Raw genomic sequence first — 57,671 nt, 5'->3', positions numbered from 1 at the left:
ATAAGGGGAACTTTTCTAACAGGTCTGTTATTTCTATGTATCAAGATCAGCGAGGGCTTATGTGGATAGGTACAAATAACGGTCTGAATAATTACAACGGCAGAGAAATATCTGCATTTCATCTGTCGGATAGTAGTAACGTCATTAATGGAAATCAGATAGACAAGATAACAGAAATGAGCGACAATGTGATATGGATCCAAACCTATTACGGTTTAAACAGAATAGACCGAAAAGCAAACTCAATCCAATCGTTCGAGATGTTCAATAGAGTTGCTTTTTCACAAAAAGACAGTAAAGACAACTTCTTTATCATACAGGGGAATAGCAGTATTTATTACTATCTGAAAGACAAAAATCAGTTTGAAGAAATATATATGTCAAATCTCATAGCTAATGAGATTGTAAATTTCTTTATTGATAATAAAGATCGGATGTGGATATTCAAATCGAATGGAGTCAGCTTCTGTTACACTATTCAAACAAATGAATCGGGAATAGTTAGACTCGAGTTGCAGAAAGAATATAAACAGACCGATGGTCTGCTATACTCCTTTACTGATAAAAACAGAGTATTATTAATTGATACAGATTACAATTTATACGAATTTGATACAGAGAACCGTAAAAGTTTATTAATAAACAATTTGAAAGATCAATTAAGCAATAAAGGTGAAATAAGCTCTATTTTAAAATTCCATAATGATTATTTTTTTGGATTCAGAAAAGAGGGGCTCTTCCTACTAAAAGATAATAACGGCGAAGTGTTATTCGAGAAAATTCCTATCAACAGCGGCATACTGTCTCTTCTTAAAGATATACATCAGGATATGATCTGGATTGGTACCGATGGACAAGGCCTATACACCTACTCTATCGACAGACATTCTATAAACTCTACATTACTTAATGATTTTACACTGAAAGTCAGGCAACCGATCAAGGCTCTATTTCTGGATGATAAAAATACGCTTTGGATAGGTAGTAACGGTGATGGGATTCTGAAAATATACGATTATGAGTTAAATAAAAACCTGATTGATTGCAAGATGGAAAATATAAACAATGCAAACAGTGCATTAAGTGGAAATTCTGTTTATTCATTCTCTAAAAGTAAACGTAACATTCTGTGGATAGGAAACGAAAACGGGCTTAACTATTATTCTAATCACGATAAAACCATTAAGAAAGTTGCTTTATCTGATGATAATACAGATATAAAATACATACATGATGTCTATGAACAAGACTCTCTTCTTTGGATTGCTTCTGCGGGAATGGGCATAATAAAAGCACAGATTGATTGGCACGGCGATACACCTTCACTAAAAATAATAAAACGATTCACAATAAAAAAAGGAGATATAGTTTCAAACTCTTTCTTTTCTATCTATCCTGAAAACGATAACACGATATGGGTGACAAACAAGGGAGAAGGTATATTTAAGATCAATACAGCGACATCTGAAGTCGAAATAATACGGTTTGAAGGGAATATATTAAACGAAATTAACTGTATAATCAACAACAGGCCGCACAACTATCTGATAGGAACAAATTCCGGTTTAATAAGATATACTTCCGACAGTTACACAGTTCTTAACGAAGAAAATGGATTTCCCAACAACAGAATTCATAGCATATTACAAGAATCCGATTTTGATTTCTGGTTAAGCAGTAATAACGGGCTTATTTTTTACAATTCGCAGCGAGGCTCTCTCAGGACATACGATCAGCTCGGTGGATTATCTGTTATCGAGTTCAGTACCGGAGCCTCATTTAAGGATGAAAACAGTGGAACTCTTTTCTTTGGTGGTGTAAATGGGTTCGTTACCATAACCCAAAACTATTATGATGAAGCTAACGACTACATGCCACCCATAAACCTTGATAAGTTATCTATATTCGGGCAAGATTATAATATCCATGAATTTCTTTCCGAAAAAGAGAAAATACCGGTTCTTAGTTTGAACCACAATCAGAATTTCTTTTCGATCTCGTTCAGTGCCATAGATCACCTGAATGGCAATAATTATACTTACTTCTACAAAATAGACGGTTCAAGCAGACAGTGGGTCGATAACGGCAACTCTAACGTTATCTCTTTTGTAGATTTCAAGCCGGGCGAATATAAATTGCAGGTCAAATATTATAATAATATACTTGGTAAGGAAAGCTATATTTACACCATCAAAGTGAAAATATTACCGCCTTGGTACCAGTCTAAGCTGTCGTATTCGGTCTATTCGTTACTTGCGGTATTATGCGTATTACTCCTTATCAGATGGTTTGTCATCCGAAACAGACAAAGAAAAGCAGCCCTGTTAGCAAAACTGGAACAGCAGCACAAAGAAGATATATATGAATCTAAACTACAATTTTTCACCAATATAGCACATGAGTTCTGCACACCTCTCACCCTCATATCGGGACCATGTAACCGTATTCTCAACCATAAAAATATCGATAGTTCTATCACTAAATATGCTCAGATAATAGAGCAAAATGCCGAACGATTAAATTCTTTAATCCAGGATTTAATTGAATTTAAACGTATAGAAACAGGTTATAAAGAAGCTCAGATAGAAAAATTACAATTATCGGAAATAGTAAATAAAATAACAAATTCATTTAATTACATTGCCGAATCGCAGAATACACACTTCGAAAAAGACGTTTCGCCATCTATTATATGGAATTCGGATGAAAGCTTTATAATTACAATAATTACAAACATTATTTCTAATGCTTTTAAATATACTACACATAACGGAAAAGTAAAAGTCAAGGCACGGCTGATAGAAGGCCATCTGTATTTGGTGATATCAAACACGGGAAAAGGTATAAAAGCCGAAAATATTTCCAAAATATTCGACAGGTATAATATTCTGCACGATTTCGAATACCAAGATAACTCTAAGTCATGGTCACGAAACGGCTTGGGGCTGGCTATTTCCTATGGAATGGTAAATTTGCTCAAAGGGACAATAGATATAGAAAGTACACCGGGAGAATGGACCCACTTCAAAATAACACTCCCTTATCTTGAAGAAACAAATCAAAAAAAGATTATCAAATATGATACCCTAAAAACAGAGGGCATAAAGAACGATAGTAATGTAATAGCAACCTTGCCAAAATACAAATCGGATGATGAATCAAAACCTACAATTTTGATTATTGACGACGAATTAGAAATATTATGGCTGATCTGCGACATATTTGCAGATGATTTTAATGTAATACCCGTAAATAATTCAGATGAAGCATTGTTAAAACTCAACGATATTCATCCCGATATAATTCTATGCGATGTTATGATGCAAGGTATAGATGGTATAGCCCTTACAAAGGAATTGAAGTTGAATGAAAAGACAGCCCATATCCCACTCATCCTTATTTCGGCCAAACAAGAGGTCGAAGAACAAATAAAGGGTATAAATGCAGGAGCCGATATTTATATTACAAAACCATTCAACATAGATTATCTAAAGTCTTCGGTAAATAAACTCATAGAGAGAAAAGAAACGCTTAAAGATTATTTTGCATCTCCTCTTAGTGCATTCGAACTCACAAACGGAAAAATGACACATAAAGAACATAAGAAGCTAATTAAAGAAATATTTAATATTATCAATAAAAATATTCAGGACAAAGATTTATCAGCAGATTTCATTGCAACCAAAATGAATATAAGTACGCGAAGCCTTTATCGGAAAATAGGCGAAATCGGAGATGTAAGTATCAGCGATATGATACGCGATTGTAAATTATATATTGCTCATTATCTACTTATTAAGTCAATACTCACAGTCGATGAAATTGTCTTTAAATCAGGTTTTACCAATCGTGTAAGCTTTTTCAAGGCATTCTCTAAAAAATACGGATGCACGCCGAATGAGTATAGAAAGCAAAATAGCAAACCATCTTAAATGAATTTTAATGTATCAAATGTACTTCTATATCTTCCGATAATTTATCAAAAATATATAACTTAGCAGAAGATATAACCACTAAATAAAATACATATTATGAAATTGATCCTCAATATTGCTATCTGGTGCTTTGCTGTTTCTATGACTGCACAAGATATTTCTCTCGTAAAGTATACTACCGAAGAAGATATTGCGTATATAGGGAGTACGACGAAAGATATATACAGAAATGAACGGTGTAAATTAGATGTGTACTACCCTACCGACATGAAAGATTTCCCTACTATTGTCTGGTTTCATGGAGGTGGACTCGAAAGCGGCGAAAAACACATCCCAAAGGAATTGATGGACAAAGGAGTGGCTGTAATTGCTGTAAGCTATCGCTTAAGTCCTGTGGCTAAGAATCCTGCATATACAGAAGATGCGGCTGCCGCTGTAGCATGGGCATTCAAAAATATAGCCTCTTATGGCGGTAGTGTAAATGATATTTATGTATCGGGACATTCGGCTGGAGGATATCTGGCTTTGATGGTTGGTTTGGATAAAAGTTTCCTTGATAAATATGGTATCGATGCAGATAAAATAAAAGGATTAATACCGATAAGCGGGCAGACAAATACGCATTACACCATCCGTAAAGAACGATATCTGCCAATCGATATTCCAATAATAGACAAGTATGCTCCTATCAACCATGCTAGGAAAGGAATTCCTCCTACTCTATTGATTACAGGTGATCGCAATCTTGAGATGACTGCCCGATACGAAGAAAATGCACATCTGGAGGCTATTCTTAAAGCAGTAGGGAATGACAATGTAAAACTCTATGAATTAGACGGATTCGATCACGGAAGTGTATGTGCGCCGGGATGTTTTTTAATGCTCGAATGGATAAAAAAATACAGTAAATAAGATAGAGCATTATTTTATTTATCTATATGGTAAACAGAAGATAATAAGTAAATAGTTACAGAAAGTGGCATTCAAAAACAAGGTAAAAAATGTCACCTTTGTAACTTTTTAACATTTTATTTATATAATAGATTGATTTATAATTGACAACAAATGTTAAATTATTAATTACATCAACCTCTAACCTATCTCTTGTTTGTTTATAACTTACTATAACAATAATGAAGAATATAAACTTTAATAGAAATCATGGCTAAAAAAGTAGCAGATCAGCTAGTCGAAACAATCGAAAAGGCTGGAATCAAACGTATTTATGCAGTAACAGGTGATAGTTTGAATGAGGTCAATGACTCGGTAAGGACACACAATACGATAAAGTGGGTACATGTCAGACACGAAGAAGCTGGAGCTTATGCAGCAATGGCTGAAGCCGAACTGAATGGTATTGCCTGCTGTGCCGGTAGTAGCGGTCCCGGGCACGTACATCTGATAAACGGATTATACGATGCTCACCGAAGCAATGCATCAGTATTGGCGATAGCTTCCACTTGTGCAACATCCGAATTCGGGATGTCTTATTTCCAAGAGACCAATACCCTGAAATTGTTTGACGATTGCAGCGGATATAACCAAGTTGCGACAACACCTGTCCAGTTTTCACGGATGCTGCAAGCAGCATTACAGCACACTGTTCATAAAAAGGAAGTAGCAGTCATAGGTTTACCCGGTGACATTGCAGCCGGACCAGCAGATGAAGGACCAACAACGCTGAATTTACTGCCATCGAGAGGTGTATATCGCCCGCAAGATTCGGAATTAGAAGCTTTGGCTGACTTAATCAATTCAACAGAAAAAATAACTATTTATTGTGGTATTGGATCAAAAGGCGCTCACGACCAGATCGTAAAATTAGCTTCACTGATAAAATCGCCTATTGGATATAGTTTCAGAGGTAAAATGGCTGTTCAGTACGATAATCCGTTTGAAGTGGGTATGACCGGCTTACTAGGTTTGCCCTCCGCTTATGCAGCTATGCATGACGCTGATTTGTTAATATTATTAGGTACTGATTTCCCTTATCAGAATTTCATGCCCGAGAAATGCAAAATCGTTCAGGTGGATGTTCGTCCCGAACGTATAGGACGACGTGCACAAGTCGATATGGCTCTGGGTGGCGATGTAAAAGACACATTGGATGCTTTACTCCCTTTGATTAATGAAAAATCGAACGATGACTTCCTGAAAACCCAACTCAAAGTATATGCGAAAGTAAAAGAGCATTTGGCAATGGCAGCCAATGCATCGGGTAGTGAAAATACAATCGCACCCGAATATCTGGCAACCGTGATTGATAAAATAGCCGATAAGGATGCCATTTTCACAGTCGATACAGGTATGTGTTGTGTATGGGGAGCCCGTTACCTGCAAGCTACCGGCGAACGTGAAATGTTAGGATCGTTTAACCATGGCTCTATGGCTAATGCCATGCCAATGGCTATCGGTGCAGCTTTTGCACGCCCCGATCAACAAGTTATCGCCTTTTGCGGCGATGGCGGTCTGTCTATGATGATGGGCGATTTAGCTACTATCGTCCAATATAAATTGCCGATTAAGCTTGTTGTTTTCGATAATAGGTCGTTAGGAATGGTGAAACTTGAAATGGAAGTTTCCGGATTACCAGACTGGCAAACGGATATGTTCAACCCCGATTTCTCGGCAATAGCTAGTGCAATGGGAATGCAATCGTTTAGAGTAAGCGACCCAAATAAAGTAGAAGAGATACTTAAAGAAGCTTTTGCTATACCCGGCCCTGTACTGGTTTCGGTACAAACGGACCCTAATGCTTTAGCTATGCCTCCTAAAATAGAATTCGATCAGATGAAAGGCTTTGCCAAATCGATGACCAAATTGATATTATCCGGACGAGTAGATGAAGTATGGGACACTGCAAAAAGTAACCTGAAACATTTGCGTGAAGTACTTTAATTCCAGAATGAAATAGGCAGAGAAACTTCTTCGGAAGCCCATCTGAAATAGTATAGCATATTTAATTAAATGCGAATCGGATATTTATCGATTCGCATTTTTTATTTATATAGGTTATAAGCAGCTCTACCGATTACTTATGCTTGTATTATATTACTTTTGCAGTCTCATTCCTCAATTTTCTTCAACACACTAAAAAGGCTTTAGGAAGAAAACGAATTCTACTAAATCTAACATCTGGAAAACTCATCATTTCTTAATAAGATTAATTAATGAATAAAAAAAGACTACCTAAGTAAGGGTATTTTCATTTTTATGCGATTATAATAATGAATGCTTTACTATTATAATATCTAAGCAATAAAAGTTAGAGCTATTTTTCTATGGATCATTTACTTATGAATAACACATTTGTATTAGTCAATAAACTGGCTTCAGAAGACTCTGAAGCTGCTTTAGGTTCTTTATATGAATTATATTTCGAACGCCTCGTCCGGTTTGTATATGTATATGTCCAATCTGAGAATAGTGCGGAAGAAGTTGTAGCAGATGTATTTATCTCAATCTGGTTAGGAAGAAAAGAGCTGGTCAATATAGAGAACTTCAATTCCTACATATTTACAATCGCCAGAAACAAAGCTATTAGCTATTTCAGAAAAGAAGAGAAACATTACAACATGCAGAAGCAATCGACAGTAGATATTTACAAGAATACAGAGACAACCCCCGAAGACGATTTCATATCCAAAGAACTTATAGAAAAATTTAACGAAGCTGTCAATTCCCTGCCAACGCAGTGCAAAACTGTATTTATATTAATAAGAGAAGACAAATTGAAATATAAAGATGTGGCGGTTGTCCTCAACATTTCTATAAAAACAGTTGAGGCTCATATGGCAAAGGCAACTAAAATATTAAGAAGATTATTAGAAGACAGAATATAATTTTTGATGACGGACTAAGGGTTTTTTATTCAGAATTACGACTAAAATATAACTATGGAAAATAATATTGACAATATAATAGCGAAAATACTGTCCGGTGAAGCCACCGATTCAGAAGCGATAGTATTTGATAAATGGATTGAATCCGATGAAATGAATTCTCATAAATTTTTAGAAATAAAAGCCTATTGGTGTTCTTCAATTAAGTTCAATCATTCTATTGATTTAAAAGATGCCCGTAATAAATTATTGGACAGAATACAACAATATGAAACAGTACGTCCTAATAATAGACGTAAATATATACGCATACTATCGGCTATTGCATCTGCCGCTGCTTGCCTGCTAGGGTTATTCTATGTAATGCAACAAGGTGAAGAGAAAGTAATATTTTATGAATTTAAGACAACCTCTAAGATCGATACCATCGTATTGCCCGATTTATCTAAGGTTATACTAAACAAACATAGCTGCTTAACCTATTCGAATATATTCAGTAAAGAGAACAGGATTGTACAATTAGATGGTGAAGCTCTATTCGATGTAAATAAAGATGAGGATATCCCATTTGTAATCGAACTGGAAGACAATACAAGTGTGACGGTTCTGGGTACAGTTTTCAGTATAAACTCATATACTCAAAACAATATTATTAATGTAAACCTGCTAAGTGGAAGCGTGAAATTCCAATCAGATAAGAATCAAATAACATTAAGCCCCAACCAAAAACTCCTGTATAACAAGGAAAATAAACAAGTGAAGGTGATTGAGTCCGACTCCAATCATATACTTTTTTGGTTAAACGGCATATACAAATATCAAACAATCTCTTTAGAAAAGCTCGTAACTATCTTATCAGAGATATATAATATAGAGATACAATTAAAAGATAGAGAACTAGCCAATACAATGGTATCGGGTGCATTCTACAATACCCAAACAATAGATGAGATCCTATCCGTTATTTCCCGAAGCTTACCTATAAAATGGAAATACAATAACAATAAAATAATTATTAATTAACGCATGAAATGCCTATGAAATAACACGACCATTCGCAACACGTAAAATAAGAATTATCTTATAAATCAACTTAAACTAATTAATCTATGACAAATACAATTAAGATTCTTTTCAAAAAGAAGGCTATTCTTTTTTTGATGTTGTTATGTTTTACCTCGGCACTCACTGCTGCACAGACAACAAAGCTATCTCTAAATGTAAAACAAACATCATTAAGAAATCTATTCACAACTATTGAATCCAAAACCGATTTGCTCTTTTTTTATATCGATGCCGATATTGCAAATCTGACTGTAGATATAAATACTAAAGATAAAGAGGTAAATGAAATCTTAGATTTGGCCCTATCCAATACAAACCTCAAATATAATATAGATGGGCGCAACGTAAATATTTACAAAGAACAATCACCACAACAAGCAAATACAAAGAGACGTATTACAGGTCGTGTTACCGATGTGAAGGGAGAGCCTCTAATCGGTGTTAGTGTTGTCGAGAGTGGTACAACCAATGGTACAATTACAGACATAGACGGTTTGTATGAATTGCAGGTTGAAACCCGAAATGCACAAATTGTACTATCGTATGTAGGATTTAGATCGGCGACAGTAAATATAGGGGGTTCTTCGGTATATGACGTAGCACTGCAAGAAGCAGTTAATGAGTTGGATGAGCTGGTAGTAGTTGGATATGGACAACAACGTAAAATAAGTTCGATAGGCTCTCAATCGACATTAAAGCAAATAGACCTTAAAACTCCTACAGCCAGTTTAACCACTGTCTTATCAGGAAGATTAGCGGGTGTAGTAGCAGTACAACGTACAGGCGAACCGGGAAGAGATGCTGCCGATATCTGGATTAGAGGGCTTAGCACTCCGAATGCCGCCAATCCACTAATTCTGGTAGATGGAGTGGAGCGCAGCTTTAACGATCTGGATCCCGAAGATGTTGAATCGGTAACAGTACTGAAAGATGCATCTGCTACAGCAGTATTTGGAGTAAGGGGAGCGAACGGAGTAATTGTAGTAAAGACAAAACCCGGTATAATAGGAAAACCGGTAGTAAGTATCGACTATTATGAAGGATTTACCCGTTTCACTAAATCGCCACAGGTAGCAGATGGGCTTGTCTATATGGATGTTGTAAATGAAGGACTACGAAATACAGGGAAAGCTCATAAATACGACGATCAGTATATCGCAAATACGGCATCGGGTGTAGATAAACTTTTATATCCGAATGTAGACTGGAAAAAAGAAGTATTCAACGATTGGGGACATGCCCGAAGGGTAAACGCCAATATAAGAGGAGGTAGCCCGATGGCTCAGTTCTATACATCGGTGAGTTACTATAATGAAAAAGGTACAATTAAAACCGATCCTCTCGAAGACTATAATTCAAAGACTGAATATACAAGGTACAATATCGTTGCAAACTTAAGTATGAAAATAACAGAGACTACAACAGTCGATGTCGGCACTCAAGGGTTCTTAGGTGACGGAAACAGCCCCGGAGAAGATAGCGGTACTATCTTCGGGTCGACAGTGGATGTTAATCCTGTTATTTTCCCGAAAATGTTCGTAATCAATGGTAAAAATTACGTTCCGGGACTTCACTCGCAAGGAGCAGACCGTAATCCTTATGCAGATGCTACAATGCGCGGTTACCGAAACAAAATGGACAATAAAGTTCAGTCAAATATAAAAGTTACCCAAGACCTAAGTATCATAACCGAAGGGCTTAAGGCGGTCGCCTTGTTTGCTTACGATGTATCGAATAGCCGCGATGCATGGTTTAGAAAAAGAGAAAACACCTATTATTTTGCTGACAGAAATAATCCTTACGATGCCGATGGCAATCCGATTCTGACAAGGACATGGGATAATGGAAGCTCAGTATTAGGATTTGATGGTAGCGACGATCGAAAACTTACCGGTGAGAGAAAGGATAACTTCGAAGTATCATTAGTGTACGATAAAGCAATCAAAAATCACAGATTCGGTGCTATGGCTATCTATACACAACAAAACAGAATAGATAACAGTGCCCGTAATGCAATAGACTATCTTCCATATAGAATACAGGGTATTGCCAGTAGAGTAACTTACTCATGGAACGATCGTTATTTCGGAGAGTTTAATATCGGATACAATGGAGGCGAAAACTTCCCTAAAGATAGAAGATACGGAACATTCCCCGCTTTTGGTGTGGGTTGGGTAGCTTCTAATGAACCTTTCTGGAAACCTTTAAGCGATATTATTCCTTTCTTTAAAGTTCGTTACACAAATGGAAAAGTCGGTAATAGCAATGTCAGAGACCGTCGCTTTATGTATATGGAACAGTATGAATGGAATGGCGATTGGGGTTATGGCTATGGCGGTAATGGTCGTAAAGATGGAGTTAAGGTTAAGAATCCGGCAACCTCACTGGGTTGGGAAGTTGCACATAAGCAGGATTTAGGTTTCGACATACAGCTATTCAAAAGTAGCCTATCTATATCCATCGATCTATTCAAAGAAAGAAGAACGAATATATTGCTCAACAGAGACAATTCTCTCCCTGGTTTTGCCGGATTTCAGGAAACTCCTTACGGCAATGTCGGAGAAACTAAGACACTGGGCTATGATGCCAATTTTGAATACAACAAAAAAATAAACAAAGATTGGAATATATCGGTGAGAGGAAATATAACTTATGCTGATCCGACATGGGTAGATAACGATATACCAGATAAAAGCTTTTCATGGAGAAACAGAAAAGGATCGAGCCTCGTTTCTATCGAAGGTTTCACAGCCGACAGATTATACACACAAGCAGATATAGATTTGATAAACCAATGGATTGCAAATCCCGGCGGAATGGAGCAACCGTTCCCCACACCTTACAAGGTAGGTTTGAGCCAAGTGCGAGCAGGAGATATTAAATATAAAGACCTCGATGGTGACGGTAAAATAAACGATAATGATATCTCTTGGTTAGGACAAGGAGATATCCCTAAACTTAACTATGGTTTTGGTTTCAATGTAGATTATAAAGCAGTATCGTTTGGCGTATTATTTCAAGGAACAGCTAAAGCAAATCGCTTTGTGAATGGTATAGTAAAACCACTGAACGGATCGGGAACAGCAAATGTATACAGTAATATTTATGACCGATGGACCGAAGAGAATCAAAGTCAGGACGTTTTCTATCCCCGATTAGCTTTCGGAGGTGATGAGCCCGGTAACCAGAATAACTTTGAGAATAGCACATGGTGGCTCAAAGATATGAGTTTTTTGAGGCTCAAAACATTACAATTAGCATACCGATTACCCGAATCGTGGACCCGGAAGGCAAACCTAAAGAATGCAAGTATATATATGATGGGGATGAACATTTTCACTCTATCCAAATGGAAACTTTGGGATCCTGAATTAAACACTGACAGCGGAAATAGATATCCTAATACAACAACAGTAACTCTAGGAATTAACTTTAGTTTCTAAAAATAATAATTATGAAAAAAACATTAACAATATTCTTAATAGGAATCGTGTTGCTACTCGGATCAAATTCGTGCAACGATTATCTTGATCAGGTACCAAATGATCTCCTCACTCTCGATAAAGTTTTTGAAACACGAGAAACCACTTTGAGATACTTAAATACAGCATATACATTCATGCCGGACGAGTTTCAACAGCGGGATGTTGCCCGCGGAAACGGACAAGGTACATCCGGAGCTTGGACAGCAGGCTCAGATGAAGCAGAATATGTATGGGATGGCAATGGTGCCAATACTATTAATAACGGATCCCTGACGCCTTCTACAGGTTTTGTTTGGGACTATTGGAGTAGATATTATAAAGGAATACGTGTAGCTACGCTATTTATCGAAAATGCTCATCTATGTGAAGTTCTATCGGCAGGCGATCTTGAACAATGGACTGCTGAAGCGAGAGCTGTAAGAGCCATTTATTATTATTATTTGTTTAGACTATATGGCCCTGTACCTATTATAAACACACCATTGTCGGAACAGGCTAGTAGTGCTGATCTACAAATCCCTCGAAACAGTGTAGAAGAAGTAGCAAATTATATTCTCTCCGAATTGCAGACAGCCATGGATAATGGTCTTATTGACAATATTAAGACAAGCTCTAACGTAAGTGTAACTGAAAAAGGTCTTGGCCATATAGATCAGGCTATAGCCAAAGCATTTAAAATTCAAACCAGAATGCTGGCAGCAAGTCATTTATTTAATGGGAGCAACGAATATTATTCATCGATGGCAAATCCCGATGGTAAAAAACTATTTCCAAATTATAGCGAAGGTGAGAAAAAGCAACTATGGGCTGCAGCGGCTAAAGAAGCCGAAGAGTTTTTAACAAAATATGATGGTCAAAACTATGGACTGACAAAAGTATATACAGACGGCGCTTTAGACCCCTATTTATCATATCGTGAAGCTGTAAGAGGAAATAAAAACGACCTTACTAATTTTGATTCGAGGTCATCTTCCAGAGAAATGATATTCTTCAGACAAGAATGTAACGCCAGTACTATGCAATACGACAGAACCCCTAAACACTTTGGCTACCCGGGTAACTATACAGCATCGGGCGGTTGTGGCGCTGTACAAGAAATAGTAGATGCTTATGCTATGGCTAATGGAATAAAGCCTATTACCGGATACCAATCTGATTATAAAACTCCCATTATCAATCCGGCTTCAGGATATGTTGACAATGGATTCACTACGGAAGATTATTTAGACCCTGTTACAGGTCGTATTTTCGCTCCTAAGGGAGTTCTTAAAGCATGGGCAAACAGAGAACCACGCTTCTATGCCGATATTACATTTTCAGGACAAAAATGGTTGTATGATGGAGAAGGCGATGTATATTCATACTTCAACTTTACAGGTAACTCGGGAAAAGGAATCGGCAATTCGAACGACTATTCGAAAACAGGATATGTAGTCCGCAAAACCGCACCTCTCGGCCCTTGGGGTAATGGCGACAGAATTTGTATTTTGCTTCGTTTAGCCCAGATTTATTTAGATTATGCAGAGGCCCTGAACGAGAGTGAACCTTCGAATCCTAATATTTTGAAATACGTGAATTATATTCGTGAGAGAGCCGGAGTTCCTCAATATGGAACAGGATCGAATGCTCTGCCTATTCCATCTGATATGCGTCAGGCAATAAGAGATGAACGCCGTGTTGAACTAGCATTCGAGTGTGCCCGATATTTTGATGTCAGAAGATGGGGTATCGCAGAAGAAACGCAGAACAGACCGATACATGGTATGAATATAGCCAAAGACGGGGATGAGTTTTACGAAAGGACTGTAGTTGAAAACCGAATATTTCAAAAGAAACATTACTTTTTCCCTATTCCCGAGAAAGATATAAATATAAATAGAGCACTTACTCAGAATATGGGCTGGTAATTGATTTTTTTATATTACAATTGTAATAAATAGGGGTATTCTTCCTGCCCCTATTTATTGATAAACATATAAACTATTCGCTATGATAAAAAAAATATTCTTTTTAATACTATTTGTACCATCAATCATAAACTGTTCTGGTTCGAATGACAACAATGTTGATATACCTGTACCTAACCAACCAGCAGAGTTTACCACCAAGGATGCAACTGAAGCCATAGACGCTTTCAATCTAAACTTCTACAACAAAGATATGCAGTTGTATTACACTACCAGCGACAAGCGAGGTGTTGCAGCAATCTGGACGCAAGCCATCTACTGGGATATGGTAATGAACGCTTACAAGAGGACTAAAGATGAAAAATACCTCAAATTGATTGATGATATTTATCAGGGAGGATATAACAAATATGACAAATACAACTGGAACAACGATGTCGAATGGTTTATCTACGATGATATTATGTGGTGGGTTATATCGCTGGCCAGAGCTTATGAAATAACAAAAGACCAGAAATATTTAGACCTTTCAATTTCGGGATTCAAACGTGTATGGGAAGGTAGCCCGGTAGTTGGAGATACCGGTTCTTACGATCCTGTCAATGGAGGAATGTATTGGGGATGGAAAGACGACCAGAGAGGTAAAACAGCATGCATAAACTATCCTACGGTAGTAGCTGCCATGACACTTTATAATATAACTAAAGAACCTTCATATCTTGATAAGGCAAAGGAAATATTCAGTTGGTCTCAGGATAAACTGTTCGATGCAAAAGACGGTAAAGTAGGTGATCATAAATATAAAGAAGAACCAACTAACTGGACAACACAAGTGTATAATCAGGCGACATGTATCGGGGCAGCTGTAATGCTGTATAAAGAAACAGGTGATAAAACATATCTGAATGACGCTATTCTGGCTACAGATTATACTAAAAACGTAATGTCGGGTAAAGATGGCATACTTCCATTTAAAACAGGGATAGAGCAAGGAATCTACACTGCTATATTTGCGCAATATGTAATCAGGCTTATAGAGGATTGTAACCAACCACAATATAATGAATGGTTGCGCTACAATATAAACAAAGGATGGGCAAACAAGGATAAAAGGAATCTAACGTATAAGAATTTCAATGTGCCTTGCCCTACGGGCATGCTGGAAGTTTATGACGCAAGTGGATGTCCGGCATTAATGCAAGTTATTTCTCCGAAATAAGACAATATAAAATGCATTTCTCTATGTTTTAATTAGTTCTTAACAATTATTTTTCAAAACGTGTCACATAAAAATGGCACGTTTTTTTGTATGGTTTCCTCTTATTCTTTCAATTCCCTATAATAAGGGAAGTCATCGATAATGAACCCGCTATAACTCTATCGTTAAACAATTTCACCTCATCATTTTCAGTTTGCAAAGCTAATGCATATAAGAGCGGAATATAATGTTCTTCGCTAGGTATAGCTAAAAGTGCTGATTTAGAAAGTTTATGATATTCTATTAGTGATTTATGATCACCTGCTAAAATCTTCTCCTTAAATAGTTGATTCAATTCCATCGCCCAATCATAACCGTATTCGGCATTGAAACCAGCTTCCCCAATACGCAGCATACGCAAATTATGAACCATATTACCACTCCCTATTATTAGAACTCCCTTTTGACGAAGAAATCGCAATTCCTTTGCTAGATCATATTGATATTGAAGTCCCTTTGTAAAGTCGATACTCAATTCAACCACAGGAATATCCGCTTCGGGGTACATGTGTTTAAGAAAGCTCCAACTTCCATGATCTAATCCCCAGTCATAATCATCCCCTATCTCTATATCTTTTACCTCACGGCGTATTGTTTCACCCAGAAGAGGTAATCCTTCAGCCGGATATTGCTGCGCATAGAGTTCCTGTGGAAATCCACCGAAATCGTGAATTGTCTTTGGCTTTTCCATTGCTGTAACAAAAGTTCCGCCTGTCTCCCAATGAGCTGAAATACAAAGTATAGCTTTGGGACGAGGCAATTCTTTCCCGAGACGGATCCATTCATCTGTAAACAGATTGTTTTCAATTGCATTCATCGGAGAGCCATGTCCTACAAATAGAACAGGCATAGAATGTGTATTCTCCAAAGGGAGTATTTGTTGAAAATCAATCATTTCAGTTATATATTAATTAGAATAATTCTGTGAATATTTAAGTACTAACAAAGATACGATATTCTTGTTTTTCACTTTTGGGTTTTTGATAAAATATTTTTATATCTCATCTCCACTTGTTAAAAGAAAGACAACCATGAACATATAACTAATTCTATATGTTTAATATACAAAGAGGACAAAAAGAAGTTTAGTTTTATTAGTAATTTTCAATAAAATAAAATCATACATTAAACCAGAACTATAAGATTCAGGTTATTGGAATTTTATTTAATTCCTCTTCATAATTACAAATCCACAAGTAATCATTAAAAATAAAAAAGCATGAGTGATAGATTCTTACTAAGATATTTGAGATATAGTATCCACAAGTCTATATCCCATTTTATTATGAACTTGAAAAATATAAATTCAGAAAGATTATCTGTAGAAGATAGAAAGAATAAACTCCCTGTCTGATTACAGCGTTTCCGTCAAATACAATAGCTAGTTTATCAAATGAGTTGTATAATAAAATAAGCGAGGCTGTCCATATCAACTGGACAGCCTCGCTTTTATATAAAGTAATCAGATTTTATTTACTTTCCTTGTTCTTGTTTCTTTTTCAACATTGTCCATGCAACAGGAGTTGCAATGAATACTGACGAATAAGTACCGATAAAGATACCGATAAAGATAGCAAACGTAAAGCTACGAATAGTATCACCACCCAGTAAGAATATACAGAATACTACCAATAACGAACTTAATGATGTATTCACTGTACGTCCTAATGTAGAGTTCAATGCCTCGTTAATAGATTCAGTAACATCACGTTTCGGATATAGATGTCTCAATTCACGAATACGGTCAAAAATAACAACCTTATCATTAATTGAATAACCAACCACCGTCAATATTGCCGCTATAAATGCCTGGTCGATTTCCATCGAGAATGGCATAAACTTGTACATCAACGAATACAAGAAGATTACAATAGCAGCATCATGTGCTACAGCTACAAATGTACCTACAGAGAAGGCTACATCGCGGAAACGAAGCAGGATATAGAGAGCCATACAGATAACGGCTACAACTACAGCTACGCTGGCAGCAGTCTTCAAGTCGTCTGCGACACTTGGTCCTACACGTTGTGAACTTTGAATATAATTATCAATTGTAGTATTCGGAGCTAAATCATTCTTCAATGCACTTGTCATCTTAGCTCTGATTTCAGTCTCTACCGAATCACCAGGAACATCAATTTTATAGTTTGTTGTAATACGTACCTGACTCGATGTTGAAGCCTGGCTAGCTGATCCACTTGTCAATACACGAACTGTTGATCCTTCAAATTCCGGAATCAAAGCCTTTTCTACATCATTGGCATTCACATTCGTGTCGAAACGTACTAAATAATTACGTCCACCTGTGAAGTCAATACCTTTGTTCAAACCATTATAGAATAAAGACCCGATACCCGCTACAACGATAATACCCGATATAATATATGCTTTCTTTGTCATACCCAAGAAATTAATCTTAGTATTTACAAATAGGTTTTTAGTAATCGGAGTAGTAAATGTCATATTACGAAGTTTGCCTTTCGATAACATATAATCGTAGAACATACGAGTCATAAATACAGCAGTAAAGAACGATGCTATAATACCGATAATTAATGTAGTAGCAAATCCTTGTACAGCACCTGTACCAAAGTATATAAGGATAACACCTGTTATGATTTGCGAAACATTGGCATCAAAAATAGCTGAAAAAGCATTTTTATAACCATCCATCAATGCTACCCGAACATTTTTGCCGGCTCTTAACTCTTCTTTCGTACGCTCATAGATAAGTACGTTAGCGTCGACTGCCATAGCCAGTGTAAGTACAAGTCCCGTTATTCCAGGCAATGTCATCACAGCACCGAATGATGCCAGAATACCCATCGTAAAGAATAAATTAAGAATCAATGCCGTATTAGCAACTAATCCCGGTATAAGACCATAAGCTAAACACATGTATGCCATAAGCAATACCAGTGCCAATACAAATGATATGATACCCGCATCAATAGCTTCTTCTCCAAGAGAAGGTCCTACTATATCTTCTTGAACGATATGAACTCCGGCTTTCATTTTACCCGATTTCAAAACGTTCTCTAAGTCTTTCGCATCCTCAACAGTAAAATTACCCGTAATCTGAGAGCGTCCATCTTCTATCTTAACACCTACATTAGGTGCGGAATATACATGTCCGTCCAGTACAATAGCAATACTCTTGCCTATTTCAGCACCTGTGATTGCAGCCCAACGTTGAGCACCCTGAGAGTTCATTTGCATGCTAACTTCCCAAGCAGATCCTTTTTGTGATTGGTCAGCTTTAGCCGAAACGACAGAACTACCATCCAGAGCAGCTTCGTTTTTAACACCTCCGCGAAGTGCATATAGGTAAAACTGAGTTTCTTTCAAATCCTCTGCTTTGAAACCCCAAGCAAACTTTAAATCAGGTTTACCTGTTTCATTTCTGAATCTATATAGGATGTCATTAATTGCTGCTGTATCACTTTTGTGAGCCACACCAACTACAGGACCTCCGTTAAAAGTGATCAGGTAGTCTTTTAAAGGTTTAGTAAATCCTAGTTTAACAGGAGCAGCTAAAGAATCTGTTGCTGCTAGAGAGTCAACTGTAGCATTTAAAGCCAGAGCGTTTCTCGACGCCATATCCAAGGCATTTAAATCTCCTTGTATTTCTGTTGCACTATATGTTTTCCAGAACTCAAGATTTGCACTACCTTGTAATAGTTTCCTTACACGGTCCGGTTCTTTAATCCCCGGTAGCTCAATCATAATACGTTCTGCACGATCTAATTTCTGTATATTAGGTGCTACCACCCCGAAACGGTCGATACGTGTACGAAGTACATTAAATGAGTTATCGGCTACACTTTGAAGCTCTTCTCTAAGTACAGCAATAACATGCTTATCATCATCTGTAGCTGTAACTCTATCGATAAGTTTCGTACTGAAAATACCAGCAAGTTTATTGTTGCCATTTGCTTTTGTAAACTTATCTACAAATATTGAGATATAATCTTTGTTACTGCCTGTACGGTTTTCTTCAGAAGCTTCATTCAAAGCTGTAATGAAAGCCTGATTATCGACATCACCTAGTGAACGAAGTACTGCTGCTGCATCTACCTCGACAATAACACTCATACCACCTTTAAGGTCTAGTCCTAAACCAATCTCTCTTTCGCGGCATTCTTTAAGAGAATAACCAACTGAATCTGTGAAATTGAACCATACTTTCTCGGTAGACATTGAGTCTAAATAATAACTATACTGCTTGTTATACAATTCATTGTACAGATCAGTATCGCCATTTGCTTTTTCTGTGGCATACGCTGCTGCATATGCTTCTGCTTTTTTGTCATAACTTCTTGTTACAAAAGAAAACGACAAATAGAAGCAGCAAACCAATGTCAACAGAATGGCAAATGTCATTACAAAGCCTTTGTTTTGCATCTTAGAATTTACTTTTTGTTATTTAAATATTTATTACTATTCCACTATAAATGAGTCCTGTATAATAGTGCTTTCCAATGGTTGAGAATCTTAATTCCGCATAAATCATAGACATACACACAGTTTCAGGCGTGCAAATATAATCTTTTATTCTTTACAAATCATAATAAAACGAAAAGAAGTTTTAAATGTAAGCAGGCTTTTTAACAAGTAATAGCTGGTACTTAAACATAGTGTTATCTACAGAATAATCAGACCATTTTGCCGATTTATCAATTTAAACTTAAATACTACGCCAAGTTAAGCTAAAACGATTTTCGCGTCAGGAGTCATTGTTGTGAGAAAATAATATATATTTTTGCATCTTACGATTTCACATAGGCTTTATAATGAAAAAAAACCATAGAATAAGAACAACAATATATTTATCAGCACTATTCATCATTTTCTTTTTTAGCTACTCTACCAATTTTTTAGGTATAGCAGCCAAATACTACACCACATTCGACCGATCGGACGAAATGTTTGTTATTGGCAGATTAGATGCAGCTACATATCAGGGAATATTAAGCTACGGTGGCTTGCCGGGATCTGCTCATCCCACTCGCGATAGTATCGCTAAGATGAACTATGACTATATGAAGGAAGTAAACGAAAAATACGATTACTACCTGACCGATCGAAAAATGCCCGGAGATAAATTTGCTGCATATTATAGCCAAAGTGGAGGACAAGGCTTGTCTTATAGTGTACTGCAAAAGATACTACCTTTCAAAAATGAGGTTAAAATAAGAATATATAGAGCTATCAATATATGCCTTTTAGCATTCTGCTTTATCTTATTTTTGGGATGGTGCTATCGTAATTATGGATTACTAAGCAGCTTTATTACTTTCCTCTTATTACTGTTTTCGCCAATCATTCATAACTTCGCTTTTAGTTTATGGTGGACTTTATGGAGCTATTATATACCTTTTCTTACAATGCTCCTGATTCTCGAACGAAATAATAAAAGCCCGGGAAGATATTCGGAAAATAAAACTCTCGCATTTTTATTTATTTCCGTCTTTGCAAAATGCTTCTTTACTGGTTTTGAATACATAACGCCTACATTGGCTGCTATACTATGCCCTATTATATATTATCATATTTTAGAGAAAAAAAAGATAAAGACTACTTTTATATTCATTTGCAAAACGATAATCTGCTCTGTCACGGCTCTTTTAGCAGAAGTATTTTTGCTAATAAATCAGATAAAATCAATTGAAGGTTCTTATGCTAAAGGTATTGAATATTTAATACATGCATTTACGAGAAGATCATCATTAGATGTAGACGAATTTCCCCCAACAATACAAGAGATTCTAAATGAACATTTATTTGGTATAGATCTTGTTATATGGGGTCATAGCGTTTACAATATCACATTAACTCTTTTCACAACTATCCTTATTGTGCTTATTATGTGCATCTCGCTTTATTTCCTTTCTAAGAAAATAGACACGACCAATAAGAGTAAGAGTAAAGCACTATTGGTCACCACCCTACTATCATCTTTAGCTCCAATTTCCTGGATTGTAATCTTCACCGAGCATGTATCAAAACATAGCCTTGACAGAATCATCTGGTATATGCCATTTTTACTTTATGGCTTTTTGGTAATAGGTGTCTGCTTATCGATTATTCTATCAAGATTAAGAAGAAGAAAAAATATTTAAACATACTCGATACAAGAAAAGCCTGCTTAAGTAATATTTAAACAGGCTTCTTTGTATCTATCAACGAGCAAAATTTACGATCGTCTGATCTCTGCCCGCTTTATTTTACCACTTATAGTTTTAGGTAATTCATCTACAAATTCTATTATACGTGGGTATTTATAAGGAGCTGTTACTTTCTTAACATGTTCTTGTATTTCTCTTACAAGATTCTCCCCCGCTTTATCTTTATAGTTTTTAGCTAGAACGATAGTTGCTTTCACCAACTGACCCCTTATTTCGTCGGGAACACCGGTTATAGCACATTCTACAACAGCCGGATGTGTCATCAAAGCACTTTCCACCTCAAATGGTCCGATACGATAACCCGAACTCTTAATCACATCATCCATACGACCAACGAACCAGTAGAAACCATCTTCGTCTCGCCATGCTACATCTCCCGTATGATACACATCATCCGAATACACCTGATTAGTAAGAGCTTCATCACGATAATAACCTTTGAAAAGACCTAAAGGTCTCCACTTATCTGTTTTAATGACAACCTCTCCTATTTCACCATCTTCTGCCGAACGACCATCAGCGTGAATTAAATCCATATCATAAGCAGGATTAGGTACACCCATAGCTCCCGGCTTAGGTTCCATCCAAGGAAAAGTTATAATAGTAGGCGTAGTCTCTGTCTGCCCGAAAGCCTCCATCATTTTAATGCCCGTACCTTGATAAAAAGCTTCAAACACCGATGGATTCAATGCTTCACCCGCAGTAGTACAATATTTGAGTGATGATAAATCGAATTTTGACAAATCCTCACGTATCATAAACCGATACACCGTAGGAGGTGCACAAAATGAAGTTATCTTATATTGTTCGATAAGACGGAGCATAGATTCAGGATTGAATTTTTCATGATCGTATACAAAAATACATGCTCCGGCAATCCATTGTCCGTATAATTTCCCCCAAACAGCTTTAGCCCATCCTGTATCAGCTACAGTAAGATGCAAACTATCCTCGTTCAGGTTATGCCAGTATTTGGCGGTAACTATATGCCCCAAAGGATATGTGAAATCATGAACTACCATCTTCGGCTCACCTGTAGTACCGGAAGTAAAATATAATAACGAAATATCGTCATTCACATTCACCTGTTCAGGTTTAACAAACGGTTTGGCAAAACGAAGCCCTTTATGAAAGTCGTCCCATCCTTCAGAAATACGATCTCCACAGACTATGCGATGTTTAATTGTTGGCGATTCGGCCATAGCCTCATTAACGTGTTCAATCACAACACCATCGTCCGTACTCACTATTGCCTTTATACCTGCGGCATTATTGCGATATACTATATCTTTTTTAGTCAGCAAATGGGTAGCCGGAATTGCAATAGCACCAATCTTGTGTAAACCTATTATAGCAAACCAAAATTCGTATCTACGCTTCAAAACCAGCATCACCATATCTCCGCGACCGATACCGAGCGATTGGAAATAAGATGCAGCCCTATCACTCTGATCTTTAATATGAGCAAATGTAAAATCGACATGCTCACCCTTATCGTTTACCCAACAAATGGCTTTTTTATCGGGATGGGTTTTCGCCCATTCATCGACAACATCGTATCCGAAATTGAAATTATCGGGAATATGAACATGATAGTTATTTTTGAAATCGTCAGTCGATGTAAAAGTTGTTTGTTTTAAGAATTTTTCTAACATTATATTCTAGTATTTATAAAACAAATCAGTTGTACTATATTTATAAAATTACAAAACAACAGCTATAAAGCGTACTGTTGTTCCATCTAATGCCTTCATGCCATGAGGCAGACTAGAATCGAAATAAACACTATCTCCTGTCTCCAGAATAAGTTGTTTCCCATTTATTTCTAACATCATACGCCCTTCGAGAACTAAATTAAACTCCTGACCTGCATGCGAACTATGATGGACTTCAACCGCTTCGCTTTTAGGCTCCACCGTTACTTCAAACACTTCTGCCTTACGGTTATTAAATCCTCCGGCCAATGTCTGATATTGGTAGTCCTCTACCCTTTTAACTGCCAGCCCTTTTCCTTTTCGCGTAAGGAAATAACTGCTCATTCGAGGCTCATCGGCAAACATCAAAACAGAAACATCGACATTATACTTTGTCGATATCCCTTTAAGCACACTAATCGTTAAATCTTTTTCGCCCGATTCGTATTTTTTGTATTCCTCCAAAGGAATATTACACGATGAAGCGAAATCTTCGGCAGACAGATCTAGGGCTTCACGTAAGCCTGCTAATCGCTGACCTATTTGTCTAATTTCATCACTCATGTTTTATTTTAGTATTATCAGTTAATAATTCCAATAACGTTTTTGGTATAGGACTTTTAAATTCAAGCATTTCTCCTGTTACAGGATGCTTAATAGCCATATCCTGAGCATGAAGTGCTATCCGCTTGATAGGTTTATTTGCAGCACCATATTTTTTATCCCCTACTACAGGGTGCCCCAATTGTTGCATTTGGGCACGAAGTTGGTTTTTACGACGGGTTTCGAGATTAAAATTGACTAACGAGTAACGACCACCAACTTTCACCGTTTTATAATGAGTCACAGACTTTAATCCGCCATTATCGAACGAAGTAGAAAATACCTGATAGTTCTTGTTCTCGGTAAGCCAAGACACAATTGTACCGTTCTTAGGATTAACTTCACCTTCTACCACAGCTGTATAGGTATAAACAGGCACGAATTTATCCCAGTTTTTCTGAAACTGGCTTTGTATATCCTGATCTTTAGAAAAAGCCATCAGACCTGACGCTTCCCTATCGAGGCGATGAAGTACATATACACGCGATTGCTTATTCTGCTTTTTCACATATTCGTTCAATATACCAAAAGCGGTACGTAATTTCTCCCTTTCGGTAGATACCGATAGAAGGCCGACTTCTTTGTCGACAATAACTATATAATCGTCTTCGTAAACAATTTTAAGACCTTTGAGCCTTTTCTCCTTACGACTCTGATCGTATTTCATTATAGCCACCATATCACCCTCTTTCAACTCAAAGTCGAATTGAGTAATCAATTTACCATTTATCCTTATTTGTTTGTGAGCTAGTAGCGATTTTGCAGCAGTACGACTTTTACGAACATTCTTATTTACAAGAAACTCTAGTAACTGACTTGGTTCTGACACTTTTATTTCCTGTAAGGCTTTATCTCTGGAGTTAGTTCTCATTCTATTTTTTGCATAAATTATAGCAACAAAGATAAGTGTTTTTAAATTATTACCGATATTATATTTTCTTTAATAATCGTATGATTGGCAAGAATAAGACGTTTCTGAGCTATTCTATTCCAGCGAATGAAATTCTGCCGAATAATTGCTTCCTTAAATAATTACAGCCAACAGATCAGTTAAACATAAGTTAATTTATTATCAACTTCTTGCCATTTGTTTACACTGCGTACTTGGGAAGAAAAACTTCATTCTCTAATATTATCTATATTATCATTTTTTTACTAATTTTGCAGCCGGTTTTAGTATTGTAAACTAATTTGACACTACACATTTATTTTAAATAAGTTTACAGTGAAATACTTAAAAATAAGATCAAGAGGTCTATGACCTTAAACACTTATAATTAATAATTTAGACTATATAAAATGAAAGCATTTGTATTTCCAGGTCAGGGAGCTCAATTTGTAGGAATGGGCAAAGATTTGTACGAAACATCTCCTCTTGCTAAAGAAATGTTTGAAAAAGCAAACGAAATTCTTGGTTTTCGTATCACAGATCTAATGTTTGAAGGAACAGACGAAGATCTTCGCCAAACAAAAGTAACTCAACCTGCTATATTTCTTCATTCGGTAATATTAGCAAAAACTATGGGAGCAGATTTCCAGCCAAATATGGTTGCAGGCCATTCCCTTGGTGAGTTTTCGGCATTGGTAGCTGCTAACGCACTATCATTCGAAGATGGATTAAAACTTGTTTACAAACGTGCTCTTGCTATGCAAAAAGCATGTGAAATGAACCCATCTACAATGGCTGCCGTACTTGCTTTAGCTGATGAGAAAGTAGAAGAAATATGTGCTTCTATTACCGACGAGGTAGTAGTACCGGCAAACTACAACTGCCCTGGACAAATTGTAATTTCGGGCTCGGATAAAGGTATCGACAAAGCATGTGAACTATTACTTGCTGCGGGAGCTAAACGTGCCTTGAAACTTAAAGTAGGTGGTGCATTCCATTCACCATTAATGGAACCGGCTAAAGTAGAATTATCGGAAGCGATCAACTCGACCGAATTTGCTACTCCGATATGTCCTGTTTATCAGAATGTAAGCACTATAGCAGAAACAGACCCTACAACTATAAAAGCAAACTTGATTGCTCAATTAACTGCTCCTGTAAAATGGACTCAATCGGTTGAACATATGGTGGCAGACGGTGCAACAGAATTTATAGAACTCGGACCCGGTAGTGTATTGCAAGGCTTGGTTAAGAAAATAGCTAAAGACATTGTAACTAGCGGGAAACAATAAGAAATTATAATTTTCAGATTTAAGGATAAGTTGAAAATTAATGACATCATTTATTTTCAACTTATTTTATATATAATATAAAAACTCTGTATTATGGCATTTTTTTCAGGAAATAAGCAAGCAGACGATCAAGATGAAACTGCTAAAAACATATTTATGTTTGAGCTAGTTCAAAAAAACATTCTTGTAACAGGAGCCAACGGTCAGCTAGGTAGTGAAATCAGACGAATTGCCGATAATCACGAAGACAATTTTCGTTTCTTTTTTACAGATGTAGATACACTGGACATCACCGATCTGAAAGCTATTGATACTTTCATCAAAGAAAACAAGATCAAATATATCATTAATTGTGCTGCCTATACTGCTGTTGATAAAGCAGAAGATGATGCTGAATTATGTTATAAGATCAACAGAGATGCGGTAATTAATCTAGGAATTGCAGCGACAAACAATGCAGCAAAAATAATCCATGTGTCTACCGATTATGTGTTTGACGGCACAAATACGAGACCGTATATCGAAACAGATGCGGTCAATCCTAAATCGGTATATGGCAAATCAAAACAAGAAGCAGAAAGTCGTCTGATGAATGCATGTGCGGATTCAATCATCATCCGTACAGCATGGCTATACTCTATCTTTGGAAACAACTTTGTGAAAACAATGATAAAGCTAGGTCAAGAAAGGGATACGCTTAATGTTGTTGCCGATCAGACCGGTACTCCTACAAATGCTGCCGACTTAGCAAAAGCTATTATCAAAATATTGGATCATAGCGAAGCATACGATTTTAAAGCCGGTATATATCATTACTCAAATGAAGGAATTACCACTTGGTATGATTTTACTCTAGCAATACACAAAGATGCAGGTATCACAACTTGTAAAGTAAGTCCGATCACTACCGACCAATACCCTACCAAGGCTGCTCGTCCGCAATACAGCGTGCTAGATAAAACTAAAATAAAGACGACATTCGGTATTACTATCCCAAATTGGGAAGAAAGTTTAAACATTTGTGTTAGAGAACTGTTATCTTAATATACAGATAAACTTTATAATAAATATACTATCTAAATCTTAAAATGAAAAAGATTTATTTTTCAGCTATACTCATTTCAATTTTGACGATCTCTTGCCAAACTAAATCAGGGGATAAAAATACGGCGGAAGAGCTCCATGTAGAATTAAACGAAGATAAGTTAAATGTCAAACCCGACAGTCCAAATTTTAAGGAACCGCCACATTTAAGCATAGCGCAGTACGACAGTCTCCAGATAAATAAGATAAAGGATCTTAAGGATTATGATATCAGCTATCTGTCAATGGGAAGGACTTTACTTTCGAATGAAAATGGTAAGATCATTACTATTCAAGTTATTACCGATGGTGAAATAACCGAATATCTGTTGAGTTATGATAGAAATGGCAATCTGGTAGATAATCTTATTGTTGCATATGAAGATATGGTTGAATATTACAGCCAAATTACATCGCAAATCAATTCAAATAAAGTAATAATACAAACAGTCAATTTTAGCTATGAAAACTTGAAAGGAGAAGAAGTAGAATTTTCTGACACTTCAACCATTAGCTACTCGATAAGCCCTGAATTAAAATTCATAGCTGACTAGTTGTTAAAAAAAATACAAACTTAAAGTATTAAGTAAAGGCATCTATTGTAATTACAGTAGATGCTTTTCCTTTTTTTATTATCTTTGTACTATACATAAAAATAGTAATGAGCGAATTAGAAAAGGAAATACATAAAAGACGCACTTTTGCGATCATTAGCCATCCCGATGCGGGTAAAACGACACTCACCGAAAAGCTATTGTTATTTGGTGGAGCTATACACGTAGCAGGTGCCGTAAAATCAAATAAAATAAAGAAGACAGCGACATCCGACTGGATGGAAATTGAGAAACAACGTGGTATCTCTGTTGCGACTTCCGTTATGGGATTCGAATACGATGGATATAAGATAAATATACTCGATACACCCGGTCACCAAGACTTTGCTGAAGATACATATAGAACCCTTACTGCTGTGGATAGCGTTATAATAGCTGTTGACTCGGCAAAAGGAGTGGAAGCGCAAACCCGCAAACTAATGGAAGTTTGCCGTATGCGTAACACCCCGGTGATGATATTCATCAACAAGATGGACAGAGAGGGTAAAGACCCTTTCGAATTACTCGATGAACTGGAAGAGGAACTAAAAATAAATGTGCGTCCTCTTAGTTGGCCCATAGATAGTGGACAACGATTTAAGGGTGTCTATAATATCTACCAACAGAAACTCGATCTGTATACTCCAAGCAAACAGACTGTCACCGAATCAATTGGATTTAAAGATATAAACAATCCTGATCTGGAAAAACATATCGGAGAAACATTAGCAGCCAAACTAAGAGACGATATAGAATTAATAGACGGTGTGTACTCGGAATTGGATGTAGAAACTTATCTTCAGGGGAAAGTAGCTCCGGTTTTCTTTGGCTCTGCTTTAAATAATTTCGGAGTAAAAGAATTACTCGACTGCTTTGTGAAAATTGCGCCTTCACCCCGCCCTATCGAAGCTATAGAGCGAGAGATCAGACCGGAAGAAGATGCTTTCAGTGGTTTTATATTCAAGATACATGCTAATATGGACCCTAATCACCGTTCATGTATTGCATTTGTGAAAATATGCTCGGGTAAGTTTGAACGTAATGTAAATTATAAACATATACGTCTTAACCGACAAATGAAGTTCTCTTCACCTACAGCATTTATGGCTCAAAAGAAAGAGACTGTAGACGAGGCTTACGCAGGCGATATTATCGGATTACCCGACACAGGTAATTTTAAGATTGGAGACACATTGACATCTGGCGAAAACCTACATTTCAAAGGATTACCTAGCTTCTCTCCTGAGATGTTTAAATATATAGAGAATGCCGACCCAATGAAGACTAAACAGCTTCAAAAAGGTATCGATCAGTTAATGGACGAAGGTGTTGCTCAATTGTTCACAAATCAATTCAATGGTCGTAAGATTGTAGGAACTGTGGGACAACTTCAATTCGAAGTTATTCAATACCGATTGTTACACGAATATGGGGCGCAATGTAGATGGGAAGCAATCAATCTATATAAAGCCTGCTGGATAGAAAGCGATAACATTGAACAATTGGAAGATTTTAAAAGGCGTAAAGCTCAATATATGGCAAAAGATAAGAATGATCGGGATGTATTCCTCGCTGATTCAAACTATTTGCTAATGATGGCTCAACAAGATTTCAAAGACATAAAATTTCATTTTACTTCTGAATTCTAAACAAAACAGCTATGCTAAAAGTAGTTATTAATAAACATTTTAAAAAGGAATTAAAGAGCTTTATAATAAAGTTGCCTGAGATTTTCAATGAATCTGGGGAAACTATATTCGCTGCACGCAACATAATTAAAGTTTTTGATGTCAATGGAATGAGAGTTAATGTCAAATCTTTTCAAAAACCACATCTCTTCAATCAATTGATGTATGCTACTTTTAGAAAATCGAAAGCTGAGCGCTCTTACAAATATGCTCATAAACTTGAAGAAAGAGGATTCAATACGCCTACTCCATTGGCATATATGGAACAGCAATTTGCATTTCTGCTCAAAAGAAGTGCTTACATATCTATAAATGAAGACTTCGACGGGAAAATGCAGGAGTTGCGCCATGGAACCTTGGAAGGACGTGAGAATCTTATCCGTCAATTTGCATTATTTACAGCTGAATTACATAAAAAAAGAGTGCTGCATCTCGACTATTCATCAGGGAATATACTATACAAAAAGAACGGTGAAGATTACAGCTTCTACTTAGTTGATCTCAACAGGATGAAATTTGATGGGAAAATTAGTCTCGACACTGCTTGTCATAATTTCAGACGACTATGGGGTAGTGATGATATGATTACATTTTTCATCAAAGAGTATGCTAAAGCGCGTCATTTTAATGAAAAATTATGTCTTGAAAAAACGTTCAAATATAGAGAACGCTTTTGGAAATTCTTCAATAGGAAACACCCCTTTGAAAGCCCTTACATAGCTGAATAAATAAATCTGGACAATGAAAATAGGATTTGATGCGAAACGAGCAACACAGAATTTTACAGGATTGGGTAACTATAGTCGTTTTGTAATTAACAACCTTGTAAAATTCTATCCAGACAATTTCTATGAGCTGTTTAGCCCTAAACCTTCGGTAGGTAAAGTAGATACGGAAATCGCCAAAGGGAATAATGTCAAGATTTTTGTAAAAGAAGGCTTCAAATTATTCTGGAGAACATTGGGCATTGTAAAAGATATCAAGAACGAAAATATTACGCTATACCACGGATTAAGTAACGAACTACCTTATAAAATAAATAAGAGTGGAGCTAAATCAATTGTTACAATACACGATCTTATATTCTTGAGACACCCAAAGTTTTACCCTGTTATTGATCGAAATATATATAATATTAAGGCTCGTTATGCCTGCAAAGTTGCAGATAGAATTGTGGCTGTAAGCGAATGTACAAAAAGAGATATAATAGAATATTATGGAACCGATCCGAATAAAATAGATGTTGTATACCAAGGTTGCTTTTCTATTTTCAGAAACAGAGTAGATGGCTCAAAAAAACAGCAAGTAATCGATAAGTACAATTTACCTCCTAGATTCTTATTATCTATCGGTAGCATTGAAGAAAGAAAAAACATACTTCTTATAGTAAAAGCATTAAAATCTATACCGAATATTCACTTTGTGGCTATTGGTAAACAACGTAAATATGCCGAGAAAGTTAAACAATATGCTCTTGAGCATGGATTGGAAGACAGAGTACATTTATTAAGTAATGTAGCACTAGAGGATCTTCCCGCAGTACTACAATTGTCCGAAATATTTATATATCCATCATTTTACGAAGGATTCGGGATACCTATTATAGAGGCTCTTAGTTCGGAAGTTCCTGTGATAGCTGCCAAAGGGTCGTGTCTGGAGGAAGCCGGAGGTTCCCATTCTATATATATCGATCCGCATAATGAGAACGAACTAGCTACCGAGATAGATAGCGTATTGAATGACAATAATTTAAAAGAAAAAATGGTGCAAGAAGGTATAGAATACGTAAAACGATTCTCGGATCAAAAATGTACTGATGATTTGATGGAGGTGTACAAGAAGATTTCAGCTCCTTCGCCTATATCAATAATATAAATAGCACTGAGATGGATAAGATCGCAATAATAATTCCCAGATATGGCAAAGATATCAATGGAGGATTAGAATTACATGCTTTTTTGATAGCAGACCACTTAAAAGATAAATATGAGTTTACCATATTAACAACATGCCTTAATGACCAAAATGGTAAAAATAATTATCCTGCAGGGGAAAGTATCATTGACGGTATAAGGGTCATCAGATTCGAATCTGAAACAACGGATATAAAGGTGCATGACAAGGCTTTTCGTTATCTGCACAAAAGCCGCATATATAGCGGCGAAAAATTCAGGCTGAATAATTTCTTTTCCTTACTGATAAAAAAAATAAAATACAGACCTCGGAAAACCCAAGACCTTTTATTCGAACAATGGATCGAAAATCAGGAGCCACACTGTACCAAATTAATCGATTATATTAGAAAAAACAAAGACGAATATACAAGTTTTATATTTTTCGGGTATTTGTACTACCTCAGCTACAAAGGTATGCTGGAAGTAGGAGAAAAAAGTATCTTAATTCCGATAGCTCATAACGAAGCTACACTATATTTCAACGGCTTCGATAAAACATTCTCGTTGCCTAGATTCATCATGTACAATTCACTAGCAGAAAAGCAGCTGGTAGAATCGCTCCATACGGAAGCAAAACATATTAAATACGATATTGCAGGTGTCGGATTCGACAAGCCAGTAATTGATATTGAATATAATAAAGATAAGATTATTGATTACCCTTATTTCATTTATATCGGCAGGATCCATGAACATAAAGGATGTAAAGAAATGATCGAATATTTTGAGTATTTTAAACAGACCCATAATAGCAATCATAAACTCGTTATGATAGGCAAAAATTTCATGCCAGATGTCAAACCTTCTGACGATATAATATATCTCGGATTTGTTGATGATCAGGAAAAAGTATTCTATTTACAAAATTGCGAAGCTTTGATAATACCATCTCTCCATGAAAGTCTATCATCTGTAACTCTAGAAGCTATGCTTATGGGAAAACCTGTTTTGGCTAACGAGGGATGCGAAGTTTTAAAAGCTCATATAACTATCAGTAAAGCCGGATATACATATTGTGGCAAAGATGAATTCAGTTCTCAACTAAACAAGATCTGGCATTTATCTGATGAAAATAAAAAATGCATTGCAAATAATGGAAATTCATATGTTGAAGAGAATTACAACTGGTCTAGTATCGTTGATAAATTTGTAAAAGCGATTCAATATATAACATTAAAGAACTAAAAGCTTATTTGCTTTCGTATAATTTCTGATATATTTTATAATACTCATCCGCACATCTGTCCCAACGAAAGTATGATGCATGCTCTTTTATATCTTTTATCCGATCATTCTGAGAGTAGTCTTCTAAACTGTCCCTAAAAAGCTGTTGCATATATTCGGGTTCGAAATTTTGAAAATAATATGCATCTTTACCTCCTACTTCAGGTAAAGATGTGTGAGTAGAAAGGAAAGTCGGTTTGCCAAAATGCATAGCCTCTATCACTGGAATACCAAAGCCCTCAGCTATAGAAGGAAACATAAAAGCCAAGCAATTCTTTAGGTACCAATATTTATCTTCATAAGAAACTGATCCGATAAGTTTGACCCTATCCTCAACATTAAATTGTTTAGCTTCTTTTATTATTTTATTTTGATAATTTTCGTCAGATCTTCCTGCTATAATCAACTCATAATCATTACCCACCAAAATACGAGGTAATACATGAAAATTCTTTTTGGGAAGAACTGTTCCTATTGAAAATAAAAAATCTTTTTTAGGTTTATATATGGGTGTATCATAAGTATCAAATTCCAAAACATTACAACCGTTATAAATAACATCGAACGGTTTATTTCCTATTTCTAAATGATCAAGTACATCTTGTTTTACATAATTGGATATCGCTATAATATGATCAGATCTATTGATGTTATCTTGCATTTTTTTTAGATATTTAGCAACTTTTGATGGAGCCTTTTTTTCATACAAAAAGTTCAAATCATGTATTGTCAATAATCTCTTAACATTCTTATTACCTCCCATATATCGAGATAATTGATAAGTCGTATGCAATATATCAGCATTGAAGTTTCGATAAAATATTTTATCTATGCTTCTTTGCTCTATAAAATTATTATTAGAACCAAACATATATTGCACTGATTGTGGGACATAATAAATCAAATCGTCTTTATCTACAACCCTTTGGCGCAAAGCAATACCTAATTGGTAACAATATTCGAATAAGCCTGTATAAGGGTGCTTCATTCGCTCACAATCTAAAACTATTTTCATCTATTTATTTTAAACAATTCGTCTAATTTCTTATATACTATCTTTTGGTCAAAAGCAGCATTGAAAATAGCCAAGGATTTTGTTCGATATTCATTATATTTATTCTCATCTGCCAATAATAAATGTATGTTATGAGCAAATATTTCAGGATCATTACTAACCATGCAACCATTATCAATCTTATTGGGAATTCCATCTAAACCTCTTTCGTTGCAAACAACAGGAATACCATAAGACATTGCTTCCACAATTTTTATTTTCAGACCTGTACCTGATAGCATCGGGCAAATAGCAATTCTAGATTGTTTATAATAGTTGTCTAGATCTTCAACAAATAAGACTTTCTCTATATTGCTCTTATCCTCTATAAAATTACCTATTTTGCCAATAACTACTATCTTTAAATTTGCTGATAATAATGGATATACTTTTTCCATAAACCACCGAACCGACGAAATATTATGAGGATTGTCACTAGCTACATATATGATATCGTATTTATAGATAGCGGCATGATCGCATGCTTTACTAGCAGCCATCATTGGCATCCACTTCACTCTTTCCGGAAAAAACTGGCCAAATAAATAATGCTCTTCAGTAGAAATTGCCCATATCTCATCAAACAAATTCAAGCGTTTCAATTCTTCAGCAAAAGTATCTCCAATATGCTTCTTATTGCCATTTTGACGCTGAGAAGTAATAAAATCATGTGTATCAATTATCGTTTTTGCGCCTTTAAAATACGATTTATCGATAACCATGCGAGCCCAAGATACATAATTTATTACAACATAATCATATTGCTTATTTTTTATTATTTTGTAAAATTGCTTTAGGAGGTAATTCGTGGCGTGATTAGGTATATCGCGAGTATCTATATCATGCAATTTATTTATTAGCATCTGTTTTAACTTTATAAAATTATATTTTATAAAGTTACGTTTAGAAGACTTACGGTCTAAAAGATAAACATTCGTTGCCAATTGGCTTTTTTTGAATTCTTCTAAATTTTCATTAGTCCACTCACCCCAATGAACTTCACTAAAGAAATCGACTTCACAACCTCTTTCCTTAAAATAAGTCAAAAATGATTTTGCTCGGCTTTTATTTCCTGAATTTGTATTTAATGGATTATCTGGCATGAAGAAAAGAATTCTACTCATATTGAATCAAATTAGAATAAATATTAAAGTTACCAAAACTTCCAAAATTTATGTTTCTTATGTGCCCAATTACTTTGAAAAATTATCCCCATATAGTTTTTCTTTAGACGATCAATGTCATAATATTTCTTCTCCAAATCGAATTGCTTTTTAAAGTGGTACACTTTAAAAAGACCTTCAATAGGAAATATATCAATTAGCCTTGTTTTCAAGAGATATTCTCCATAAATAAGACCTTCTGCTGGTATTGTTATTTTATCTATCTCAGTAAAAAAATCTTCAAAAGTAAGGCCTCTTTCTACTAAGTAGACTTCTGCTAAATGCTTCCAAACTTTTGTAGACCAAATATAAGGAGATGGTCCAAAATCCCATTCTTTACCTGATGGTGAATTAAATATTGTGCGCAAAGCTTTTATTGGTTCTTTAAATGAATTTTTCGTTGAATCAATACCTATAATCTCTAGCATATCTAGAAACGATTTCGCTTCATGCATTACTGTATAAGGAGTATTTTCATCATACATAAAATCACTTACTCGGAAATCTCTAATGAAAAAACTATCAGAATCTATACAAAGATAGTTTTTACAAACATTTAATCTATAAAATTGAGATTTTACAATTTGCTGATATCTCCATTTATCTTTTATATTTACTTTTATTATATCACTATCTTTTAATAGAGTAATGTCAGAAACAAGCAAATTATCTCTAAAATAGTCATAATCTTCATCATTTACGGATAAATATATAGGAATCTTTTCAATATTATGTTTTTCAATTGATAGTACTAATCTTTTAGCATCTATAAAATCCTTTTTATATGACTTCAGTAATAATACAAACTTATTCATAAAATTTGATGGTTTTCATAATAAATATTGTAACCAATGTTTTTGACGACCTGATTTATATTTTGTAGATCAAACTCTCCTATTTTTCCACCCTCTCTATTTAACAAACGGATATCGAAGCTTTTTAGTTCTGTCGGCACAAACATCAACCAGCCCGAATAAAACTCAGTTTTTTCTATTTCCTTCTCGAATGGAAAACATTTGACAATTCTATTCTCTGAATCTAATTCAACCACATGATTTTTGAGGTAAATATCCGGATAAATAAAAGTAAAATGCGAATAATAACGTTTCATTTCACTAGTTAATTTTCTTTTGGCATCTGTGATATAACCTTCCGATTATCTTCTATTACTTTAGTACCTTTTCCGCCAGGAGTAACAATATCAAGTTGAGCATTAGTTGTAACTGGAATAGAATCCTGATACCTAATATTATACAGCATAATATCGGATAAAAAGTTTTCCTTCGACTTTCGCAAGTGAATATAACCCGATATACTTTTCAACAAACTATCTGGCAACTGCGGTTTATCAAGAACATAATGGATATTCTGATCTATTGGAATTATTTTTTTTATGATTGTATCTCTATAAGTAAAATAAATTCCTGCTTTTACTGTTTGATTCTTATTTAAACCCAAGACATCAAAAGAAACTCTAAATGACGACAAGTCTACTGTTTTGATCTTTGCCGAATCAACATTAAACGATAGTGTCGAATTAATTGTATTAAGGTAAAATAAAGATGGTAAAATCAAATCCCCTTTTCCGTTAAGATTCGGATCAGCCAAATCCCGCGCTTTAGACAATAATTCTGTCTTAGATTTCAATCGGGAAACGACCGAATCGTTTATATTCAAATAGAGTTTTATATTATCAGAGTACCAAACGAGAGAAGAGTCAAGGTCTGCTTTTGTTACATTATGTTTTTCGAGGACTCCGGCAATAAGAGCATCCTTTTTCTCAAGAGTATTCAGATTTTGATCATAACTATTATATATAGCTTGAGCCATTTGCACATCATACAAAACATCTACCATTTTTTCTTCGTCAAGTACATTACTCGGTTTCCTACTGCATGATGCGACCACGGTAAGACAAATAAGGACTGTACAAATAAAGGTATTCTTTTGCATGCGTTATGCTTTCTTTTCTAAAGATTGGCTTAGAGTCTTTCTATAAAACAGCAGGAGTATAAAGATTCCGACTGTAATAGCCGAATCGGCAATATTAAATATGGGACTGAAGAAGATAAAATTCTCTCCACCCCACATTGGTAACCACGAAGGAAAAGTTCCTTCGATAAGAGGGAAATATAACATATCTACCACTTTACCATGCAGCCAGCTGGAATAACCATCGCCTAAAGAGACAAATGATGCTACATGACCCTGATAACTGGCAGAAAATATTTCTCCATAAAACACACTATCGATAATATTTCCAAAAGCGCCCGCTAAAATAAGTGCTATACAGGCAATATAACCTTTCGAATACTGTTTCTTTACCAACGTATATAAATAGTATCCTATAAAACCAATGGCAACTATACGAAACAACGAAAGGAATAATTTACCTATAACTTCCATTCCGAAAGCCATTCCATTATTCTCTACAAAGTAAATCTTAAACCAGCTGGTTATTTCAATAGTCTCATAAAGAGACATATTCGTTTTTACCCATATTTTAGAAGCCTGATCGATAATAATAACCAAAGCTATAACGAGGATTGCAATCAATCCTCTGTTTTTGTTATCCATAAATTTTATTTTCGCCTCCTGATAATGAAACTAAAGAAAAAACAGAGACTAATCTCCGTTTTTTCTATCATTATTCATTTATTTCCTGATAAGCTCATTCTTATTTAACACCACTATTTTTTGCCTCGATACTTAATGTAGCATGAGGTACTGCACGTAAACGTTCCTTCGGTATCAATTTGCCTGTTTCGCGACAAATACCGTAAGTCTTGTTTTCGATACGGATAAGAGCCGATTGTAAGTTCTGTATAAACTTCATCTGGCGTTGAGCCAAGCGTCCGGCTTCTTCTTTCGATAGCGTCGATGCACCCTCTTCCAATACTTTGAACGTAGGTGATGTATCTGTAACATCATTTCCATCAGCATTAGTTATAGCTGCACGCAATTGCTCATATTCATCTTTTGCTTTATTCAATTTATCAAGAATAATATCACGAAATTCGTTCAATTCTTCATCTGAATATCTTGTTTTCTCTGACATAACTTTATTTTTTTAAGTTAGACATCCTGTTTAGTTTGGTTTTATTTTGGTTAAACCTTCTCTACTGAAAGTTTTAATACAAATTCATCCATATCAATATCTTGACCGTCAACATTATCGCTCAATTCGACTTTGTCCGCCAAAACCTGTGATGCAATATAATCATTAAATTCCAAAATTACATCTTTTATTTGTTCCAGATTAGATATTTTTACGCTTATACGGTCTGTGATATCAAAGCCGCTCGATTTACGTATATTCTGTATACGATTCACCAACTCGCGGGCAATACCTTCTTTACGCAAATCGTCTGTAATAGTAATATCCAGAGCAACAGTCAAACGACCTTCGTTCGCCACCAACCAGCCCGGTATATCCTCCGAAATTATCTCTACATCCGACAATTCGATCGTTGCAGGTTGCCCTTCAACATCCAAAGTATAATTACCTGCTTTCTCGAATGCTCCGATAGCTACCTGATCCATCCCCTGAATAACGATAGCCAATTGTTTCATGATTTTACCGTAACGAGGCCCTAATTTTTTAAAATCAGGCTTGATACGCTTCACTAAAATACCGGCTGTATTATCGACATATTTCAGCTCTTTTACGTTCACTTCATTCAAAATAAGATCACGCACAGCTTCAATATCTTTCTTTTGTTCGTCATCAATTACAGGAACCATTATTTGCATTAACGGTTGACGAACCTTAATGTTCACTTTGCGACGAAGAGCAAGCACCACCGACGATATATCCTGCGCTATTTTCATACGCTCTTCGAGCTTCTTATCTATAACGGAACTATCTGATAATGGGAAGTCTGACAAATGAACAGACGATATCTTTTCGCGCTCGGTAGCACCAATTAAATCATTAAATAATTTATCGGCATAGAACGGAGAGATAGGAGCCATCAATTTAGCGACAACCTCCAAACAAGTATATAATGTCTGATAAGCCGATAATTTATCCTTAGTCATCGTACCACCCCAGAAACGCTTCCTGTTAAGTCGCACATACCAATTGCTCAGATTATCGTTCACAAAGTCCGATATAGCACGCCCTGCCTTAGTAGGTTCATAGGCTGCATAATACTCGTCTACGTCCTTTACGAGTGTATTGAGCAACGATATAACCCAACGGTCTATCTCCGGTCTTTCAGCGACAGGCACGAAGTCTTCTGCGAAAGTGAAATTGTCCACATTAGCGTATAATGCGAAGAAAGAGTACGTATTATAAAGCGTACCGAAAAATTTACGGCGCACCTCTTCTACTCCTTCTATATCGAATTTCAGATTATCCCATGGTGAAGCATTAGTTATCATATACCAACGCAAAGGGTCTGAACCGTATTTTTCTATTGCAACAAAAGGATCGACACCATTACCAAGACGTTTCGACATCTTGTTGCCGTTCTTATCTAACACCAATCCGTTGGATATTACATTTTTGAATGCAATGCTATCTTTGAACATGGTAGATATAGCATGCAGCGTAAAGAACCATCCTCGTGTCTGGTCTACGCCCTCGGCTATAAAGTCGGCAGGATAAACCTTCGCAAATTCTTCTTCACTGATATTCGGATAGAATACTTGCGCAAATGGCATAGCTCCCGAATCAAACCACACATCGATAAGATCAGTCTCACGTTTCATCGGTTTACCCGAATCCGAAACAAGTATGATATTATCTACATACGGACGATGAAGATCTATCTTTTCGTAATTCTCTTTATCCAGATTACCTATCTCGAAATCTTTCCAAAGTATCTCTTTCATTAGTCCTGCATCCACAGCCTTTTGCATTTCGGCATAAAGCTCTTTAATCGAACCGATACATTTTTCTTCTTTGCCATCTTCGGTTCTCCAGATTGGCAATGGAGTACCCCAATAACGGCTACGGCTCAAATTCCAATCCTGCAAATTCTCCAACCATTTACCAAAACGGCCTGTACCTGTCGATTGAGGTTTCCAGTTGATTGTATTATTCAGTTCTATCAAACGGTCACGCGAAGCTGTAGTTTTGATAAACCAGCTATCCAATGGATAATAAAGCACAGGCTTATCGGTACGCCAACAGTGCGGATAGTTATGCACATGACGTTCTATCTTGAAAGCTTTATTTGCCAATTTTAGCATTACACTTAAATCGATGTCAAGAGTATTGGCATCGGCAGGCAATGTGTCGTCATACTCGTTCTTCACATAGCGACCTACAAATTCTTTATATAAATCTACGTTTACATTTGCTTTTACATAAGCCTCATCGAGATCTTCCAGCTTGAAATATTTACCTGTAAGATCGACCATCGGACGGAGATTTCCATCCTTATCAGTCAGCATCATAGCAGGCACATTATTCATCTTGGCTACCTTGGCATCATCTGCACCAAATGTAGGCGCTATATGTACGATACCTGTACCATCCTCGGTAGTTACAAAATCGCCAGTCACTACTTTAAATGCACCTTCTCCCGGATTCATCCAAGGAATAAGTTGCTCGTAAGGTATTCCTGCCAGTTCCGAACCTTTCCACTCTCCCACTACTTTATACGGTATCAGCTTATCACCTTGCTTATAATCCTCTAAAGCGATTTCTTCCGCCTTAGGATTAAACAAACTGAACATAAGCGATTTTGCTACCACAGCAGTCATCTTATCGTTTGTATACGGGTTATAAGACTGTACAGCAACATAAACGATATCCGCACCTACTGCAAGAGCAGTATTAGAAGGTAAAGTCCAAGGGGTAGTAGTCCAAGCCAAGAAATAAGGTTCACCAAATTGAGCCATTTCTGCTTTTGGTCCTTTTATCTTGAATTGAGCAATGCACGTAGTATCTTTCACATCACGGTAGCTGCCCGGTTGGTTCAACTCATGCGAACTCAATCCTGTACCCGCTGCCGGCGAATAAGGCTGTATAGTATATCCTTTATAGAGGAAATCCTTATTGTATAATTCTTTCAGTAAGAACCAAAGCGTTTCGATATATCGGCTGTCGTAAGTCACATAAGGGTCTTTCATGTTCACCCAATAACCCATACGACGAGTAAGATCTTCCCATTCGCGGGTATATTTCATCACCTCTTCGCGACAAGCCTTGTTATATTCGTCAACACTTGGTTTCCCCGGTTTCCCAATATCTTCTTTAGTAATTCCGAGCTTCTTCTCGACACTTAGTTCTACCGGCAAACCATGGGTATCCCACCCTGCTTTGCGGTTCACCAAGAATCCTTTCATCGTCTTGTAACGACAAAAAATATCTTTAATAGAGCGTGCCATTACGTGATGGATGCCCGGCATACCATTCGCAGAAGGAGGCCCTTCGTAAAATACAAATGATTGAGCATCTTTACGTATGTCCAGACTCTTTTGAAATACATTTTCTTTGTCCCACTTGTCCAGTATCTCTTTGTTGATATCAGATAAGTTAAATTGGTTATATTCTGTAAATTTCTTAGTCATCGTACTTTAGATTTCGCTTTATTCAAAAAATAAGTGCAAAGATAGTGAAAAATAAGATACAATATATACATCCTGTATTTACATTTAAAGATTATATCTATCTTTGTTTCCAAATAAATAAACGATACAAAACGATGCAAGAATCATTTAAAAACAGAGTGACTAAATTCTGGAAGACCTTTACAGAAGAGGAAAGTCAGATTAGAGAAATGATGGATAACAAAGTGGAAGGTCAGACTCTCCTTAATTTTGTCGACAGCATTTTACAGATTTCTTTTCACACTGTTTATTTCGAAATGGGAATAAATAAGGAAAACAAATACGAGTTGATTCTGACACCCGAAGGCGACAGAGCTAAACTCATACCTCTACAGTACTGGCTACAACATGCACCCGCACACCTGTGGGAAAAATGGAATTTCTACGCTTCGAAACCTGGAAAAGCCAGTCCGGGCTCTATAATAAGCATGTATGATATAAATTTAACAGAAGATAATATCGAGATTTATGCTGAAGTTGACCAAGACAGAAAAAAAATCAATCTCGAAGTTTATGCGCCTGTATTAATGACTCTTGAAGAAAACAAACGCTATTCGATATTTTTCATATATCTCGACCAATTTATCGGCGAGGTTTTAACAATGGAAATTATCGGCTATATAGACTTCATTACTGAGAAATCGGATAAGCACGCGGTAAAGATTAGTGGATTAACATCGGTTATAGAAGAGGCAATGTCAGATGACGAGGACTGGCCTAAAATAGACAATCCATGCGAGCTATACAGTGGCTACAAAATGAATCCCACAGAGAATAAAGAATGGAAACTGAGAGAAGACATTCAGGTGGGATACACATCATGCTCTCCTATCCTTAATGATTTTTATGGTGGTACAGAAGAAGCTATGAAAAGATTTGAAGAGGATGGCATCGTTTATGGGTTTATATTCTTCGAGAATACAAATGTCTCACAAGAAAACATCGTACAATTCAGAGCCGATATAGAGGATAAGATAATGAACGAAATAGCAAATTACAGTGTAGCCAATAGCACAGGAGGTGCAACCGGATTTCATTTTTCATACATTGATTTTATTATATACGATATAGATACATTCCTCAAAGTATCGAAAGAAATTCTATCGCATTATAACTTTGAAGAAGTGGGCTTTTCTCGCTTTGTATTAGGCGATAAACCCATACTATTTAATTGAAGTCTTTTATAAAGAAATACTTAAATATTAGTTTTTCAGAACAAAATCACTACTTTTGCCGTTCAAAAGGAGTCTGGTTTATAATAATGTACATAAAAGACCAGAATTAGCAAGACAAGTAAAATATGCAAAAAAATCTAGTTATAGTCGAGTCGCCGGCCAAAGCGAAAACAATAGAAAAGTTTCTTGGTGAAAATTACAAAGTATTGTCTAGTTATGGGCATATCAGAGACTTAAAGAAAAAAGGCTTAGGAATTGACCTCGAGAATGGCTACACACCGATATACGAAGTATCGGAAGACAAAAAGAAAATTGTAGATAATTTAAAGAAAGAGGCTAAAGCTGCAAGCACGGTATGGCTCGCATCCGATGAGGACCGCGAAGGAGAAGCTATTTCGTGGCATCTATTTCAAACTCTTGAGCTTAATGAAAGTAAGACCAGACGAATTGCATTTCATGAGATTACGAAAGATGCAATTATCAATGCGATAAAAAATCCTCGAAAAATAGATATAAACCTTGTTGATGCACAACAGGCCCGCCGAATTCTAGACCGTATTGTAGGTTTCGAGCTGTCTCCTGTATTGTGGAGAAAGGTAAAACCATCATTATCTGCCGGTAGAGTACAATCGGTAGCTGTAAGACTAATCGTTGAACGTGAACGCGACATACAAAATTTCAAATCAGAAGCTTCTTATCGTGTAGTTGCCATTTTCAATAAAAATGAAAAAGGCACATCGTACGAGATTAAGACAGAACTTAATAAGCGCCTCAAAACTAAGAAAGAGGCTATGGCATTTTTGGAAAAACTGAAAAGTGCTAACTTCGAAGTAGAAGGTATAGACGTTAAGCCAGTAACCAAGTCGCCGGCAGCTCCGTTCACCACTTCTACACTTCAACAAGAAGCATCTCGTAAATTAGGATACCCTGTTTCGATGACAATGTCTGTAGCACAAAAGCTATACGAATCGGGGAAAATCACATATATGCGTACCGACTCTGTCAATCTGTCGTCGCTGGCAATCGATGCAGCAAAGACCCAGATAGAGACAGCTTACGGAAAACAATATTCTAAAACACGCAAGTTCTCGACTAAGAGCAAGGGTGCACAAGAGGCCCATGAGGCCATCCGCCCTACTTATATGGCAAATCAAACGGTTTCGGGTACTCCACAGGAAAAGAAATTGTATGAATTGATCTGGAAAAGAACAATCGCTTCTCAAATGGCGGAAGCCAAATTAGAGAAAACAGTTATAACCGTAGGTATATCTGATGAGACTCTTAAGTTCGTTGCCGAAGGCGAAGTTCTTAAGTTCGATGGTTTTCTTCATGTTTATCTGGAAGGTACAGATGACGAAAACTACGAAGAGGTAGCAGCTGGATTATTACCTCCGGTAGCCATAAAAGAAGTACTTCAGATGAAGGAGACTACAGCTACGGAACGTTTTACTCAAAGACCCGCCCGCTATACCGAAGCATCTTTGGTTCGTAAAATGGAAGAACTAGGCATAGGCCGACCATCTACTTATGCTCCGACTATTTCTACCGTTCAGAATCGCGGATATGTAGAGAAATCTGAATTGGAAGGTGTAGAACGTAAATATAACATATTGGCTCTTAAGGATAACAAAATATCCGATACGGAGAAAACCGAAATAACAGGTGCTGACAAAGGCAAACTGATACCTACAGATACAGGCATCGTTGTAAACGATTACCTGACAGAGTACTTCCCTACCATTCTGGATTATAACTTTACGGCAAATGTAGAAAAAGAATTCGACCAGGTAGCAGAAGGCGAAGAGAACTGGGCCGACCTGATAGATAGGTTTTACAAATTCTTCCATCCGGTGGTAGAAGAAGCTATGAATGTGCAAACCGACCATAAAGTAGGCGAGCGCATTTTGGGCATAGACCCAAAGACCAAACGTCAGGTTTCGGTAAAAATCGGTCGATTTGGGCCAATGGTTCAGGTAGGAACGCAGGAGGAGGAAGAGAAACCACTATTTGCAGGACTTCAAAAAAATCAATCTATCTCTACTATTACGCTGGAGGAGGCTATGAAGTTGTTCGATCTTCCACGTAGTATCGGTGAGTTTGAAGATAAAGAAGTAACAGTATCAGTCGGAAGATTTGGCCCTTATGCCAAACATAACAATTTATTTGTATCTTTACCAAAAGGTTATGATCCATATAGTGTTACGCTAGAGGAAGTTACTCCTTTGATATTGGATAAAAGACTAAAAGAAGAGCAAAAACTTATTAAGGCCTTTACTGAAGACGAAGGTCTGCAAATACTGAATGGGCGCTACGGGCCATATATCAGTTACAAGAAAAGCAATTTCAAAATTCCAAAAACGATGACTCCTGCTGAGTTGACGTACGAGGAATGTATGAAATTAATTAACTCGGCTGACGAGAAACCAAAAACGAAAGCAAAAGCAAAAGGGAAGAAAAAATAAGGTCACAGACCTATTTATTGTCCATCCATGCATAACAAGGATTTATAGTTATAGCTCAATGCGGCATTAAATTATGTTTTTGTACTTAATATAAACTTTCTGATTTTTCGCTTTAATAAACTTGACTCATTGCAATGGACATATTATTCGGACGCAAAGGATTTAGGATATTAATACCTCTGATAGATATTGCTTTCATATATCTTTCTATTTTATTATCCTACTATCTTTTTAAAGATACACTTAACGACTTTACAGGCAACTATTATGCCTTCTTATCAATATGGCCCTACATCGGGATTTGTTACCTGATACTAAGCCATATATTTGAACTTGACAAACCTAAAGACTTCTCGCTGATAGGTGTTGGGTACACTGTATCATTAACTATACTGTCGCTTCTTGGCGCTACAATGGCGATAAGTTTCCTTGCTCGCGAATTTGCATATCCGCGAAGTATTTTGTTATTCAGTTCGGGCTTGCAAATAATCGTAATCTCGCTCTGGCACTGGTTTACCAACAAAATGTATCGCAGGGCTAATGAGAAAAAGACAGTGGTTATTATTGGCTATCAGAAATCGAAAGACTTAGCTTATAAACTACTCGAATCGAATGGTATGTGGTCGAGAATACTGCATATATGCGAACCTGCCAACCCCAAAGTATATGAATATATAAATGAATGCGATGTCACCTTCCTAACAGAAGATGTAGATGAAAATATTAAACAAAATCTTGTTCGATACTGCGTTAATGAAAATAAGATAATGCTTTATGAGCCTAAGAATCCTGAAATTTTACTCTTCAATGCACGCTTCATTCAAATAGATGATACGCCCGTTCTTGACGTAAAAGAACTTGGCATACAACCCGGAAGTGAGATCATCAAACGGATTATGGATATCGTTTTGGGCAGTCTGGCTGTAGTCGTTTTTGCTATTCCATTCACATTTGTTTACCTCACTCTTAAGATTACAGGAGGAACAGCTTTTTATGTACAGGAAAGAATAACCCGTGGTGGAAAAATCTTTAAAATATACAAATTCAGGACAATGGTCGAAAATGCCGAAGCTAAATCAGGCCCGGTATTGGCACAGGATGTTGATAAACGGATTACCAAACTCGGTCACATTTTAAGGGCAACACGTATAGATGAAGTCCCTCAGGTATTCAATATTCTGAAAGGAGATATGAGTATTGTAGGTCCCCGGCCCGAACGTCCGTTTTTTGTAGAACAATTTTGCAAAGAACTACCCGAATATAATCTTAGACACCGTGTGAAAGCAGGATTAACCGGAATGGCTCAGGTACAAGGCAGATACAATACCACAGTGGGCGATAAACTTAAATACGATCTTTTATATATCAACGGATATTCCTTAGTACTCGATATAAAACTGGTTATGCAAACCTTAAATATATTGCTTCGTAAGAGTAGTACGCAAGGGCTGAAAGACGAGAAAAATTTCGGAGAAGAGATAAAGAAGCTTTCTCGCGGATAATAACAATAGGATAATTATTTAGTATTTCACTTTACTTATATCATATAATGAGCTATTTTCACGATCTTATAAGCCGCAGACGCAGTACACGTAAATTTACGGAAGAGCAACTAACGCCCGAGCAAGTCGAACTAATATTGAAAGCCGGTCTTAAATCACCTACATCTAAAGGTGCAAATTGCTGGCAGTTTTTAGTAGTAGAAGATAAAGAACAGCTAGAAAAACTATCTCTTTGCAAAAAAATGGCCAGCAAGTTAATCTCAAACTGTGCTTTAGCTGTTATAGTATTAGCCGATCCATCTGAGAGCGATGTATGGATAGAAGATGCTTCTATTGCTTCTATTATGATGCAGGTGCAAGCCGAAGACCTTGGTCTGGGCAGTTGCTGGGTTCAGGTACGACAAAGACATACAGCAGAAGATGGTTCGTCGGAAGAATATGTTAGAAAACTGTTTGATATCCCATCGCAATTACAGGTTCTGTCGGTAATAGCATTTGGAAATAAAGAAAAAGAACGTCCGCCATTCGATGACGAAAAACTACAATGGGAAAAAGTACATATTGGTAACTATAAACAATAACAGTTATGGCAGTCAGCAAAATTAACGATCGCTTATCGTATGGCGTAACGATCCTTGTATTCGGAATAATATTTTTATTAGACAAAATAGGTATACTCGACAAGATTCCTTACGGAGGAAAACTAATGAGTGTCGGTGCATTCTTCCTGATAGCAGGTATTATATTTCTTATCACTCAACCTAAAAAAATACTTGGATGGATATTTACTGCTGTAGGTGTAATCCTCAATGCCGATCTGTTCTTCGGAAGGATGGACAATTATTCAATATATATTGTTCCTTTGGCATTGATTATAGTAGGTATCATAATGGTATTCACATCCAGCAAAAATAAAAACTAAATTATGAAAGTCGTATTTATAGGAGCAGGAAACGTAGCCTCTGCGCTGGCAATTGAACTATATAAATACGACTTCGATATTGTACAAATATATAGCCGGACAACCCAATCGGCTACGACATTGGCACAGCTAGTAAACGCTGCTGCCACAACCGATCTCAGTACTGTCACAGATAATGCCGACCTATATATCTTTTCGGTAAAAGATTCGGTACTTGCTGACATTGCCTCGCAGATACCTGCTAACAATGGGCTTTGGATTCACACAGCAGGCAGTATTCCTTTTGACATATTTAGCCCTTATACTTCCCGATATGGGGTATTCTACCCTTTTCAGACTTTTACCAAAAGCAGAGAGATGGCATGGAAAAAAATACCTGTATTTATTGAAGCATCGGACTCCAAAACATTAGAAGTACTGAAAGAGATAGCAACTAAAATATCGGACAAAGTAGCCGAACTATCTTCCGATAAAAGAAAGTATGTTCATCTGACAGGTGTATTCGCTTGCAATTTTGTGAATCATATGTACACACTTTCGGAACAAATTCTAAAAGAGGCCGGTTTACCTTTCGATGTAGCCCTACCTTTGATTGATGAAACTAGCCTGAAAGTTCACACGCTGTCGCCAATAGATGCACAGACAGGACCTGCTGTGCGCTTTGATGAGAATGTTATGAATAAGCATCTTTCCCTGATAAAGGATGAAAAAATAAGAGAGATCTACAAATTGATCAGTGAAAATATACATGCAACAAGCAATAAAAACAATAAGATATGAGCACTATAAATTATGATTTAACTAAGATAAAAGCATTTGTATTTGATGTAGACGGTGTATTATCACCCGATTCAATTCCTCTTTCGCCCGAAGGAGTACCTATGCGAATGGTAAATATCAAAGATGGATATGCTCTCAATCTGGCTGCACGCCACGGATATGGCCTTGCCATCATTACAGGTGGTGATACGGAGGCTGTAAGGCTTCGTTTCGAACGACTGGGTATCAAACATATTTATATGAAGTCGCATACGAAAATGAACGATTTCAACGACTATATTGCAAAGACAGGGTACAAACCCGAAGAAATAATATATGCCGGCGACGACCTACCCGATTATCATGTAATGCAAACCGTAGGATTGTCGGTTGCACCAGCCGATGCTGCGGTTGAGATAAGGAGCATTGCCAAATACATTTCACATCGCAAAGGTGGAGATGGTGTTGCTCGCGATGTTATCGAACAAGTGATGAAAACACAAGGTAAATGGATGGGCGATGAAGCCTTCGGGTGGTAAATACCAACTATCCTTTTATAATCCGATAGTACGCTTCCCAATTATTATACAATGCTTCCATAGACGGTAGTACGATATTAGCACCTGCATCGGCAAGTATTTTATCATCGAGTGGGCCGGTATTTACTGCTATTGTAAATATCCCTGCGGCAACAGCAGCTTCCACCCCCCGAGGTGCATTTTCAACTACAATCGCCTGATTAGGATTTAAGTGACCTGCTTTTTCCAATCCCATCAGATATGGTTCGGGATGCGGTTTACCATGTTTCACATCATAAGCAGTGACCATCAAGCTTTTTTGAAATAACCCGGGGAATCCGTTATCCAGTTTATCTATTAACGCACCTTGTCCCGATCCGGTAACCACGACACAGGTCAACCCCTCATCACTTACCTTTTTAGCAAAATCGTACGCATAAGGTATTAAATCACCATTGTTATATCGATTAAAAAGTTCAGTCTTCCGCTTATAAATCGCTTCCTTCTCCAAATCGGTAGCATCCCTACCCTTTTCTCTGTTTATGACATGGTTTATAGTTTTATGTCCGACCATCCCTTCATATAAATAAAATTCGTCGGGAGTACTGTTCAGATTAAATTCTGTCATTACTTCATTCCACGATTTGGCATGCCATTTCATCGAGTCGTATAATACACCGTCCATATCGAATAATATAGCTTTGAGATCAAAACCAGAGTAGTTATTTTTAGTCAGGTATTCCTTAAAAGCGGTTTCCATTTTTCAGTCTTTTTGAATGATTGACAAAGATAACCATTATTTTAAGACTGAGTCTGCTGAGTCCACCTATATGCCAATGATTGTATTTCTCAAACGAACTATTTGAAGTTAAAAACGTATAATTTGCAATTGACATATTGTATCATTTAATCTTACATATTATATTTGCTAGATTTAAAGTATTTTCAAAAAAAATGGCTAATTTTTTTATTGTTTTTTCATGCGAAAAGTTAGTAGTTATTAATCCCTAAGCTTATTCTATAATCTTGTAATAATTAATGATAAAAAAATAACTTTTCATCATTCTCCTTCGGAAATAACAGCTAAATACATCTTATTCGTCCGGCAATGCCTAAAGTCTGTTTGCATACTCCCATTCAGCCTCTCACAAATTAACATTTTATGAAAACGAGACAATTATCACAGCTTTTTTTTATTCTCCTACTCTCATATTACAGTACGGTATTAAATGCACAGGTGACTATCGGTATAGGCCAAGAACCTATGAAAGGAGCCCTACTCGATCTAAAAAATAATACAGATGGTTCATCCAGCAAAGGCTTACTGATGCCACGTGTAGCTCTTACCAATTTATCTGATATTAGAGTTGATATATCAGGTGTGCTTATTGGTGGAGAAACAGACCATATCGGATTGGTAGTATACAATGTTAATGAAGACTTTTGTTCAACGATTCCTATACATAAAGGTATCTATGTGTGGTATGGTGATGCATGGCAATATATAGGCAAAGAAGATACAACACCTTACGAAGTCTCTGTTTATAAGGATCAGGATGGTAATGAATTCAAAGCTCGTCGCTTTGGCAAAGCCGGTCTTTGGATGATCGAAAATCTGTCAGCTAAAAACTTTGCTTCAAATTTAGGAGGAGGAAGTATTTCGCCACATGCAGGAGGTACAACTGCAACAGCAGTCGCTTACACTTATCCCAATGCCAAAGCGTCAGCCTGGAATACTCCGCCTGAGACATGGGATATTAGCCAGGGATTACTTTACACCTTCGCTGCTGCAGCTAGTGGCAATACGTCCACTTCAAATCAAGGACAAACAACAGAAGGAAATATACCCGGAGTAAATGAAGTAGAGAATACAGGTCCTCTTGGCACTGCACCCAATAAATATGTACAAGGCATTTGTCCAAATGGATGGCATCTACCTACCGATCGGGAATGGAACCAGCTGGAAGAGGAAATTTATACCAATGCCTGTGCTTATAGTAGTTCATCAACAAGTACATTTGCTCCTACAAGCTGGAGTTCTATCTGGAGTACCAACTTCGGTCCACGAGGTTCGTCCACTACAGCAGGTCACGGCTCTGCCATGAAAAGCCAATTCGCCCCGAAAAATAGTGCTTACGCCAATACCAATGGCACAAGTGGCACAAGTACATCAATGGCGCAAAGCGGATTTCAAGGAATACTTACAGGCTATGTATATGGTACTGCAATCAGTTATTATGGTGCCAACGGATATTTTTGGTCAAGCAGCTCCAACGCCGCAGCTAATTCATGGCACAGACGCCTCGTTTACGATAATGTAAAAGTAAGCCGATATAGTTTGGAGCGTGGAAGTCTATGCTCTGTGAGATGTAAACAAAACTAGAATGTAAAATGTGAGGCAAAACCAATTTACAGTAATATTCTCTTGAAAACAAAATTTCTCCCCCCTACTGACATAAGGCTGTCATAAGTCACCTCTATATTTGTATCAGTAAACAAAATGTTTCATTTTTAATACATACAAATTATGTTAGTAAAACCAACTTTAGTTTTTGATGGGAATGCAGAAGAAGCACTCACTTTTTACAGTAAAATTCTGAATGGAAATGTAGAAGAGTTACTTCGCATAGGTGATGTGGATGCAAAAGATTATCCGCCTGTAAACGATTTAAAAGAGGAGGACAAAAAAAGGATCATGAATTCGCGTCTCAATCTGGGGAAAAGTGTATTTAATATCTGCGATACTGCTCCCGGTGTAAAGGTGATAGCAGGCAATAACATTACCATGGATATTGTGCTGTATGATGACAAAGAGATTCATCAGATATTTATTTCCCTTTCGGAAGGAGGAAAAATATTAATGCCTCTTACTACGACATTCTTCAGCCCCAATTATGGTATACTTATCGATAAGTTTGGCATCTGTTGGAATATTATGCAAATGTGATAATTATGAATTAATCTTTTCCTGTCATCTCGAAACTCAGTGAGAAATCTCGATTATTTCCTATTATGAAGCAACTAGGTTCCTCACTGCGGTTCGGGATGACAGTGAGAAAAAGAGGAATGACAGAATTTGTTTACCACATGCTTTTATTTATCTTTACTTCCGTAATAAAGCCAAAGCGATGAACAGATTAGAACGCATCTCATCCATTCTCATTCAACTTCAATCACGTCCTGTAATCACTGCACAGCAAATTGCCAATCAATTTGATATCAGCCTAAGAACTGTCTACCGTGATATAAGAACTCTCGAAGAAACTGGAATCCCCATCATCGGAAATGTAGGTGTAGGGTATTCGTTGATAGATGGTTATAAGCTACCACCGTTGATGTTCACACGCGAAGAGGCTATTGCCTTTCTCACTGCTGAAAAGTTTATCGAAAATCTTACAGATGCCAAAAACGCACAGCATTACAGCTCGGGAATGAATAAAGTAAAGGCTGTACTAAGACAGGTAGAGAAAAATTATCTGGCAAATGTGGATGACAATCTGAAAGTATTCAGCAACAATAATCCGGATAAAGATCTGCCTGCCGATATAACGCAATGTATCCTGCAAAGTATATCGGGACACAAGGTCATACACATCGAATACTTTGCACCCGAAAGTCAATCCCTATCGCAACGAGATATAGAACCAATAGGCTATTTTCACAGTATAAGTAACTGGTATCTGATTGCTTTTTGCAGAACACGAAAAGATTACCGTAGTTTTCGTGTCGATAGAATTAAGAACTTTAAACTGACTGACGAGGTATTTTCTGATAGCCACCCGTCTTTAGACGAATTTATAAAAAAGCACAAGCAACTTTCATCTCATACAGAGGTCATTATACGAATTAAGACAAGCAATCTTCATAATATATATAATTACAAGCACTATCATGGCTGGGTGAAGCAAGTAGATAATGAAGAACATACAGACTTATATTTCTCTACATTCAATCTTAACAGCTTTGCTCGCTGGCTCATATCTTATGCCGACGTTGCTCAGATTATCAGCCCCGAATCATTAAAAGAAAACATCAGCCTGCTGATCGATCAAATTAAAGTGAAACAGGACATTAAATAAAACGTTAACACAAGCACCAACCTCAAAATGTCATAATATATCAAAAAATAAATCCTTTTATTTGTAATTTTGAAAAAATAGAATAACTTTGTCAATCGATTAATTAAGAAAATGGAAATGACATTGCATAGTTCAATTATTAGTACGCTCATTCTGCTCTGGAAAAATTTAGAGTGAGTATTGCTATGCGGTTAATTATAGGAAAAAACTAAGGCCTTTCTCACTCGTAAATGATGGGAAAGGTTTTTTTTATGTTATAAAATCAGTTTAATAATTTAGTAGAAAAAGTATGGACAAGTTATTTATTTTTGACACCACATTGAGAGATGGAGAGCAAGTTCCGGGTTGCCAGTTGAACACAATTGAAAAAATTGAAGTAGCTAAAGCCCTCGAAACTCTCGGTGTTGATGTTATCGAAGCCGGTTTTCCGGTATCCAGTCCAGGCGACTTCAACTCTGTAGTTGAAATATCTAAAGCTGTTACTTGGCCTACTATATGTGCTTTGACACGAGCTGTAGAAAAAGATATAGATGTGGCTGCCGAAGCCCTTAAGTATGCTAAAAAGAAACGTATACATACGGGTATAGGAACATCTGATTATCATATCAAGTACAAATTTAATTCTACACAAGACGAAATCGTAGAACGGGCAATTGCTGCCGTTAAGTATGCTAAAAGATACGTAGAGGACGTAGAGTTTTATGCCGAAGATGCAGGACGTACCGATAATGTTTATTTGGCGCGTGTAGTACAAGCTGTTATCAATGCAGGAGCTACAGTGGTAAATATTCCCGACACTACGGGATATTGCTTCCCTCACGAGTATGGAGCTAAGATAAAATACCTTATAGATAATGTGGATATGAAAAACGCTATTCTATCTACACATTGCCATCAGGATTTAGGTATGGCTACTGCCAATTCTATTTCGGGAGTTATCAATGGAGCCCGTCAGGTAGAAGTCACCATCAATGGTATTGGCGAACGTGCCGGAAATACTTCATTAGAAGAAGTGGTTATGGCAATAAAGAGTCATAAAGAACTGGGCATAGATACCAATATAAATACACAACGCATCTATCCGATGAGCCGCATGATATCGAGTTTGATGAACATGCCGATACAACCAAATAAAGCTATTGTAGGACGTAATGCTTTTGCTCACTCATCTGGAATCCATCAGGACGGTGTACTGAAAAACCTTTCGACTTACGAAATCATCGACCCTAAAGATGTAGGTATAGACGACAATGCAATTGTGCTTACTGCACGCAGCGGACGTGCCGCATTGAACAACAGATTGAATATACTAGGCATCGAAGTTAACGACGACGAATTGGCCGAAATATACGACCGATTCCTAGAATTGGCTGATAAGAAAAAAGATATCAACGACGAAGATATCTTCATCCTTGCCGGTAAAGAAACCGATAAAATGCACCGTATCAAGCTTGACTACTTACAAGTAACATCAGGCATCGGCATTCGCAATATTGCCAATGTAGGTTTAGATATTGCAGGCGAAAAGTTCGAGGCATCAGCATCGGGCAATGGCCCTGTAGATGCTGCAATCGGTGCAATTAAACAGATCATAAAACGTCAGACAGTAATACAGGAATTTCTTATACAAGCCATCAATAAAGGTAGCGACGATATAGGAAAAGTACATATGCAAGTAGAATACGATGGTGTAAACTACTATGGGTTCTCGGCCAATACAGATATCGTGGCAGCCTCGGCCGAAGCATTTATCAATGCTATAAATAAGTTTGTAAAGTAATCAAAATAAAAAGACTCAATAGAAAGAACGTATGAAAACTTTATTCGATAAAATTTGGGATGCACATGTTGTATCATCAGTAGAAAACGGTCCTACTCAATTATATATAGACCGACATTTCTGTCATGAGGTAACCAGTCCGCAAGCATTCAACGGACTTCGTGCCAGAGGGTTGACTGTGTTTCGCCCTGATAAAACAACCATTACAGCCGATCATAATACACCGACTATCCATCAAGATCAACCGGTAAAAGATGCTATATCTAAAAACCAATTGGATACACTATCTAAAAATGCCGTTGATTTCGGTATACAACAATTTTATCCGTTAGGTCATCAAAAGAATGGTGTAGTACATATTATAGGACCTGAAAACGGTTTTACTCACCCCGGAATGACTATCGTTTGCGGAGACAGTCACACATCTACTCACGGAGCATTCGGCTCTATTGCTTTCGGTATCGGAACCAGTGAGGTAGAAATGGTACTTGCTACACAATGTGTATTGCAAAGCCGTCCTAAAACGATGCGTATTACTTTCAACGGAAAACTTGGAAAAGGTGTACTTGCTAAAGATTTAGCGTTGTACATGATTTCTAAACTGACAACAGGTGGTGCTACCGGCTATTTTGTAGAATATGCAGGTGAAGCTATCCGCAGCATGTCGATGGAAGAACGTATGACATTGTGTAACCTGAGTATCGAAATGGGTGCACGTGGTGGCTTGATAGCTCCCGACGAAATAACTTTCAATTATGTGAAAGGTCGCGAGTTTGCACCGAAAGGCGAAGCTTGGGATAAATCTCTCGAATATTGGAAAACTCTGAAAACAGACGATGGCGCTAAATTCGACAAAGAACTGACATTCGATGCTGCTGATATACAACCGATGATTACTTACGGAACAAATCCGGGTATGGGAATGGGTATCAACGAAAGCATACCGACTCTTGATCAGATAGATGAAGCAGGTCGTATCTCGTTCCAAAAATCGATGGATTATATGGGATTCAAACCGGGAGAGAAAGTAGAAGGCAAACAAATCGACTATGTATTCCTTGGTAGCTGTACTAACGGACGTATTGAAGACTTCCGTATATTTGCAAACTTTGTAAAAGGAAAGAAAAAAGCCGACAATATAGTTGCTTGGCTCGTACCGGGTAGCTGGATGGTTGAGAAACAAATAAAAGACGAAGGTCTGTACGAAATTCTTAACGAAGCAGGTTTTGCTCTTCGTCAACCGGGATGTTCTGCATGTCTGGCGATGAACGATGATAAAGTTCCTGCCGGAAAATATGCTGTATCGACTTCTAACCGTAACTTCGAAGGACGTCAGGGACCTGGTGCTCGCACAATCCTTGCCGGACCATTAGTTGCAGCAGCTGCTGCTGTTACAGGTAAAATTACAGACCCAAGAAGTTTTTAATGAGCAAATTCGATAATATGAGAATGTGAAAATGAAAGAGACTGGAAATCCTATTATTGATCTATCTTTTAAATTTTCTCTAGATATCATTTCTTTTGTTCAGCTATTGGAAGATAATAGAAAGTTTGTGATAGCTAATCAACTATTGAAAAGTGGAACATCTATTGGTGCTAATGTAAAGGAAGCACAAAATGGAGAGAGTAGGGCCGATTTTATTCACAAACTCAAAATAGCAGCAAAAGAAGCTGATGAAACAGAGTATTGGCTTTTGCTTTGTAAGCACTCTAAAAATTATCCTTTTGAAATAAAATTATTAGAAGATATCAAAGTATTACAAAAAGTGCTCAATAAGATAATTGGAACATCGAAAAAGGCTCTTTGATTTATCAATCAATTTACTAATTTGCTAATCAACTAATTTACAAATTAATTATTATGGAAAAATTTAAAACATTAATATCAACATACGTTCCACTACCTATCGAGAATGTGGATACAGACCAAATTATCCCTGCACGTTTCTTAAAAGCAACGACTCGTGAAGGATTCGGAGACAATCTTTTTGCCGATTGGCGCTACGACAAAGACGGCACTCCGAAAGCCGACTTTGTACTGAATAATCCAACTTACAATGGTGAAATACTTGTTGCTGGAAAAAACTTCGGTAGCGGATCGAGCCGTGAGCATGCAGCTTGGGCAATCGGTGGATACGGATTCAAAGCAGTAGTATCTAGCTTTTTTGCAGATATCTTCAAAAACAATGCATTGAACAATGGTGTTCTACCCGTAGTAGTTACAACAGAATTCCTTGCCGAAATATTTGCTAGTGTGAATAAAGACCCGAAAGCAACATTGACTATCGATCTTGAAAAGCAAATAATAACAAATAATGCGACAGGAAAATCGGAAAATTTTGAGATTAATCCTTACAAAAAGGAATGTCTTGTAAATGGACTGGATGATATAGATTACCTGCTATCGAAAAGAGAGCAAATAGAACAATACGAGAAGAAACATACGTTTTAACAATCGAATGAACTAATATACCTATATGCCAATATTTGGAATCAAATAGTTGGCATATTGGCATATCAGCATACGGTCACATCAATATTGGCTATGATAGAAATAATGGATACAACTCTCAGAGATGGAGAACAAACCTCTGGGGTTTCGTTTTCATCTCAGGAGAAAATGAGTTTAGCTCATCTACTATTGGTAGATCTTGGTGTTAACCGCATTGAGGTTGCATCGGCACGCGTTTCGAGCGGAGAATTCGAAACTGTTAAGAAGATAGCTGCCTGGGCTTCGGCTGCAGGTCATATAGATAAGGTAGAAATACTTGGATTTATAGATAATGGTGCATCTATCAACTGGATAAAAGATGCAGGCTGTAAGGTAATAAATTTGCTGACCAAGGGTTCGTACAAGCATGTAACCGAACAACTTCGGAAAACGCCCGAGCAACATCTCGGAGATATAAAAAAGGAAATCGAAATTGCAAATAAAGCAGGTATATCCGTCAATCTCTATCTCGAAGACTGGTCGAACGGAATTATAAATTCT

45 protein-coding genes (2 of these 45 cut by a window edge) are annotated in these 57,671 nt (G+C 36.8%); 31 read left to right on the top strand and 14 right to left on the bottom strand.

Annotated features, from left to right (window positions below):
• The 8 genes from G7Y56_RS09580 to G7Y56_RS09545 form a co-directional block, all read left to right on the top strand.
• On the top strand, positions 1–3,932 hold the 3' portion of the coding sequence (locus tag G7Y56_RS09580) for a hybrid sensor histidine kinase/response regulator transcription factor (protein ID WP_165043015.1). Its footprint begins 91 nt before the window's first position; only the last 3,932 of its 4,023 coding nucleotides appear in the window; its start codon lies off the left edge, out of view; the stop codon is at positions 3,930–3,932.
• A gap of 99 nt (positions 3,933–4,031) precedes the next feature.
• Positions 4,032–4,847 carry an alpha/beta hydrolase gene (locus G7Y56_RS09575; protein ID WP_165043013.1) on the top strand — a complete coding sequence of 272 codons (816 nt, stop codon included), beginning with the start codon at positions 4,032–4,034 and terminating at the stop codon, positions 4,845–4,847.
• A 249-nt stretch (positions 4,848–5,096) separates the two neighbouring features.
• On the top strand, positions 5,097–6,833 hold the full coding sequence (locus G7Y56_RS09570; RefSeq protein ID WP_165043011.1) for a thiamine pyrophosphate-dependent enzyme: 1,737 nt from the start codon (positions 5,097–5,099) through the stop codon (positions 6,831–6,833).
• 383 nt (positions 6,834–7,216) lie between these two features.
• Positions 7,217–7,777, top strand: a complete 561-nt coding sequence (locus tag G7Y56_RS09565; RefSeq protein WP_255498709.1) for an RNA polymerase sigma-70 factor — start codon at positions 7,217–7,219, stop codon at positions 7,775–7,777.
• 54 nt (positions 7,778–7,831) lie between these two features.
• On the top strand, positions 7,832–8,800 hold the full coding sequence (locus G7Y56_RS09560) for a FecR family protein (RefSeq protein WP_165043009.1): 969 nt from the start codon (positions 7,832–7,834) through the stop codon (positions 8,798–8,800).
• A gap of 86 nt (positions 8,801–8,886) precedes the next feature.
• Entirely contained in the window at positions 8,887–12,285 is a 3,399-nt protein-coding gene (locus tag G7Y56_RS09555; protein ID WP_255498708.1) for a SusC/RagA family TonB-linked outer membrane protein, read from the top strand.
• Between the two features lie 11 nt (positions 12,286–12,296).
• Positions 12,297–14,234: a RagB/SusD family nutrient uptake outer membrane protein gene (locus tag G7Y56_RS09550; RefSeq protein WP_165043007.1), complete on the top strand. Its 1,938-nt coding sequence runs from the start codon at positions 12,297–12,299 to the stop codon at positions 14,232–14,234.
• Positions 14,235–14,316: 82 nt separating this feature from the next.
• Positions 14,317–15,453, top strand: coding sequence for a glycoside hydrolase family 76 protein (locus G7Y56_RS09545; RefSeq protein ID WP_165043005.1), 1,137 nt, complete (start codon positions 14,317–14,319; stop codon positions 15,451–15,453).
• A 109-nt stretch (positions 15,454–15,562) separates the two neighbouring features.
• Here G7Y56_RS09545 and ygiD read toward each other — a convergent pair whose 3' ends face one another.
• A complete protein-coding gene (gene ygiD, locus G7Y56_RS09540; RefSeq protein WP_165043003.1) occupies positions 15,563–16,387 on the bottom strand; it encodes a 4,5-DOPA dioxygenase extradiol in 825 nt (274 codons plus the stop codon).
• 578 nt (positions 16,388–16,965) lie between these two features.
• Positions 16,966–19,896, bottom strand: coding sequence for a protein translocase subunit SecDF (gene secDF / locus G7Y56_RS09535; RefSeq protein WP_165043001.1), 2,931 nt, complete (start codon positions 19,894–19,896; stop codon positions 16,966–16,968).
• A 389-nt stretch (positions 19,897–20,285) separates the two neighbouring features.
• Here secDF and G7Y56_RS09530 point away from each other — a divergent pair, with 389 nt between their 5' ends.
• Positions 20,286–21,614, top strand: a complete 1,329-nt coding sequence (locus G7Y56_RS09530; protein ID WP_165042999.1) for a hypothetical protein — start codon at positions 20,286–20,288, stop codon at positions 21,612–21,614.
• A gap of 74 nt (positions 21,615–21,688) precedes the next feature.
• On the opposite strand, the gene G7Y56_RS09525 is transcribed toward G7Y56_RS09530, so the two are convergent.
• From G7Y56_RS09525 to G7Y56_RS09515, 3 genes are read right to left on the bottom strand one after another with little or no spacing between them, the layout of a single operon-like run.
• Complete coding sequence (locus G7Y56_RS09525) at positions 21,689–23,335, bottom strand: AMP-binding protein (RefSeq protein WP_165042997.1); 1,647 nt, start codon at positions 23,333–23,335, stop codon at positions 21,689–21,691.
• Between the two features lie 48 nt (positions 23,336–23,383).
• A complete protein-coding gene (locus G7Y56_RS09520; protein WP_165042995.1) occupies positions 23,384–23,938 on the bottom strand; it encodes a helix-turn-helix domain-containing protein in 555 nt (184 codons plus the stop codon).
• Positions 23,931–24,848 (bottom strand): RluA family pseudouridine synthase, encoded by a 918-nt coding sequence (locus tag G7Y56_RS09515; protein ID WP_165042993.1) that lies wholly within the window; start codon positions 24,846–24,848, stop codon positions 23,931–23,933. Before G7Y56_RS09515 ends, G7Y56_RS09520 begins: the two co-directional genes overlap by 8 nt.
• 428 nt (positions 24,849–25,276) lie before the next feature.
• On the opposite strand from G7Y56_RS09515, the gene fabD reads away from it, so the two are divergent.
• The 7 genes from fabD (at position 25,277) to G7Y56_RS09480 (ending at position 32,662) form a co-directional block, all read left to right on the top strand.
• A complete protein-coding gene (fabD, locus tag G7Y56_RS09510) occupies positions 25,277–26,158 on the top strand; it encodes an ACP S-malonyltransferase (protein ID WP_165042991.1) in 882 nt (293 codons plus the stop codon).
• 156 nt (positions 26,159–26,314) lie between these two features.
• Positions 26,315–27,202: a dTDP-4-dehydrorhamnose reductase gene (rfbD, locus tag G7Y56_RS09505; protein ID WP_255498716.1), complete on the top strand. Its 888-nt coding sequence runs from the start codon at positions 26,315–26,317 to the stop codon at positions 27,200–27,202.
• Positions 27,203–27,285: 83 nt separating this feature from the next.
• Positions 27,286–27,795, top strand: coding sequence for a hypothetical protein (locus G7Y56_RS09500; protein WP_255498707.1), 510 nt, complete (start codon positions 27,286–27,288; stop codon positions 27,793–27,795).
• 107 nt (positions 27,796–27,902) lie between these two features.
• Positions 27,903–29,483: a peptide chain release factor 3 gene (locus tag G7Y56_RS09495; protein WP_165023345.1), complete on the top strand. Its 1,581-nt coding sequence runs from the start codon at positions 27,903–27,905 to the stop codon at positions 29,481–29,483.
• 11 nt (positions 29,484–29,494) lie between these two features.
• Positions 29,495–30,250 (top strand): lipopolysaccharide kinase InaA family protein, encoded by a 756-nt coding sequence (locus G7Y56_RS09490; protein ID WP_165042985.1) that lies wholly within the window; start codon positions 29,495–29,497, stop codon positions 30,248–30,250.
• A gap of 13 nt (positions 30,251–30,263) precedes the next feature.
• Entirely contained in the window at positions 30,264–31,397 is a 1,134-nt protein-coding gene (locus G7Y56_RS09485; RefSeq protein ID WP_165042982.1) for a glycosyltransferase family 1 protein, read from the top strand.
• 11 nt (positions 31,398–31,408) lie between these two features.
• On the top strand, positions 31,409–32,662 hold the full coding sequence (locus tag G7Y56_RS09480) for a glycosyltransferase family 4 protein (RefSeq protein WP_165042980.1): 1,254 nt from the start codon (positions 31,409–31,411) through the stop codon (positions 32,660–32,662).
• 4 nt (positions 32,663–32,666) lie between these two features.
• Here G7Y56_RS09480 and G7Y56_RS09475 read toward each other — a convergent pair whose 3' ends face one another.
• From G7Y56_RS09475 to ileS, 8 genes are all read right to left on the bottom strand, one after another.
• Positions 32,667–33,716 (bottom strand): glycosyltransferase family 1 protein, encoded by a 1,050-nt coding sequence (locus G7Y56_RS09475; RefSeq protein WP_221412550.1) that lies wholly within the window; start codon positions 33,714–33,716, stop codon positions 32,667–32,669.
• Complete coding sequence (locus G7Y56_RS09470; RefSeq protein WP_165042978.1) at positions 33,713–34,879, bottom strand: glycosyltransferase; 1,167 nt, start codon at positions 34,877–34,879, stop codon at positions 33,713–33,715. Before G7Y56_RS09470 ends, G7Y56_RS09475 begins: the two co-directional genes overlap by 4 nt.
• 29 nt (positions 34,880–34,908) lie before the next feature.
• Complete coding sequence (locus tag G7Y56_RS09465; protein WP_165042976.1) at positions 34,909–35,733, bottom strand: DUF6492 family protein; 825 nt, start codon at positions 35,731–35,733, stop codon at positions 34,909–34,911.
• On the bottom strand, positions 35,730–36,029 hold the full coding sequence (locus G7Y56_RS09460; protein ID WP_165042974.1) for a hypothetical protein: 300 nt from the start codon (positions 36,027–36,029) through the stop codon (positions 35,730–35,732). Before G7Y56_RS09460 ends, G7Y56_RS09465 begins: the two co-directional genes overlap by 4 nt.
• Before the next feature lie 8 nt (positions 36,030–36,037).
• Positions 36,038–36,871 (bottom strand): DUF4296 domain-containing protein, encoded by an 834-nt coding sequence (locus tag G7Y56_RS09455; protein ID WP_165042972.1) that lies wholly within the window; start codon positions 36,869–36,871, stop codon positions 36,038–36,040.
• A 3-nt stretch (positions 36,872–36,874) separates the two neighbouring features.
• Positions 36,875–37,495, bottom strand: a complete 621-nt coding sequence (locus G7Y56_RS09450) for a lipoprotein signal peptidase (RefSeq protein WP_165042970.1) — start codon at positions 37,493–37,495, stop codon at positions 36,875–36,877.
• A 100-nt stretch (positions 37,496–37,595) separates the two neighbouring features.
• Positions 37,596–37,976: a TraR/DksA C4-type zinc finger protein gene (locus tag G7Y56_RS09445; RefSeq protein WP_165023372.1), complete on the bottom strand. Its 381-nt coding sequence runs from the start codon at positions 37,974–37,976 to the stop codon at positions 37,596–37,598.
• A 50-nt stretch (positions 37,977–38,026) separates the two neighbouring features.
• Complete coding sequence (ileS, locus tag G7Y56_RS09440) at positions 38,027–41,443, bottom strand: isoleucine--tRNA ligase (RefSeq protein WP_165042968.1); 3,417 nt, start codon at positions 41,441–41,443, stop codon at positions 38,027–38,029.
• 44 nt (positions 41,444–41,487) lie between these two features.
• On the opposite strand from ileS, the gene G7Y56_RS09435 reads away from it, so the two are divergent.
• The 7 genes from G7Y56_RS09435 to G7Y56_RS09405 all read left to right on the top strand — a co-directional run bounded on the left by G7Y56_RS09435 (position 41,488) and on the right by G7Y56_RS09405 (position 48,841).
• Entirely contained in the window at positions 41,488–42,657 is a 1,170-nt protein-coding gene (locus tag G7Y56_RS09435) for a hypothetical protein (protein ID WP_255498706.1), read from the top strand.
• Positions 42,658–42,782: 125 nt separating this feature from the next.
• Entirely contained in the window at positions 42,783–45,119 is a 2,337-nt protein-coding gene (gene topA, locus G7Y56_RS09430) for a type I DNA topoisomerase (RefSeq protein WP_165042966.1), read from the top strand.
• A gap of 134 nt (positions 45,120–45,253) precedes the next feature.
• Complete coding sequence (locus tag G7Y56_RS09425) at positions 45,254–46,621, top strand: sugar transferase (protein WP_165042964.1); 1,368 nt, start codon at positions 45,254–45,256, stop codon at positions 46,619–46,621.
• Positions 46,622–46,668: 47 nt separating this feature from the next.
• Positions 46,669–47,202: a nitroreductase family protein gene (locus G7Y56_RS09420; protein WP_165023384.1), complete on the top strand. Its 534-nt coding sequence runs from the start codon at positions 46,669–46,671 to the stop codon at positions 47,200–47,202.
• Positions 47,203–47,207: 5 nt separating this feature from the next.
• Positions 47,208–47,543, top strand: a complete 336-nt coding sequence (locus G7Y56_RS09415) for a hypothetical protein (RefSeq protein WP_165042962.1) — start codon at positions 47,208–47,210, stop codon at positions 47,541–47,543.
• Between the two features lie 3 nt (positions 47,544–47,546).
• Positions 47,547–48,323 (top strand): Rossmann-like and DUF2520 domain-containing protein, encoded by a 777-nt coding sequence (locus tag G7Y56_RS09410; protein ID WP_165042960.1) that lies wholly within the window; start codon positions 47,547–47,549, stop codon positions 48,321–48,323.
• The gene (locus G7Y56_RS09405; RefSeq protein WP_165023392.1) at positions 48,320–48,841 is read left to right on the top strand and encodes an HAD family hydrolase; all 522 of its coding nucleotides are present in this window, start codon (positions 48,320–48,322) and stop codon (positions 48,839–48,841) included. The genes G7Y56_RS09410 and G7Y56_RS09405 overlap by 4 nt, the downstream gene beginning before the upstream one ends.
• A gap of 7 nt (positions 48,842–48,848) precedes the next feature.
• Here G7Y56_RS09405 and G7Y56_RS09400 read toward each other — a convergent pair whose 3' ends face one another.
• Positions 48,849–49,580 (bottom strand): HAD family phosphatase, encoded by a 732-nt coding sequence (locus tag G7Y56_RS09400; RefSeq protein ID WP_165042958.1) that lies wholly within the window; start codon positions 49,578–49,580, stop codon positions 48,849–48,851.
• 402 nt (positions 49,581–49,982) lie between these two features.
• On the opposite strand from G7Y56_RS09400, the gene G7Y56_RS09395 reads away from it, so the two are divergent.
• The 8 genes from G7Y56_RS09395 to G7Y56_RS09360 form a co-directional block, all read left to right on the top strand.
• Complete coding sequence (locus G7Y56_RS09395; RefSeq protein WP_165042956.1) at positions 49,983–51,203, top strand: FISUMP domain-containing protein; 1,221 nt, start codon at positions 49,983–49,985, stop codon at positions 51,201–51,203.
• Between the two features lie 144 nt (positions 51,204–51,347).
• On the top strand, positions 51,348–51,767 hold the full coding sequence (locus G7Y56_RS09390) for a VOC family protein (protein WP_165042954.1): 420 nt from the start codon (positions 51,348–51,350) through the stop codon (positions 51,765–51,767).
• 181 nt (positions 51,768–51,948) lie between these two features.
• Positions 51,949–52,899 carry a YafY family protein gene (locus G7Y56_RS09385; RefSeq protein ID WP_165042952.1) on the top strand — a complete coding sequence of 317 codons (951 nt, stop codon included), beginning with the start codon at positions 51,949–51,951 and terminating at the stop codon, positions 52,897–52,899.
• Positions 52,900–53,188: 289 nt separating this feature from the next.
• Positions 53,189–54,679: a 2-isopropylmalate synthase gene (locus G7Y56_RS09380; protein ID WP_165023407.1), complete on the top strand. Its 1,491-nt coding sequence runs from the start codon at positions 53,189–53,191 to the stop codon at positions 54,677–54,679.
• A 31-nt stretch (positions 54,680–54,710) separates the two neighbouring features.
• Positions 54,711–56,105 carry a 3-isopropylmalate dehydratase large subunit gene (gene leuC, locus G7Y56_RS09375; protein WP_165042950.1) on the top strand — a complete coding sequence of 465 codons (1,395 nt, stop codon included), beginning with the start codon at positions 54,711–54,713 and terminating at the stop codon, positions 56,103–56,105.
• Positions 56,106–56,136: 31 nt separating this feature from the next.
• Positions 56,137–56,487 carry a four helix bundle protein gene (locus G7Y56_RS09370; protein ID WP_185153991.1) on the top strand — a complete coding sequence of 117 codons (351 nt, stop codon included), beginning with the start codon at positions 56,137–56,139 and terminating at the stop codon, positions 56,485–56,487.
• A gap of 53 nt (positions 56,488–56,540) precedes the next feature.
• The gene (gene leuD, locus G7Y56_RS09365) at positions 56,541–57,131 is read left to right on the top strand and encodes a 3-isopropylmalate dehydratase small subunit (protein ID WP_165042946.1); all 591 of its coding nucleotides are present in this window, start codon (positions 56,541–56,543) and stop codon (positions 57,129–57,131) included.
• Between the two features lie 93 nt (positions 57,132–57,224).
• Positions 57,225–57,671 carry the start of an alpha-isopropylmalate synthase regulatory domain-containing protein gene (locus G7Y56_RS09360; RefSeq protein WP_165042944.1) on the top strand. It continues 1,068 nt past the right edge of the window, so the window shows 447 of its 1,515 coding nt (coding positions 1–447); its start codon is at positions 57,225–57,227; its stop codon lies off the right edge, out of view.

It is taken from the genome of Dysgonomonas sp. ZJ709, assembly GCF_011039195.1.
Taxonomy (GTDB): domain Bacteria; phylum Bacteroidota; class Bacteroidia; order Bacteroidales; family Dysgonomonadaceae; genus Dysgonomonas.
This window is presented reverse-complemented; position numbering and strand designations above follow the sequence as displayed.

Bases quoted from the DNA above. Each gene is read 5' to 3' on its own strand.
- G7Y56_RS09575 (WP_165043013.1), top strand. From the start codon at position 4,032: ATGAAATTGATCCTCAATATTGCTATCTGGTGCTTTGCTGTTTCTATG.
- G7Y56_RS09570 (WP_165043011.1), top strand. From the start codon at position 5,097: ATGGCTAAAAAAGTAGCAGATCAGCTAGTCGAAACAATCGAAAAGGCT.
- G7Y56_RS09565 (WP_255498709.1), top strand. From the start codon at position 7,217: ATGGATCATTTACTTATGAATAACACATTTGTATTAGTCAATAAACTG.
- G7Y56_RS09560 (WP_165043009.1), top strand. From the start codon at position 7,832: ATGGAAAATAATATTGACAATATAATAGCGAAAATACTGTCCGGTGAA.
- G7Y56_RS09555 (WP_255498708.1), top strand. From the start codon at position 8,887: ATGACAAATACAATTAAGATTCTTTTCAAAAAGAAGGCTATTCTTTTT.
- G7Y56_RS09550 (WP_165043007.1), top strand. From the start codon at position 12,297: ATGAAAAAAACATTAACAATATTCTTAATAGGAATCGTGTTGCTACTC.
- G7Y56_RS09545 (WP_165043005.1), top strand. From the start codon at position 14,317: ATGATAAAAAAAATATTCTTTTTAATACTATTTGTACCATCAATCATA.
- ygiD (WP_165043003.1), bottom strand. From the start codon at position 16,387: ATGATTGATTTTCAACAAATACTCCCTTTGGAGAATACACATTCTATG.
- secDF (WP_165043001.1), bottom strand. From the start codon at position 19,896: ATGCAAAACAAAGGCTTTGTAATGACATTTGCCATTCTGTTGACATTG.
- G7Y56_RS09530 (WP_165042999.1), top strand. From the start codon at position 20,286: ATGAAAAAAAACCATAGAATAAGAACAACAATATATTTATCAGCACTA.
- G7Y56_RS09525 (WP_165042997.1), bottom strand. From the start codon at position 23,335: ATGTTAGAAAAATTCTTAAAACAAACAACTTTTACATCGACTGACGAT.
- G7Y56_RS09520 (WP_165042995.1), bottom strand. From the start codon at position 23,938: ATGAGTGATGAAATTAGACAAATAGGTCAGCGATTAGCAGGCTTACGT.
- G7Y56_RS09515 (WP_165042993.1), bottom strand. From the start codon at position 24,848: ATGAGAACTAACTCCAGAGATAAAGCCTTACAGGAAATAAAAGTGTCA.
- fabD (WP_165042991.1), top strand. From the start codon at position 25,277: ATGAAAGCATTTGTATTTCCAGGTCAGGGAGCTCAATTTGTAGGAATG.
- rfbD (WP_255498716.1), top strand. From the start codon at position 26,315: ATGTTTGAGCTAGTTCAAAAAAACATTCTTGTAACAGGAGCCAACGGT.
- G7Y56_RS09495 (WP_165023345.1), top strand. From the start codon at position 27,903: ATGAGCGAATTAGAAAAGGAAATACATAAAAGACGCACTTTTGCGATC.
- G7Y56_RS09490 (WP_165042985.1), top strand. From the start codon at position 29,495: ATGCTAAAAGTAGTTATTAATAAACATTTTAAAAAGGAATTAAAGAGC.
- G7Y56_RS09485 (WP_165042982.1), top strand. From the start codon at position 30,264: ATGAAAATAGGATTTGATGCGAAACGAGCAACACAGAATTTTACAGGA.
- G7Y56_RS09480 (WP_165042980.1), top strand. From the start codon at position 31,409: ATGGATAAGATCGCAATAATAATTCCCAGATATGGCAAAGATATCAAT.
- G7Y56_RS09475 (WP_221412550.1), bottom strand. From the start codon at position 33,716: ATGAAAATAGTTTTAGATTGTGAGCGAATGAAGCACCCTTATACAGGC.
- G7Y56_RS09470 (WP_165042978.1), bottom strand. From the start codon at position 34,879: ATGAGTAGAATTCTTTTCTTCATGCCAGATAATCCATTAAATACAAAT.
- G7Y56_RS09465 (WP_165042976.1), bottom strand. From the start codon at position 35,733: ATGAATAAGTTTGTATTATTACTGAAGTCATATAAAAAGGATTTTATA.
- G7Y56_RS09460 (WP_165042974.1), bottom strand. From the start codon at position 36,029: ATGAAACGTTATTATTCGCATTTTACTTTTATTTATCCGGATATTTAC.
- G7Y56_RS09455 (WP_165042972.1), bottom strand. From the start codon at position 36,871: ATGCAAAAGAATACCTTTATTTGTACAGTCCTTATTTGTCTTACCGTG.
- G7Y56_RS09450 (WP_165042970.1), bottom strand. From the start codon at position 37,495: ATGGATAACAAAAACAGAGGATTGATTGCAATCCTCGTTATAGCTTTG.
- G7Y56_RS09445 (WP_165023372.1), bottom strand. From the start codon at position 37,976: ATGTCAGAGAAAACAAGATATTCAGATGAAGAATTGAACGAATTTCGT.
- ileS (WP_165042968.1), bottom strand. From the start codon at position 41,443: ATGACTAAGAAATTTACAGAATATAACCAATTTAACTTATCTGATATC.
- topA (WP_165042966.1), top strand. From the start codon at position 42,783: ATGCAAAAAAATCTAGTTATAGTCGAGTCGCCGGCCAAAGCGAAAACA.
- G7Y56_RS09425 (WP_165042964.1), top strand. From the start codon at position 45,254: ATGGACATATTATTCGGACGCAAAGGATTTAGGATATTAATACCTCTG.
- G7Y56_RS09420 (WP_165023384.1), top strand. From the start codon at position 46,669: ATGAGCTATTTTCACGATCTTATAAGCCGCAGACGCAGTACACGTAAA.
- G7Y56_RS09415 (WP_165042962.1), top strand. From the start codon at position 47,208: ATGGCAGTCAGCAAAATTAACGATCGCTTATCGTATGGCGTAACGATC.
- G7Y56_RS09410 (WP_165042960.1), top strand. From the start codon at position 47,547: ATGAAAGTCGTATTTATAGGAGCAGGAAACGTAGCCTCTGCGCTGGCA.
- G7Y56_RS09405 (WP_165023392.1), top strand. From the start codon at position 48,320: ATGAGCACTATAAATTATGATTTAACTAAGATAAAAGCATTTGTATTT.
- G7Y56_RS09400 (WP_165042958.1), bottom strand. From the start codon at position 49,580: ATGGAAACCGCTTTTAAGGAATACCTGACTAAAAATAACTACTCTGGT.
- G7Y56_RS09395 (WP_165042956.1), top strand. From the start codon at position 49,983: ATGAAAACGAGACAATTATCACAGCTTTTTTTTATTCTCCTACTCTCA.
- G7Y56_RS09390 (WP_165042954.1), top strand. From the start codon at position 51,348: ATGTTAGTAAAACCAACTTTAGTTTTTGATGGGAATGCAGAAGAAGCA.
- G7Y56_RS09385 (WP_165042952.1), top strand. From the start codon at position 51,949: ATGAACAGATTAGAACGCATCTCATCCATTCTCATTCAACTTCAATCA.
- G7Y56_RS09380 (WP_165023407.1), top strand. From the start codon at position 53,189: ATGGACAAGTTATTTATTTTTGACACCACATTGAGAGATGGAGAGCAA.
- leuC (WP_165042950.1), top strand. From the start codon at position 54,711: ATGAAAACTTTATTCGATAAAATTTGGGATGCACATGTTGTATCATCA.
- G7Y56_RS09370 (WP_185153991.1), top strand. From the start codon at position 56,137: ATGAAAGAGACTGGAAATCCTATTATTGATCTATCTTTTAAATTTTCT.
- leuD (WP_165042946.1), top strand. From the start codon at position 56,541: ATGGAAAAATTTAAAACATTAATATCAACATACGTTCCACTACCTATC.